Origin of the sequence: Promicromonospora sp. NPDC057138, assembly GCF_042670845.1 — a bacterium.
Lineage (GTDB): Bacteria > Actinomycetota > Actinomycetes > Actinomycetales > Cellulomonadaceae > Promicromonospora.
This window is the reverse complement of the sequence record NZ_JBHUUX010000041.1, coordinates 1-48,980: the sequence shown is the minus strand read 5'-3', so window position 1 is coordinate 48,980 and position 48,980 is coordinate 1. Positions and strand designations below refer to the sequence as shown.

The 48,980-nt window shown below is 72.0% G+C and carries 44 protein-coding genes and 4 tRNA genes; 27 read left to right on the top strand and 21 right to left on the bottom strand.

All coding sequences use genetic code 11. The features are described from left to right. Positions 1-53: 53 nt before the first annotated feature. Positions 54-1,565 (bottom strand): DEAD/DEAH box helicase, encoded by a 1,512-nt coding sequence (locus ACFT2C_RS19890; RefSeq protein WP_377208801.1) that lies wholly within the window; start codon positions 1,563-1,565, stop codon positions 54-56. 191 nt (positions 1,566-1,756) lie between these two features. On the opposite strand from ACFT2C_RS19890, the gene ACFT2C_RS19885 reads away from it, so the two are divergent. Next, the gene (locus ACFT2C_RS19885) at positions 1,757-2,524 is read left to right on the top strand and encodes a M50 family metallopeptidase (protein ID WP_377208800.1); all 768 of its coding nucleotides are present in this window, start codon (positions 1,757-1,759) and stop codon (positions 2,522-2,524) included. Positions 2,525-2,637: 113 nt separating this feature from the next. On the opposite strand, the gene ACFT2C_RS19880 is transcribed toward ACFT2C_RS19885, so the two are convergent. Then, positions 2,638-2,922, bottom strand: a complete 285-nt coding sequence (locus ACFT2C_RS19880) for an iron-sulfur cluster biosynthesis family protein (protein WP_129782914.1) — start codon at positions 2,920-2,922, stop codon at positions 2,638-2,640. A gap of 222 nt (positions 2,923-3,144) precedes the next feature. On the opposite strand from ACFT2C_RS19880, the gene ACFT2C_RS19875 reads away from it, so the two are divergent. From ACFT2C_RS19875 to ACFT2C_RS19845, 7 genes are all read left to right on the top strand, one after another. Next, positions 3,145-3,220: transfer RNA gene (locus ACFT2C_RS19875), tRNA-Lys, on the top strand. Between the two features lie 75 nt (positions 3,221-3,295). Further along, positions 3,296-4,234, top strand: a complete 939-nt coding sequence (sigJ, locus tag ACFT2C_RS19870; RefSeq protein WP_377208799.1) for an RNA polymerase sigma factor SigJ — start codon at positions 3,296-3,298, stop codon at positions 4,232-4,234. 38 nt (positions 4,235-4,272) lie between these two features. After that, positions 4,273-5,046, top strand: coding sequence for an SDR family oxidoreductase (locus ACFT2C_RS19865; RefSeq protein ID WP_377208798.1), 774 nt, complete (start codon positions 4,273-4,275; stop codon positions 5,044-5,046). Next, complete coding sequence (locus tag ACFT2C_RS19860) at positions 5,046-5,507, top strand: hypothetical protein (protein WP_377208797.1); 462 nt, start codon at positions 5,046-5,048, stop codon at positions 5,505-5,507. Before ACFT2C_RS19865 ends, ACFT2C_RS19860 begins: the two co-directional genes overlap by 1 nt. 181 nt (positions 5,508-5,688) lie before the next feature. Continuing rightward, positions 5,689-6,207 carry a TrmH family RNA methyltransferase gene (locus tag ACFT2C_RS19855; RefSeq protein WP_377208796.1) on the top strand — a complete coding sequence of 173 codons (519 nt, stop codon included), beginning with the start codon at positions 5,689-5,691 and terminating at the stop codon, positions 6,205-6,207. A gap of 80 nt (positions 6,208-6,287) precedes the next feature. Beyond that, on the top strand, positions 6,288-7,736 hold the full coding sequence (locus ACFT2C_RS19850; protein WP_377208795.1) for an FAD-binding protein: 1,449 nt from the start codon (positions 6,288-6,290) through the stop codon (positions 7,734-7,736). 152 nt (positions 7,737-7,888) lie between these two features. Then, positions 7,889-8,743 (top strand): glycerophosphodiester phosphodiesterase, encoded by an 855-nt coding sequence (locus ACFT2C_RS19845; RefSeq protein WP_377208794.1) that lies wholly within the window; start codon positions 7,889-7,891, stop codon positions 8,741-8,743. Between the two features lie 58 nt (positions 8,744-8,801). Here the strand turns inward: ACFT2C_RS19845 and ACFT2C_RS19840 are convergent, their stop codons facing one another. Beyond that, positions 8,802-9,413 carry an antibiotic biosynthesis monooxygenase gene (locus ACFT2C_RS19840; protein WP_377208793.1) on the bottom strand — a complete coding sequence of 204 codons (612 nt, stop codon included), beginning with the start codon at positions 9,411-9,413 and terminating at the stop codon, positions 8,802-8,804. A 413-nt stretch (positions 9,414-9,826) separates the two neighbouring features. On the opposite strand from ACFT2C_RS19840, the gene ACFT2C_RS19835 reads away from it, so the two are divergent. Continuing rightward, on the top strand, positions 9,827-11,197 hold the full coding sequence (locus tag ACFT2C_RS19835) for a M15 family metallopeptidase (RefSeq protein ID WP_377208792.1): 1,371 nt from the start codon (positions 9,827-9,829) through the stop codon (positions 11,195-11,197). Between the two features lie 53 nt (positions 11,198-11,250). Here the strand turns inward: ACFT2C_RS19835 and ACFT2C_RS19830 are convergent, their stop codons facing one another. Continuing rightward, positions 11,251-11,595: a metallopeptidase family protein gene (locus ACFT2C_RS19830; protein ID WP_377208803.1), complete on the bottom strand. Its 345-nt coding sequence runs from the start codon at positions 11,593-11,595 to the stop codon at positions 11,251-11,253. Between the two features lie 99 nt (positions 11,596-11,694). Here ACFT2C_RS19830 and ACFT2C_RS19825 point away from each other — a divergent pair. The 5 genes from ACFT2C_RS19825 to ACFT2C_RS19805 all read left to right on the top strand — a co-directional run bounded on the left by ACFT2C_RS19825 (position 11,695) and on the right by ACFT2C_RS19805 (position 13,183). Continuing rightward, positions 11,695-11,767: transfer RNA gene (locus ACFT2C_RS19825), tRNA-Glu, on the top strand. A gap of 144 nt (positions 11,768-11,911) precedes the next feature. Beyond that, positions 11,912-11,985 (top strand) — tRNA-Asp (locus ACFT2C_RS19820). Between the two features lie 52 nt (positions 11,986-12,037). Then, a tRNA-Phe gene (locus ACFT2C_RS19815) sits at positions 12,038-12,110 on the top strand. Positions 12,111-12,404: 294 nt separating this feature from the next. After that, complete coding sequence (locus ACFT2C_RS19810; RefSeq protein ID WP_377208791.1) at positions 12,405-12,857, top strand: phage holin family protein; 453 nt, start codon at positions 12,405-12,407, stop codon at positions 12,855-12,857. Further along, positions 12,854-13,183 carry a DUF3618 domain-containing protein gene (locus ACFT2C_RS19805; protein WP_377208790.1) on the top strand — a complete coding sequence of 110 codons (330 nt, stop codon included), beginning with the start codon at positions 12,854-12,856 and terminating at the stop codon, positions 13,181-13,183. Before ACFT2C_RS19810 ends, ACFT2C_RS19805 begins: the two co-directional genes overlap by 4 nt. Positions 13,184-13,247: 64 nt before the next feature. On the opposite strand, the gene ACFT2C_RS19800 is transcribed toward ACFT2C_RS19805, so the two are convergent. Beyond that, positions 13,248-13,457 (bottom strand): BldC family transcriptional regulator, encoded by a 210-nt coding sequence (locus tag ACFT2C_RS19800; RefSeq protein WP_108495333.1) that lies wholly within the window; start codon positions 13,455-13,457, stop codon positions 13,248-13,250. 606 nt (positions 13,458-14,063) lie between these two features. Between ACFT2C_RS19800 and ACFT2C_RS19795 the strand changes: the two genes are divergently transcribed. Next, positions 14,064-14,276, top strand: coding sequence for a DUF3073 domain-containing protein (locus ACFT2C_RS19795; protein WP_377208802.1), 213 nt, complete (start codon positions 14,064-14,066; stop codon positions 14,274-14,276). Positions 14,277-14,335: 59 nt separating this feature from the next. On the opposite strand, the gene purM is transcribed toward ACFT2C_RS19795, so the two are convergent. The 9 genes from purM to ACFT2C_RS19750 all read right to left on the bottom strand — a co-directional run bounded on the left by purM (position 14,336) and on the right by ACFT2C_RS19750 (position 28,865). Next, entirely contained in the window at positions 14,336-15,445 is a 1,110-nt protein-coding gene (gene purM, locus ACFT2C_RS19790; RefSeq protein ID WP_377208789.1) for a phosphoribosylformylglycinamidine cyclo-ligase, read from the bottom strand. Between the two features lie 61 nt (positions 15,446-15,506). Further along, a complete protein-coding gene (purF, locus tag ACFT2C_RS19785) occupies positions 15,507-17,054 on the bottom strand; it encodes an amidophosphoribosyltransferase (RefSeq protein ID WP_377208788.1) in 1,548 nt (515 codons plus the stop codon). 57 nt (positions 17,055-17,111) lie between these two features. After that, positions 17,112-17,411 carry a hypothetical protein gene (locus tag ACFT2C_RS19780; protein ID WP_377208787.1) on the bottom strand — a complete coding sequence of 100 codons (300 nt, stop codon included), beginning with the start codon at positions 17,409-17,411 and terminating at the stop codon, positions 17,112-17,114. A 119-nt stretch (positions 17,412-17,530) separates the two neighbouring features. After that, on the bottom strand, positions 17,531-21,559 hold the full coding sequence (locus ACFT2C_RS19775) for an ExeM/NucH family extracellular endonuclease (protein WP_377208786.1): 4,029 nt from the start codon (positions 21,557-21,559) through the stop codon (positions 17,531-17,533). Positions 21,560-21,787: 228 nt separating this feature from the next. Further along, positions 21,788-22,147, bottom strand: a complete 360-nt coding sequence (locus tag ACFT2C_RS19770; RefSeq protein ID WP_377208785.1) for a sterol carrier family protein — start codon at positions 22,145-22,147, stop codon at positions 21,788-21,790. 84 nt (positions 22,148-22,231) lie between these two features. Continuing rightward, positions 22,232-24,394 (bottom strand): RNB domain-containing ribonuclease, encoded by a 2,163-nt coding sequence (locus tag ACFT2C_RS19765; protein ID WP_377208784.1) that lies wholly within the window; start codon positions 24,392-24,394, stop codon positions 22,232-22,234. Positions 24,395-24,442: 48 nt separating this feature from the next. Beyond that, a complete protein-coding gene (locus tag ACFT2C_RS19760) occupies positions 24,443-25,405 on the bottom strand; it encodes an endonuclease/exonuclease/phosphatase family protein (protein ID WP_377208783.1) in 963 nt (320 codons plus the stop codon). A 130-nt stretch (positions 25,406-25,535) separates the two neighbouring features. Beyond that, positions 25,536-27,875, bottom strand: a complete 2,340-nt coding sequence (gene purL / locus ACFT2C_RS19755; RefSeq protein ID WP_377208782.1) for a phosphoribosylformylglycinamidine synthase subunit PurL — start codon at positions 27,873-27,875, stop codon at positions 25,536-25,538. Between the two features lie 123 nt (positions 27,876-27,998). Beyond that, the gene (locus ACFT2C_RS19750) at positions 27,999-28,865 is read right to left on the bottom strand and encodes a family 16 glycosylhydrolase (protein ID WP_377208781.1); all 867 of its coding nucleotides are present in this window, start codon (positions 28,863-28,865) and stop codon (positions 27,999-28,001) included. A 176-nt stretch (positions 28,866-29,041) separates the two neighbouring features. Between ACFT2C_RS19750 and ACFT2C_RS19745 the strand changes: the two genes are divergently transcribed. After that, positions 29,042-29,962: an EamA family transporter gene (locus ACFT2C_RS19745; RefSeq protein ID WP_377208780.1), complete on the top strand. Its 921-nt coding sequence runs from the start codon at positions 29,042-29,044 to the stop codon at positions 29,960-29,962. On the opposite strand, the gene ACFT2C_RS19740 is transcribed toward ACFT2C_RS19745, so the two are convergent. Both ACFT2C_RS19740 and ACFT2C_RS19735 read right to left on the bottom strand, forming a co-directional pair. Further along, entirely contained in the window at positions 29,963-30,493 is a 531-nt protein-coding gene (locus ACFT2C_RS19740) for a GNAT family N-acetyltransferase (protein WP_377208779.1), read from the bottom strand. Then, positions 30,490-31,077 carry a hypothetical protein gene (locus ACFT2C_RS19735; RefSeq protein ID WP_377208778.1) on the bottom strand — a complete coding sequence of 196 codons (588 nt, stop codon included), beginning with the start codon at positions 31,075-31,077 and terminating at the stop codon, positions 30,490-30,492. Before ACFT2C_RS19735 ends, ACFT2C_RS19740 begins: the two co-directional genes overlap by 4 nt. 216 nt (positions 31,078-31,293) lie before the next feature. On the opposite strand from ACFT2C_RS19735, the gene ACFT2C_RS19730 reads away from it, so the two are divergent. From ACFT2C_RS19730 to ACFT2C_RS19720, 3 genes are all read left to right on the top strand, one after another. Then, the gene (locus tag ACFT2C_RS19730) at positions 31,294-32,400 is read left to right on the top strand and encodes a sensor histidine kinase (protein ID WP_377208777.1); all 1,107 of its coding nucleotides are present in this window, start codon (positions 31,294-31,296) and stop codon (positions 32,398-32,400) included. Beyond that, positions 32,397-33,047: a response regulator gene (locus ACFT2C_RS19725; RefSeq protein ID WP_377208776.1), complete on the top strand. Its 651-nt coding sequence runs from the start codon at positions 32,397-32,399 to the stop codon at positions 33,045-33,047. The genes ACFT2C_RS19730 and ACFT2C_RS19725 overlap by 4 nt, the downstream gene beginning before the upstream one ends. 84 nt (positions 33,048-33,131) lie before the next feature. Next, a complete protein-coding gene (locus ACFT2C_RS19720) occupies positions 33,132-34,286 on the top strand; it encodes a hypothetical protein (RefSeq protein WP_377208775.1) in 1,155 nt (384 codons plus the stop codon). Here the strand turns inward: ACFT2C_RS19720 and ACFT2C_RS19715 are convergent. Next, positions 34,252-34,905 (bottom strand): DUF222 domain-containing protein, encoded by a 654-nt coding sequence (locus tag ACFT2C_RS19715; RefSeq protein WP_377208774.1) that lies wholly within the window; start codon positions 34,903-34,905, stop codon positions 34,252-34,254. The two genes, ACFT2C_RS19720 and ACFT2C_RS19715, sit on opposite strands and share 35 nt — an antisense overlap. Before the next feature lie 77 nt (positions 34,906-34,982). Here ACFT2C_RS19715 and ACFT2C_RS19710 point away from each other — a divergent pair, with 77 nt between their 5' ends. Both ACFT2C_RS19710 and ACFT2C_RS19705 read left to right on the top strand, forming a co-directional pair. Next, positions 34,983-35,855 (top strand): DUF2599 domain-containing protein, encoded by an 873-nt coding sequence (locus ACFT2C_RS19710; RefSeq protein WP_377208773.1) that lies wholly within the window; start codon positions 34,983-34,985, stop codon positions 35,853-35,855. 271 nt (positions 35,856-36,126) lie between these two features. Then, positions 36,127-36,432 carry a hypothetical protein gene (locus tag ACFT2C_RS19705; protein ID WP_377208772.1) on the top strand — a complete coding sequence of 102 codons (306 nt, stop codon included), beginning with the start codon at positions 36,127-36,129 and terminating at the stop codon, positions 36,430-36,432. Between the two features lie 9 nt (positions 36,433-36,441). On the opposite strand, the gene ACFT2C_RS19700 is transcribed toward ACFT2C_RS19705, so the two are convergent. Together ACFT2C_RS19700 and ACFT2C_RS19695 are read right to left on the bottom strand one after the other, a co-directional pair. Then, positions 36,442-38,556: an acyl-CoA dehydrogenase gene (locus ACFT2C_RS19700; RefSeq protein ID WP_377208771.1), complete on the bottom strand. Its 2,115-nt coding sequence runs from the start codon at positions 38,554-38,556 to the stop codon at positions 36,442-36,444. 72 nt (positions 38,557-38,628) lie between these two features. Further along, on the bottom strand, positions 38,629-39,366 hold the full coding sequence (locus ACFT2C_RS19695) for a TetR/AcrR family transcriptional regulator (RefSeq protein ID WP_377208770.1): 738 nt from the start codon (positions 39,364-39,366) through the stop codon (positions 38,629-38,631). 183 nt (positions 39,367-39,549) lie between these two features. On the opposite strand from ACFT2C_RS19695, the gene ACFT2C_RS19690 reads away from it, so the two are divergent. From ACFT2C_RS19690 to ACFT2C_RS19680, 3 genes are all read left to right on the top strand, one after another. Continuing rightward, positions 39,550-40,872 carry an acetyl-CoA C-acetyltransferase gene (locus ACFT2C_RS19690; RefSeq protein ID WP_377208769.1) on the top strand — a complete coding sequence of 441 codons (1,323 nt, stop codon included), beginning with the start codon at positions 39,550-39,552 and terminating at the stop codon, positions 40,870-40,872. Positions 40,873-40,993: 121 nt separating this feature from the next. Further along, complete coding sequence (locus ACFT2C_RS19685; RefSeq protein WP_377208768.1) at positions 40,994-42,343, top strand: 3-oxoacyl-ACP reductase; 1,350 nt, start codon at positions 40,994-40,996, stop codon at positions 42,341-42,343. Between the two features lie 11 nt (positions 42,344-42,354). Further along, entirely contained in the window at positions 42,355-43,341 is a 987-nt protein-coding gene (locus tag ACFT2C_RS19680) for a MaoC family dehydratase (protein ID WP_377208767.1), read from the top strand. A gap of 148 nt (positions 43,342-43,489) precedes the next feature. Here ACFT2C_RS19680 and ACFT2C_RS19675 read toward each other — a convergent pair whose 3' ends face one another. Next, positions 43,490-44,356 (bottom strand): serine aminopeptidase domain-containing protein, encoded by an 867-nt coding sequence (locus ACFT2C_RS19675; protein WP_377208766.1) that lies wholly within the window; start codon positions 44,354-44,356, stop codon positions 43,490-43,492. 67 nt (positions 44,357-44,423) lie between these two features. Between ACFT2C_RS19675 and ACFT2C_RS19670 the strand changes: the two genes are divergently transcribed. Then, positions 44,424-45,425, top strand: a complete 1,002-nt coding sequence (locus ACFT2C_RS19670; RefSeq protein WP_377208765.1) for a helix-turn-helix domain-containing protein — start codon at positions 44,424-44,426, stop codon at positions 45,423-45,425. Positions 45,426-45,453: 28 nt separating this feature from the next. Then, positions 45,454-46,350, top strand: coding sequence for an LLM class flavin-dependent oxidoreductase (locus tag ACFT2C_RS19665; RefSeq protein ID WP_377208764.1), 897 nt, complete (start codon positions 45,454-45,456; stop codon positions 46,348-46,350). A gap of 95 nt (positions 46,351-46,445) precedes the next feature. On the opposite strand, the gene ACFT2C_RS19660 is transcribed toward ACFT2C_RS19665, so the two are convergent. Continuing rightward, positions 46,446-47,231 (bottom strand): hypothetical protein, encoded by a 786-nt coding sequence (locus tag ACFT2C_RS19660; RefSeq protein ID WP_377208763.1) that lies wholly within the window; start codon positions 47,229-47,231, stop codon positions 46,446-46,448. 166 nt (positions 47,232-47,397) lie between these two features. Here ACFT2C_RS19660 and ACFT2C_RS19655 point away from each other — a divergent pair, with 166 nt between their 5' ends. Next, entirely contained in the window at positions 47,398-48,924 is a 1,527-nt protein-coding gene (locus ACFT2C_RS19655; protein ID WP_377208762.1) for an amidase, read from the top strand. The last annotated feature ends 56 nt before the right edge of the window (positions 48,925-48,980 follow it).

The following is a 48,980-nucleotide window of genomic DNA, read 5'->3' as shown; positions in this document are numbered from 1 at the left end:
GGTTGTTAACCCCAGCGGAGGCCGGACACACGCTCTACTTCGCGGCCCTGGGGTCAGCTTGCGGCGGAGGCGTTCGGGTTGCCCGCGCCGCGGCCACGGCCGCCACGCCGACGACGGCGGGGCGCACCCGCGCCGTCCGGCCTCGGGAAGTGGTCGGCAGCTGTGCGTCCGCCGCCTGACGCCGGGCGCGCGCTGCGCTGCCCCGACGCCTGGCCGGCGCCCTGGCTACGCGGCTGGCCCTGACGGCCGCCGCCCTGGCCGGCCTGACCGGTGCTCTGGCCGCCGCCCTGGCCGCCGGAGCGCGAGCGCCCGCCCTGCTTCCGCGGCTGGCCCTGGCGGCCCTGCGGCTGCGGGGCCGGCGGCACGTACTCGACGTACGGCGCGACCTCGCCGACCAGGCCGGTCACCGTCGCGTCGCCGGGGCGGACGTCCTGGGGGCGGGCGCTGATCTTCGCCTTGCGGGTCAGGTCACGCACGTCGCCGCGCTCCTCGGGCAGCATGATCGTCACGACGTCGCCGCCGGAACCGGCTCGCGCCGTCCGCCCGGAGCGGTGCAGGTACGCCTTGTGCTCGGCGGGCGGGTCCACGTGCACCACGAGCTCGACGTCGTCCACGTGGATGCCACGCGCGGCGATGTCCGTCGCGACCAGCACGCGCACCTCGCCGGACGAGAACGCGGCGAGGTTGCGCTCACGCGCGCCCTGGCCCAGGTTGCCGTGCAGGTCGACGGCGGGCACGCCCGCGGCGGTGAGCTGCTTGGCGAGCTTCTTGGCCTGGTGCTTGGTCCGCATGAACAACACGCGCCGGCCGGTGCCCTGCGCGAGCTGGTGCACCACGTTCTTCTTCGCGTCCTTGTCGGCCACGGCAAGGATGTGGTGCGTCATCTGCGGCGGCGGCGCGGCGGCGTCGTCCACCGAGTGGGTGACCGGCTGGTGCAGGTAGCGCTTGACCAGCACGTCCACGCCGTTGTCCAGTGTGGCCGAGAACAGCAGGCGCTGGGTGTTCGAGGCCGTGCGGTCGAGGATGCGCTTCACGCCGGGCAGGAACCCGAGGTCGGCCATGTGGTCGGCCTCGTCGAGCACGGTGATCTCGACGTCGTCGAGCGTCAGGTGCCGCTGGCCGAGCAGGTCCTCGAGCCGGCCGGGGCAGGCGATGACGATGTCGACGCCCGCGTTCAGCGCGGTGACCTGGCGCGACTGCGCCACGCCGCCGAAGATCGTGGTGGTCTTCAGGCCGAGCGCCTGCGCCAGGGGCGCTATCGACTCGTCGATCTGGTTGGCGAGCTCACGGGTGGGAGCCAGGATCAGGGCACGGGGGCGGCCCGCCGCCCGGCGCGGCTGCCCCGACGCGGCAGAACGAGCGCCGGACGTCGCGAGGCGCGTCACGACCGGCAGCGCGAACGCGAGAGTCTTGCCGGAGCCGGTGCGGCCGCGGCCGAGCACGTCGCGGCCGGCGAGGGAGTCCGGCAGGGATGCCGTCTGAATGGGGAACGGCGAGGTGATGCCGCGGTCCGTCAAAACGCGCAGAACGGGCGCGGACAGACCGAGGTCGGCAAAGGTAGTCAAAGGAGTTGGGCCTCTCGGGCTCGGTGGCGGCGCGTCTCGCGCCGGTGGTCCGCCGTGCTCACACCAGGCGGCGGGGTGCTAACCCGGGCCGGGGCCACGACGTCGGGCGGCCAAATACCGCCCACGACCACCCACTATCTCACGTCCTTGTGACCGGCGGCTGCGGCGCACGTCACGTTCGGTGTGGTTCTATGTGCGGCATGATTCCCGCAGCGACCAGCTCCGCCGGCTCGTTTGCCGCCATCGGCGACGTGCTCGGCACCATCTGGACCAACGCGGTCACCCCGGTCGACCCGCCGTCGAACCTGATGGTGCTCGCCATGTGCGCGATCGCCCTGGTCGTGGTTCTGTTCCGGCCTCTGTGGCACCTGACGCGACACGTCATCACCATCGCCCACGAGGCGTCGCACGCCCTCGGCGCGCTGCTGACGGGCCGCAAGCTGGAGGGTATCCGGCTGCACTCCGACACCTCAGGCCTCACCGTCTCGCGCGGCAGGCCCCGTGGCCCGGGCATGGTCATCACGGCGTTCGCCGGCTATGTGGGGCCGGGCATCATCGGCCTCGGCGCCGCGTGGCTCCTCAAGCTGGGCTACGCCGTCGGGCTGCTGTGGCTGCTCGTCGCGCTCCTCGCGCTGCTGCTCCTGCAGATCCGCAACTGGTTCGGCCTCTGGTCGATCCTCGTCAGCGGCACGGCGCTCGTGTTCGTCACGTGGTTCCTTGAGCCCGAGGTGCAGAGCGCGGTCGCCTACGCCGTGACGTGGTTCCTCCTGCTCGGCGCGGTGCGTCCGGTGTTCGAGCTGCAGGTGCAGCGCTCCCGCGGCCGCGCCCGGACGTCGGACGCCGACATGCTCGCCCGCCTGACCGGCGTCGCGGGACTCTTCTGGGTCACGCTGTTCCTGCTGGTCACGCTGGGCGCGCTGGTGCTGGGCGGCTCGTGGATCCTCGGCGTGGCGCTGTAAGGCCATCGGACGGCTCCGCGGCCTGACGGCAACGACGAGCCCCCGGGACGCTGCCTGGCCGGCAGCTTCTCGGGGGCTCGTCGACTGTGCGGCACCCCAGCGGGCGCCGCGAGTCACGCCTTGGGCGTGAGTACGAAACCCGGGCCCTCGGCACCGGGGTCGGTGTCCAGGGTCAGCGTCTCCAGAGCAGGGGCAGCCTGCGCCTCGACGAACACGTTGGTGGCACCCGAAGCGTCGACGACCTGGTCGTCGGGCTGCGGCGCCGGAACCAGCGCGAGCTCGAAGTTGCCGGGCTGGCCGGACGCCTGCGCGATGCGCAGCCCGCCTTCGACCGGTACACCAGCCTGCTGGGCGAGGTCCTGGACGGCCGTACGGGCATTGTCGGTCACGGTGAGCACGTTGAGCTCCTCACATTGGTTCTCCGCGGTCCCGTCCACCGAACCAAGCCCACCCCCTCACCGCAAGCGTGAGACGCTTTTAGCCCGATATCTCCCGGTGGGTGAGACAGCGCGTGACAGGCGCCGCGAGAAGACGTAGGTTGCCCCGCTCGACCGCGTCTACGACGTGACCGGTGCCGACCGGTAGGCTTTCTACTCGCGCCGCCCGGACGCCGGGCGCGCGGGCCTCTAGCTCAACTGGCAGAGCAGCGGACTTTTAATCCGCGGGTTCCGGGTTCGATCCCCGGGGGGCCCACCACCATGTCTTTGTGACCGGTCCTTGGCTGCATGCCATCGAGGAAGTCCCTAGCACCGCAGTGCGATGATCGCGACCATGAGTCAGCCTGGGGAGCAGCGCGGGTCCGCGCCTGTCACGGCGTTCGAGCTGCAGCGTCCTCGCCTGTTCGGGCTGGCGTACCGAATGCTCGGTTCGGCCGCGGATGCGGAGGACGTCGTCCAGGACGTCTTTCTACGGTGGCATGGCACCGAGCCCGGCTCGGTCGAGAAGCCCTCCGCGTGGCTGGCCAAGGTTGCTACCAACCTGTGCCTGAACCGGCTCGGATCGGCGCCGATCCGCCGCGAACGCTACATCGGGTCGTGGTTGCCGGAGCCAGTGCTCACCTCCGAAGGCGCGCTGGGGCCGCTGGAGACTGCCGAACAACGGGACACGGTGTCACTGGCCTTCCTGGTGCTCGCCGAACGGCTCACCCCGGGGGAACGGGCGGTCTTCGTGCTGCGCGAAGCGTTCGGCTACAGCCATCGTGAGGTGGCCGAGCTGGTCGGGCTGTCGGAGTCGAACTGCCGGCAGCTGCACAGCCGAGCACGGAAACGGCTGTCGGCCGCCCGGCTCCCGCCATCCGCGAACGACGACCCCGAGAGTCGGATCCTGGTCGACCGGTTCCTCGCTGCCGCCCGGGGCGGCGATCTCGCCGGACTGGAGCGGATGCTCGCCGAGGACGTCACAGCGGTCGCCGATGGTGGTGGCACGCCGGGTGTCGCCCGGTTGCCGGTGCGTGGTGCGGAGAAGGTGGCGCGGTACCTGACGGTCGTCACCAGCCGGTACGTCGAAGGCCTGACCGTGTCCGTCTGCGAGGTGAACGGGACCGTGGCGGCGGCCGGTTGGTTCGCTTCCAGGCTGCTTGGTGTGGTCGTGCCGGATGTGGCGAACGGCCGGATCACGAACATCCACATCCTCGCCAACCCGGGCAAGCTCCGGTTCGTCGGTACGCAGCTGGCCCGGTTGTCACATTCCGAGGCGCCGTTCGGTTCCTAGTGGTGCAAGGCGAGAATCCAGCGACCACGGAGCGAGACATGGCACGACAGGTTCTGATCACCGGCGGTACGGGGCGGCTCGGGCGCACGCTCGTACCGCGACTGCTCGACGCGGGCCACGACGTGCGGGTGCTGACCCGCGGGAGACGCGAGCCGGCCGCTCACCGCTGGGTGGTGGGAGATCTGCGCACCGGAAGCGGGCTGGTCGCCGCGGCTGCGGGGGTGGATGTGGTCATCCACCTGGCGACCACGAACGGACGAGGCGATGTGGCCGCCACCGGCAACCTGATCGAGGCCGTGAGAGCAGCCGGCAACCCGCACCTGGTGTACCTGTCGATCGTCGGCATCGAGAATGTCGCGCTCGGCTACTACCGGGCGAAGCTGGCGTGCGAGCAGCTGGTGGAGCGCTCGGGGCTACCGTGGACGATCTTGCGCACGACCCAGTTCCACGACTTGATCGCTGCCCTGTGCGAGGCCCAACGCCTGCTGCCGGTGACGCTGATGCCGTCGAGGGTGCACTTCCAGCCGGTCGATGTCTCGGAGGTAGCCGACCAGATGCTCACGTACGCGGCGGGACCGGCCGCGAACCGGGTGCCGGACATCGGCGGTCCGGAGGTCCGGGAGGCCGCCGACCTGGCCCGCAGCTATCTCCGAGCGGTCGGCCGTCGTCGACCCGTGTGGGCCGCCCCAGTGCCCGGCAAGGCGGTCCGGGACTTCCGCGCGGGCCATCACATCACTCCGGATCGTGCGGTCACTCGGATCACGTTCGACGACTTCCTGGCCGGATCCGGTGCGCACGGACGGAGCCGGTGATGCGCGGGTGGCTTCGCACCGGTCTCGGGTTCCTTGCCGCGACCCAGCTCGTCGTCGGCTCGTGGGCGGTGTTTCTCCCCGCACAGTTCTTCGCGCTCGAGGTGGTGGGCATGGGCATGGCCTACAACAGGCACCTGATGATCGACTACGGCGCCATGACACTTGGCAGCGCTGTGGTGCTCGGCGCTGCGACTGTCCACATGGGTCAGTGGATGACTCGGACCGCACTCGTCATGTACCTGGCGTGGGCGGTCCCGCACTTCTTCGTGCACCTGACCATGCTCGGCCACCTCTCGCAGCCGACCGCCACACTGCTCATGGTCGCGCTCGGCCTCGCCATAGCCCTGCCGGCCGGTCTGCTCGCTCTCACCAAGCAGCGCCGAAGCGATGCTCATCGACGCCTCGCGGCTCCTGGTGACGCCGGTCGCACCGGTCCCGGAGACGCTCCTTGCCGCTCGTGATGACCAGCCGGCGCCACGCTCGGGCGATGGGCTACCCACGCGAGATCCCTGGTCAGCACCGCTCCCGCGGTGTAGCGTCGGCGGTCCCGCGGCGAATCCTTCGCCGCTGTCGATGGACCGGTGCCGCCGCTGAAAGGCACCCCCTCATGTTCATTCGTCCGGGAGACACCGCCACGATCAGGTGAGCGGGTCCAAGTCGAAGCCGACCGAGCTCCGCCGCCGACGACGCGCCCGCCAGCACGGCTGCTGGGGCCACCTCGTCGTCGCCCCGCTCTGGGTCGCGTACGAGGCGAATCTCGGGACGCTGCTGCGCACGTGCGACGCCGTCGGCGCGTGCCTGGCCGTGCCCCGCACGCCGCACTACAAGGAAGCCCTGGCCAGGGGCGACACGCTGCGTGGGCGACGGCCGTGCATCCACTGGGTGGCGCCGTCGAAGGAGCGCTGGCTCGACGAGCAGCGGGACGCAGGCTTCCGGCTCGTGGCAGTCGAGCTGGCCGACGGCGCCACGCCGCTGCCTCGCCTCGAGCCCGCCCGGACCCCTACCGTCCTCCTGCTCGGGCACGAGCACCAGGGCGTGCCGGACGACGTGCTCGCAGACGTCGACGAGTGCGTCGAGATCCCCATGGCGGGCTGGGGTGCGAGCCTGAACGTCGCGGTCGCGGGCAGCCTGGTCGTCTATCGTCTCGCGGGCCTGTCCTGACGGCACATCCACGGAACCGGCACCACAGTGCGCCCTGTGGCCTGTACCGTGGTCGCCCGACCCGACGCTGAGGGGCTCACATGGCACAGCTCGATCGCCGTACGTTTCTGGCAGGCGCCGCCGTCGTCGCGTTCGACCCGGCGACGTCGCACTGGCTCACCAGCTTCCCCGAGAACACCGGGGCCATCCAGATCCCTCATCTCGACGGCGAGCTCGTCACCGACGACGCCGCGCTCACCGAGGCCGCCACCGACTACGGGCACCTCGCCCACCGCCGCCCGCGCGCGGTCCTGCGGCCGGGTTCGGTGTACGACGTCGTCACGGTGGTGCGCTTCGCGAACGAGCACGGGCTCACGATCGCCGTCCGGGGCCAGGGCCACTCGACGTTCGGCCAGGCGCAGGCCGACTGCGGCGTCGTGATCGACTCGCGGACACTGGCCACGATCCGTGAGGTCACGCTCGACCACGCGGTGGTCGACGCCGGGGTGCAGTGGCTCGACCTGATCCGCACCGCCCTGACCGCCGGCGCCGCGCCGCCCGTCAGCACGGACTACCTCGGCCTGTCGGTGGGCGGCACGTTGAGCGTCGGCGGCATCGGCGGTGCGTCCCAGCACTTCGGGATGCTCGTCGACAACACGATCGAGCTCGACGTCGTCACGGGCGACGGGCGCCTCGTGACCTGCTCGGCCGACCACGAGCCGGAGCTGTTCGAGGCGGTGCTCGGGGGGCTCGGCCAGTTCGCCGTAATCGTGCGGGCCGCGGTCCGGCTGGTGGCGGCGCCCGCGATGGCGCGCATCTACACACTGACCTATCCGCGAGTCACCGATCTCACCGCGGCCCAGCGCACGGCCCTGGCCGACGGCCGCTTCGACTACCTTGAGGGCCAGCTCGTCCCGACGGACGACGACGGCTTCACCTTCGTCCTGGAAGGCGGAGCCTGGTTCACCACCGAGCCGCCCGACGACGACGTCCTGCTGGCCGGCCTCGCCCCGTCGGGCGTCGACGTCGTGGACATGACCTACTTCGAGTGGCTGAACCGCATCTACGAGGAAGTGGAGCAGATCGAGGCGCTCCGCCTGCCCGGGCCCTGGCTGAACGTGTTCGTCCCGGACTCGGCCACCGACGAGCTGGTGACCGAGCTGCTCACGACGCTCACCCCGGCCGACGCCGGCGGCGTCGCGCTGCTGTACCCGACCAACCGGTCCCCGATCACGCAGCCCCAGGTGAGGGTCCCCGACGGCCCGGTGTTCTTCCTGCTCGCACTGCTCCGGGCGGTGAGCCCGCCCGACGACGCCGCTGTGGAGCGCCTCATCGCCGACAACGACGCGCTGTACGCCCGGGTCCGCGCCGTCGGCGGCACGCACTACCCGGTCAACGCTCTGCACCTGAGCCCGGCCGACTGGCGCGCCCACTACGGCGACCGCTGGCCCGCCGTCCGGCGCGCCAAGGACCGCTACGACCCGCGCCAGGTGCTCACGCCGGGCCAGGGCATCTTCGGGGAGGTCGGCGGCGCTCTGCGCACGCCGTGAGGCCGCCGGGTATCGCCCGGGTGGCCGACACAGCGCCCCCGGGACCGCCGGGTGAACTGTCCCGGAACACTCCCGGAACTCATGCGGCAGGCCTGGGAAGGCGTCCGGCAGCGGCCTAACGTGGTTGCTGAACCGCAGACCCGGAGGTCAGCATGGCCGTCGCCAGTCCCGCAGTCATCGCCCACCGCGGCTACTCCGCGGTAGCCCCGCAGAACACGCTCGCCGCCGTCGAGGCAGCGTGCCGCGCGGGCGCGGACGCCGTCGAGATCGATCTCCAGCCCACCGCCGACGGCGTGGGCGCCGTGATCCACGACGAGACCGTCGACGCCACCACCGACGGCACCGGCAAGGTCTCCGCCCTGACCGCGGACGAGGTGCTGGGGCTCGACGCCGGCTCGCGCTTCTCCCCGGCGTTCTCGGGGCAGCGCGTCCCCACCCTCGACGACGTGCTGGGCGTGCTCGCCCGGCACCCGGACACGGACCTGCTGCTGGAGCTCAAGGGCTCGTGGGGCGCCGAGCAGGTAGGGCGGGTCGCTGCGACGATCGCCGCCGCGGGGTTCGACAACCGCGTCCTGGTGCAGAGCTTCTGGCCCGGCACGGTCGCCACGGTGCGCGACGTCGCGCCGCACCTGCCGGGCGGCCTCCTCGTCTCGTTCGACCCGCCCGGCCTGCTGCGCCTGTGCGAGCGCCTGCGGGTCGTCGCGTGCAACCCGTCGGTCGCGACCGTCGCGAACAGCCCGCGGCTGGTGTCCCGCCTGCACGCCGCGGGCCTGCGCGTCATGTCCTGGACGGCGAACGACCCCGCCGCGTGGACCACACTGGTCTCCGCCGACGACGGCGCCGGCGTCGACGCCGTCGTCACCGACCGGCCGGAGCGACTCACCGGGTGGCTCGCCGGCCGGGCCGTCCACACGGCGGTCCTGGCCGTTCCGGCGGTGCCGGGCCGCGGCGGGATCCGGCCACGACGCCGCGTCCCGGCCCAGCGAGCAGTGGCCGGCACGGCCTGAAAGCCCACGCCTCGGACGCGCGGGTCACCCAGGTGACCTGACCGTCCCACTGGTGGGGCTAGGTGCGGTGCAGCCAGCCGTGCAGGCGGCGGGTCACCCAGGGCAGCACCCAGTACGCCATGATCGGCGTCAGGATCAGGGTCGAGATCAGCACCTTGAGCGCCAGCGGGACGTCGTCCCAGCCGGGCACCAGGTACGTGAACAGGGCCGTGAACAACAGGTTCACGGGGAAGAACCCCAGCCAGATGCTGGTCGCCTGCTTCCACCGGGGCGGCACCACGACGGCGGCGACGTCGGCCGGCTCGTCCGTCCGCGACGGGTCGTCGAACCAGCCCTCGATGCCCGTCCGCTGCTGGTAGCGCAGCTCCTCGACGAGGCCCGTGCCCTGCGCGAGCCAGTCGCGGCGCTCGGCGGACTGCTCCCAGGCGGCGAGCCGGTCGGCGTCGGCGAAGCGGTAGAGCATGTGCCAGTCGCGGGCCCCCTCGGCGGCGCGGATCCAGCCCGAGCCGAGGAAGCCGTCCCAGCGGTTGGCGAGGTTGACGCCCGACTGCACCCAGCGGGTGACCTCGGGGACGTGGTCGGGGTTGACGACGCGATGGATGGACACGGTCACGGGTTGCCCGGCGGGGGTGGGCCTGGATCCGTTCGCGGCCTGATCGTGATGGGCCATGCCCGGAGTCTCACGCATGGCAGCGCTCCCATCAGTGTGACTGCGCACACACCAGGTTGTCGCTCCTTCACGTCTACGCCACGGTCTGCGCGCAGTCTTTGTGAGGCATGCCTCCGTAAAGGGGGTTCCAAAACTCTTGGACGATCGTTCAACATTAAACGTCGCCGCGTGAAGCTCACCCCCTGGGCCTTCGGTCCGAGCTTCTCGCGGCACTGCCATGACTCCGCGACCTGTCGCGCGCCGTGGCCAGTCCGCAGCCGGAGCATGCGACGCCGTCCGCCCGAGGGAAAAACGACCCTCACGGTGCCGCCGTGCCCAGCCGCAGAACGGAAGCTCAGCGTGCCCCAGACGCCGAACCCCGTCGCGCCTCGCACGGCGCGCCTTGTCCCTGCCCCCGAGTGTCAGGAGAGCTCTTGACGCGCGGCGACCACGCGCTCGTCCCCCGTCGTACGCGACGCCCGGGCGTGCGCGGGGCGCATGCGATGGTCGTAGAGCACTCTCCCCACCCGCTGGTGCGCCGCTCGTCCTTCGCGATAGCCGCCGCGCTCACGTCGGTCGCCCTGACAACCACCGCGGCCGTCTGCCTCGCCGGGACCGGCGGCGCCGGCTCCCCGGGCACCGCGGCGGCCGCTCAGCCGGCCGCCCAGCCCAGCGCCGTCGTCCTCGGGCCCAAGGTGCGGTCCGCCTCGGAGAAGGCGGACGCCGTCCTGACCGACGCCGCCTACGTCACCCGCGAGGGCGACCTCTCCGCCAAGGAGCGCAAGCGCGTCCGGGCTGCCGCCCAGAACCTGCGGGCACTGGTGGACCAGGCCCGCGATACCGGCGGCACGGCAGTCGGGATACGCCCGATCGTCGCCTCCCGGGCCGCCGACCGCGCGCCGCTCACCGAGCGGACCGCGGACGGCGCCACCGCTGCCGGCACTTCCGCCACGGCTGGCACGGGCCGCACGACCGCCGGGGAGGCGGCCTCCGAGGCCGCTTCAGCGGCGGACGCCACCGCACCGACCAACCTGGCCGGTGCCGCCATGGCGATCACCCCGCTCAGCGAGCAGGGGGCCGCCGTCCTCCCGATCCTCGACACCCCGCTCGCGGACTCGGTCGACGAGTCCGTCGACGCCGAGGAAGCGGACGCGGAGGGCGCGGAGACGACGGCCGCGCCGTCGGCCGACCGCATCGAGAAGGTGACGACGTCGCTCCAGCGGCTGATCACCAAGGCCGACCGCGACATCGTCGTGTCGGTCAAGGCGGGTCCCACGCCAGAGGAGATCGCCGCCGCGAAGAAGGCCGCGGAAGAGCGGCGCGCCGCTCGTGCCGCCCGTTCCGCGGAGCGCGAGGCCGCCGCCCGAGCCGCGAAGGCGAAGGCGATGGTCGAGGTCGCGAAGAGCTACGGCAACGGGCAGATCCCGGCGAGCGTGCTCTGCGGGCTGAGCTGGGTGTCGGACGAGCAGCTGCGGTGCGACGCCGCGGCCGCGCTCGAGGAGTTGAACGGCGCCTTCCGTGCGGCGTTCGGCCGGAACCTGAAGGTCACCGACGGGTACCGCTCCTACGCGGAGCAGGTAAGCGTCGCGGCCTCCAGGGGCGGCCTGGCGGCCGTGCCCGGTACCTCGAACCACGGCCTCGGCCAGGCGGTCGACCTGTCGGGCGGCATCGAGTCGTTCGGCAGCGCCGAGTACGGCTGGATGGTCGCCAACGCCGGGACGTACGGCTGGAAGCATCCGGGCTGGGCCGAGCCCGGCGGCAGCAAGCCCGAGCCCTGGCACTGGGAGTACGGCGTCTCGTACTGACCCTCGTGCACGGAGCCGGCCCCGCGAAGCGCTGCTTCGCGGGGCCGGCTTCGTCATCCCCAGCCGAGCTCGTGCAGCCGGTCGTCGTCGATCCCGAAGTGGTGGGCGATCTCGTGCACTACGGTCACGGCCACCTCCTCGACGACGTCCTCGCGGGTGTCGCAGATGGCGAGCGTCGGGTTCCGGAAGACGGTGATGCGGTCCGGCAGCGCGCCGGCCGCCCACATGTGGTCGCGCTCGGTGAGCGGCACCCCCTCGTAGAGCCCCAGCAGCTCGGGATCCTCCGCGGGAGCGTCGTCCTCGACGAGGACCACCACGTTGTCCATCTGCGCCGCGAGGTCGGCCGGAACGAGGTCCAGTCCCTCGCTGACAGCCATCTCGAAGTCCTCGCGCGTCATCTCCACCACGCACCCATCATCCCCGATGCGAGGCGCCCGGGACCGCCAGGTGGACCGTGCAGCGAGGGTGCCGAGTATCTGTAGACTTGCCAGGTCCCAGCCCCCATCGTCTAGCGGCCTAGGACCCCGCCCTTTCACGGCGGTAGCACGGGTTCGAATCCCGTTGGGGGTACGAAGGGGCTCGCCAGAGCCATGTTTCGACTGCTGTGAGGCAGGTCATCCGTGCGGCGTCCGAATCTGATTTCAGATTCGGGCCCGCGGTGGGTTAGGATCCTCACGGTTCGAAACGAGCCCCCCGGTCGCGGGTAGCGTCCAAGGCCCTGTAGCGCAGCTGGTTAGCGCGCCGCCCTGTCACGGCGGAGGTCGCGGGTTCAAGTCCCGTCAGGGTCGCGCGAGAGGCGCCCGGGTTGTCGATCTCGACTATCCCGGGCGTTCGCGCTAGGGCTCTGTAGCTCAGTTGGTAGAGCGTTCGACTGAAAATCGAAAGGTCACCGGATCGACGCCGGTCGGAGCCACAGCCAAGGATCGCAGGATCCAGCGATCTCGATGGGCCGCACTTCTTCGGAAGTGCGGCCCATCGGCGTTTCCGGGCCACCCATCGCCGCTGGTCGACCGTGCCTTCTCAGCCCCTGTGAACGCCATCCCCAGCACCCTCCAAGGCAATTCGTTCCATTATTCGCGGATTGACGCGCACTCTTCTTCAGGTCTTTTCCTCCAAGCCACGCCGCGCCAGGAATTGCCCCATGCGCTCTTGACCTGTTGAGTTGTCTTCAGCGGCACATGCCGGAACCGGGGGCACGGGAGGGCAGATGATCGAGGACGTGAAGGTCGACAGCCACGCGGGGGCCGCGAGCGGCGCCCCGGCAGGCACGCCGGAACCCGACAGGCCCGCCTCACTGGGGAAGCTCGTCGAGCAGATCTCCGAGCAGGCGACCCGGCTCGTGCGCGCGGAGATCGCGCTCGCCAAGGCCGAGCTCAGCGAGAAGGCTATGAAGTCCGGCATCGGAATCGGGCTGCTCGTCGTCGCGCTCCTGATCCTCGCTTACGCCGTCGGCGTGCTGCTGCTGGCCGCCGTCTACGGCCTGGGCACCGTGTGGCCGCTCTGGCTGTCCGCGCTCGCCATCGGCGGCTTCATGCTGCTCGTGACGATCACCCTCGCGCTGGTGGGCGCACAGCAGCTGAAGAAGGCCAGCACCAAGCCGGAGAGCGTCCAGCGCGTGAAGGACGACATCGCGGCGATCAAGGAGGGGATGCACCGATGAGCGCTCCGGCGACGCCGCCCACGCCCAGCACCGGCGAGCTCCACGCCGAGGTCGTCCGCACCCGTGCGGACCTCGCAGCAGCCATCGACGAGCTGACGACCCGTCTGAGCCCTGGCTACCAGGCGTCCCGCATCGCGCACGACGCCAAGCAGGCGGCGAGCGACGCCGGCGCGATGGTCAGCGGATCCTTCGGCAACAAGAATGGCCCGGCGCAAGATGCGCGCCGGGCCCGCAACGCCAAGATCCTGATAGGAGCCACGCTCGGTCTAGTCGCCCTCGGTACGGCGGTTGCCGTCACCGCTGTGCTCAGGCGCGCGCGGGGCTGAGCTGGGGGGCAGCACCCGGCGCGCCTTCGTCCTACCTGCCGACCAATCCGTCAACGACGCCTGACTAGTTGTCAGAGTCGCCCGAGCTGTCCGCTGCCGCACCGAGCAGCGCCCGAACCTCGGACTCCTTGTAGCGGCGGTGACCGCCAAGTGTCCGGATCGACGAGAGCTTTCCCGCTTTTGCCCAACGCGTTACTGTCTTTGGGTCAACACGGAACAAGCTCGCTACCTCGGCAGGCGTGAGCAGGACCTCGGATTCTCCGTGGATGGACATCCCCGCACCTCCTCCGGAACGGTGCCGGCCTGGCCGTACCAGGCGGTTGACGACACCCGCTCTTGCACCATTGTTAGCAGCAAACGGGATTTAGGCGACTTGGGGACGCGGTTTATTTCCTCACTTTCTCCGCTGCTCGCCACGCGCGCCCGTTTCGGGCGAGTCTGGGACACGTGCGACACGCCAACATCGCCCCCCGCCCCAACTTCACCCGAGACAGGTCAGTCGACGGATCGACAGGCCCGGCCCGAGACCCCACGTCGCCCAGGAGTCGGCAAAGCATCGGAGCGGGATACTCCGAGGGGATGAACAAGATGCCCCGGGCAGCAAGAGCACACTCCGCCCTGGGCGGGGCCGTCGGTTCCCGAAGGCAAAGAATTCAGCAAGGGAGAGCCACGCTTGGCCTTGGAGCGCGCCTCGAGGACGGCGTGGCGGACCACCCGATCGCGCCGCAGATCACATCCGAGGATGGGACGAATCGCGCCCACGGACTGGAAGAAACGCTGTACCAGCATGTAACGTTGGAACCTGAACAGACGAAACGCTACGGGGCCGCACGTCTATGCACGGTGCCGCCCCGCTCCTACGTTGAGGGGGGTCGGAGCCATGGGCCGCGGCCGTCAGAAGGCTAAGCAGACCAAGGTTGCTCGCGAGCTGAAGTACTACAGCCCGGACACCAATTATCACGCCCTCGAGCAGGAGCTCAGCGGAGACTCCCACACGGATGTGGCAACACAGTCGCGGTGGGAAGCCCCGGAGGACGAGGAGTACGACAACAGGTACTCCGACTGGGCAGAGCAGGACGGCAACACGCGCTGAGGGTGCCGGCGCTTTGCGCCGGCCCCGCGCCCTGTCCTTGGACGGGCCCTGCCACCGCGTCAGACGCGGTAGTCGTTCACCAGCCTGACCGCCCCGCCGGAGACACCCTTCGTCCCTGCGACCAGGTCTTCCTGCGCCACAGAGGCATCAAGGGTCTCGACGCTTCCGAGCGTCCACGCTGGCACGCCCAGCGTGGCGAGTCGCGCGAGTGCCGCGTCGGCGCCGTCAGCACCGACTACCGCCACCATGCCCACGCCCAGGTTGAGCGTGTTCTCCAGGTCCCGGTTCGGCACGCCGCCCAGCTCGCGCACCATGCGGAAGACGGCCGGCACGTCCCAGGACGCCCGGTCGACGGTCGCCACGAGACCCTGCGGGAGCACGCGCGCCAGGTTGGCCGCGAGCCCGCCACCGGTGACGTGGGTGAAGGCGTGGACCTGTGCGGCATCGTCGGCGGCCAGGGCGAGGCAGTCCGAGGCGTAGACCCGCGTGGGCTCCAGCAGCTCCTCGCCCAGGCTGCGCCCCAGCTCGTCGACGTGCCGGTCCAGCGACCAGCCCGCGTGCTTGATGACCGCGCGCACCAGCGAGTAGCCGTTGGAGTGCAGCCCGCTGGACGCCATGGCGATCAGCACGTCGCCGTGCTGCACCCGGTCCGGGCCCAGCACCTTGTCGGCCTCCACGATGCCCGTTGCGGCGCCTGCGACGTCGTACTCGTCCGGCTCCAGCAGGCCCGGGTGCTCGGCCGTCTCGCCGCCCACGAGGGCGGTACCCGCCACCTCGCAGGCCTGCGCGATGCCGCGCACGATGTCCGCGATCCGCTCCGGGACGACCTTGCCCGTGGCGATGTAGTCGGTCATGAAGAGCGGCTTGGCACCCATCACGACTATGTCGTCCACGACCATGCCCACCAGGTCGAACCCGATGGTGTCGTGCTTGTCCATCGCCTGCGCGATGGCCACCTTGGTGCCGACGCCGTCCGTGGAGGTCGCCAGCAGGGGCGCGCGGTATCCCTTGAACGCCGACAGGTCGTAGAGGCCGGCGAAGCCGCCCACGCCCCCGAGCACGGCAGGGCCCTGCGTGCGACGCACGGCGTCCTTCATGAGCTCGACGGCCTTGTCGCCCGCCTCGGTGTCGACGCCGGCGGCGGCGTACGTCAGGCCTTCGGATGTCACTGGTGCTCCATGAGGGTGGTCGGGGCGGGTGAAGCGGTGTTGCTGGTGAAGCAGGGTGCGGTCACGGATGGTCGAGCGCGGTCGAGCCACCGGTGCTCACGGCGAGCTGCTTGAGACCGTCCTCGGGCGGGCCGAGCGGCAGCTCCGCCTGCTCGAGGAGGTGCTTGCCGAGCTGGTCGCCCGGGGGCAGCTCGATCGGGTACTTGCCCGTGAAGCACGCGGCGCAGAGCTGCGAGCTGGGCTGCTCGGTCGCGGCGATCATGCCCTCGGTGGAGATGTAGCCGAGGCTGTCGGCGCCGAGCGACTGCCCGATCTCGTCAACCCCCAGGCCGTTCGCGATGAGCTCCGCGCGCGAGGCGAAGTCGATCCCGTAGAAACAAGGCCACTTCACGGGCGGCGACGAGATGCGCACGTGCACCTCGGCGGCGCCGGCCTCGCGCAGCATGCGGATCAGGGCGCGCTGGGTGTTGCCGCGGACTATCGAGTCGTCCACCACCACGAGGCGCTTGCCCTTGATGACCTCGCGCAGCGGGTTGAGCTTCAGGCGGATGCCGAGCTGCCGCAGCGTGTCGGACGGCTGGATGAAGGTGCGGCCCACGTAGGCGTTCTTGGTCAGGCCCTGCCCGAACGGGATCCCGGACTCGGCCGCGTAGCCGACGGCGGCCGGGGTGCCGGACTCCGGCGTCGGGATCACGAGGTCGGCCTCGACGGGGTGCTCCCGCGCGAGCTGGCGCCCCATCTCGACGCGCGCCGCGTGCACCGAGCGGCCGTTGATGGTGTTGTCGGGGCGAGCCAGGTACACGTACTCGAAGACACAGCCCGCACGCTCGGCCGGGGCGAAGCGCACCGAGCGCATGCCGTCGGCGTCGATGCAGATGAGCTCCCCGGGCTCGACCTCGCGCACATAGGAGGCGCCCACGATGTCCAGGGCCGGGGTCTCGCTGGCGACCACCCAGCCGCGGTCGAGGCGACCGAGGACGAGCGGGCGCACGCCCTGCGGGTCGCGCGCCGCGTACAGGGTGTTCTCGTCCATGAAGACCAGGGAGAACGCGCCGCGCAGGCGCGGCAGCACCTCGACGGCCGTGGCCTCCAGCGTGTGGTCCGCGTCGCCCGCGAACAGGGCGGTGATGAGGGCGGTGTCGGTGGTGTTGCCGCGGGCGAGCTCGCCCCGGCGCTGCGCGCCGTAGCGCTCGGCGACGAGGTTGACGAGGTCGGCCGAGTTGGTCAGGTTGCCGTTGTGGCCGAGGGCCACCGTGCCCGACGCCGTGGCGCCGAGCGTCGGCTGGGCGTTCTCCCAGGTCACGCCACCGGTCGTGGAGTACCGGCAGTGCCCGACGGCGATGTGGCCGGTCAGGGCGTTCAGGGCTGTCTCGTCGAAGACCTGGGAGACGAGCCCCATGTCCTTGTAGACGAGGATCTGCTCACCGTTGCTGGTGGCGATGCCCGCGGACTCCTGTCCGCGGTGCTGCAGGGCGTACAGACCGAAGTACGCAAGCTTGGCGACCTCCTCGCCGGGTGCCCAGACCCCGAAGACGCCGCATGCGTCCTGGGGGCCCTTCTCGCCGGGCATGAGGTCGTGGTTGAGTCGGCCATCTCCGCGCAGAGGCATGTTCCGAGTATCCCATGCGGCTGGATCGAAGTCGCCAGCCGGCCTGTGACCTCTGCGTCAGCGCCCGCGCAGGCTCCGGCGGTCCGCGATCACCGCGAACAGGCCGGCCAGGAGAGTGGTCACCATCGTGACGAACGCCGTCAACACCGTGATGTACACGCCGGGCTTCATCATGGCCGCGCCGGAGGGCGTGCTGACGAGATAGAGCGACAGGGCCAGCCCGAGCACGATCCCGATCAGGGCGCCGGTCCAGAAGAACGCCTTGTACCGCGGAGCGCGGCGCACGGTGGCCGGGTCGATGACGTCCCGCACCTCCACGTCGTCGGAGGAGTCGCTCGGTGCCTGGGTTTCACTCACGAAACCAGGGTACGCACCCCTGTCGCCGAAGTAGAACCAGGGCGAAGCAGAACTGCAGCGCACCCCGGTGAAGGGTGCGCTGCAGTTCTACTTCGCTGCAGTTCTAGTTCGCCCTGGTTCTACTTCGGCGAGACGAGCTTCCAGGGGCTGTGCTTTCCGACGCCCGGGATCTTGAGGATGGTCGGGCGAGTCGCCACGTAGACCTCGCCCTTGTAGGAGACGGTGTCGCCCCGCCAGTAGAACTTCCACGGCTGCCACGCCGGGGCCTCCGGCTCCTCGGGGGTCGCCGCCTCGACGGTCACCGGCAGCCGGACCGTGGAGCCCGACGGCGACGCCTGCACCAGGAGCTGGTACTCGCCCGCCGCGGTGCCGGCCGGGATCGTGACCGACGCCGACGTCGCGCCGTCCGTCACCGTGCCGGTGCCGAGGGAGACGCCGTCCGCCGCCGCGCCGCCCGTCGCGACCAGGAAGGTCTCGACGGCGGTGTTCTGCGGCGAGCCGAGCGACGTCAGGTTCAGCCCGGACAGGCTGACGTCGGTCGAGCCGCCGGCCTGCACGGTGCCCGGCAGGGCCGAGGTGATCGTGCGGGTGCGGGCGAAGCTCGGCGTGATCGGGGAGGAGCTCTCCAGGTAGGAGATCCACGCCTCGCGGTCCACGAGGCCCGAGTCGCGGCCGTTCGTGCCCTCGGTGAAGACCCGGAAGTTGTCGCCCCCGGAGATCAGGAACGAGAACGTCGCCACGCGGTACTCCGCGGCCGGGTCGACGGGCACGCCGTCGATGGTGATCGACGAGACGTTGTCGCCGGGCGTCGCGTTCGGGTCGGCGGTCGTGACCGTGTACGAGACGTTGTCCGACAGCCCCAGCGCCAGGTACGGGCGCGAGGGACGGTTGCCGTCCTTGTCCGTCTGCCACTGCTGCTCGAGCAGCGTGTCGAGCTGCGCGCCCGTGAGGGTGGTCGTCCACAGGTTGTTGACGAACGGCAGCACGGCGTTGGCCTCGGCGTACGTGATGACGCCGTCCTCGCCGTAGTAGAGCTCGTTGCGCAGGCCGCCCGGGTTCACGACGCCGATGTCGGCGCCGCCCCGGTCGTCGCTCGCGAGCGAGTCGCGCAGCGAGTTCGCCACGAGGTTGCCGAGCGCCGACTCGGACGCGCGGTCGTCACGGTTGCCGCCGGTGTACACGCCGTCCGTGTAGGTGCCGCCAGAGAACGCGGTGGTGACGTCCGCGGTCACCTTGCCGACCGGCTGCGCGCCGATCTCCTGGGCCTCGGCCAGCGCGGCGTCGACGATCGTGTCGACCTCGGCGACCACCGGGTAGTCGGCGATGAGGTCGGCGGCCGGGGTGGTGGTGCGGGCGACGTTCTCGACGGTGTAGTCGGTGACGTCGAACGACTCCGTGTCCACCGTCAGGGAGACGTGGCCCAGGAACTCGCCGTAGTTGCCGGTCTGGATGATCGGCCGGGTCTCCCCCTCCGCGCCCGGGACCGGGGCGTCCCACGCGTACTGCTTGTGCGTGTGGCCCGTGAAGATGGCGGCGACGCGCGGGTCGGTTTCCTGCACCAGCGCGGCGAACGGACCGCCGGCGGCGATCTCCTCCTCCAGCGTGGCGCCGTCGGGCGTGCCCGCGCTGGCGCCGTCGTGCGCGAGGGCCACTACGACGTCGGCCTCGCCGTTCGCGGCGTCGCCGTCGAGCAGCTCGTCGGTGACGCGGTTGATCGCCTCGACCGAGTCGCCGAACGTGAGCCCCTCGATGCCGGACGGCGTGACCAGCGTCGGCGTCTCCTCCGTGACCACGCCGACGAAGCCGACGTCGACCCCGTTGACGGGCACGACCTGGTACTCCGGCAGGGCCGGCTCGCCCGTGGCCTCGTCGTAGACGTTGGCGCCCAGGTAGTCCCAGTCGGCGTTGTCCGTGACGCGGCCGGTGAGGTCGGCCATGCCCTGGTCGAACTCGTGGTTGCCGACCGCCGAGGACGTCAGACCCAGCGCGTTCAGCACGTCGATGGTGGGCTGGTCCTGCTGCAGCGCGGACGCGAACAGCGAGGCGCCGATGTTGTCACCGGCCGAGACGAAGGCCGTGCCCTCGGGGTTCTGCGCCCGCAGCTCTTCCACCGTGCCCGCGAAGTTGACGGTGTTCTGGTCGATGCGGCCGTGGAAGTCGTTGATCGCGACGAGGTCCAGGTCGACCGAGCCGGGCTCGGTGGTCGTGCCGGCGAGGTCCAGGCCGACGAGGACCGGGTCGTGGTCCGAGGACCGGAAGGGAGTCTCGTCGTACAGGATCGACGCGTTGTAGTTGTACCGGCTGTACTCGTTCGCCACCGGCTCGTACGCGTTGATGTTCCAGACGTCGGCGCCGGCCACGAGCTCGGCCGCGGCCGGGGAGGCGAGCACGTGGTCGAGCGAGCCGACCATGCCGTCGAAGTTGTACGTGTACTCGCCCGTCGTGGGCCCGAGGTCGGTGTAGCCGGCGTCGGTGAGGACCTTGATCGGGTCCTCCTGCTCGTAGGAGTTGAAGTCGCCGACCAGCAGGACCTTGTCGGTCCCCGCCGCGGTGGCCCGGGCCTCGGCGAAGGTCGCGAGCGCCGTCGCCTGCCGCGTCCGGGACTCGTTCGAGGCACCCTGGCCGTCGCCCTGGTCCGGGTCGCCGGGCCAGGGGCCGGCCGAGCCCTTGGACTTGAAGTGGTTGGCGATCACGACGACGTCGTCGCCGGCGTCGGCGGCGCCGCCCGCGGGCTGGAACGTCTGAGCCAGCGGCTGGCGCGCGTTCTGGAACGCCTCGTCGCCGACCAGGATCGTCGAGTCGCCCACCGGATCCGCCGTGGCGGTCCGGTAGATGAAGGCGTTGCGGATGACGTCCTCGGCGTCGGGCACCTCGGCGGGGGAGCCCGCGTAGGCCCACGTCCCGGCGCCCTCGGCGGCGTTCAGCGCGTCCACCAGGTTGGCGAGCGCCTGGTCGCGCGGGCCGCCGAGCGAGGCGGTGTTCTCGATCTCCAACAGCGCGACGACGTCGGCGTCGAGCGCCGTGATCGCCGCGACGATCTTGGTCTGCTGACGCTGCAGGTCCTCCTCCTCGGCCGCACCGCGGGCGGCGCAGCCGCCCGAGACGGTGACGGGGTCGCCCACACGGTCCGTGTAGTAGGTGCAGCCGGTGAGCTCGTCGCCCGTGGTGCTGAAGTAGTTCAGCACGTTGAACGTCGCGACCTTGAGGTTGCCGCCCACCTCGGCGGGCGTTTCCTCGCGCGTGTTCTCGAACGTGGCAGGCTGGACCGTCTCCGCCACGTCGGGCGTCAGGTGGGTCAGCGGCTGGAAGCCCCACGCGCCGTAGCGGTAGTCGAGGACCACCGGCGTGGTGAACGTGACGGCGGCGCCCACCCGCAGTGGCGCGCCGCCGGTCAGGTAGGGCAGCGGCTTGGCCTTGTTGGCGTTCGAGTTGTAGTTCGTCGACGAGCCGTCGTCGAGCAGCACCGCGCGCGCCGCGTTGTCCGCGATCTGCGCGTCGTACTCCGCCGAGAGCGGGCGGCCGGCGGTGGTGGGCTGCACCAGCGGGCTGTCGCCCGCGGCCAGGCCGACCGTGCCGTAGTAGTTGGTGTCGTAGTTGTCCGTCACCGTGAAGTCGCCCTGCGGGGCGAGCAGCATGCCCTCGAGCGCCTCGCGACCCCCTGCGTCGGCGGGCCACTCCGCGGGAGTGGGCTCGACGGCGGCGGCGGTGTCGAGGACGGTCCAGCCGCCCGATGCCGGGGTGAGCTCGGTCAGGCCGTTGTACTCCGACACGGCCCCGGTGACCTCGACGTGGTCGCCGATCGACACGGCGGCAGCGGCGACCGCGGAGAACACGAAGACGGCGTCCGACGCACCGGGCGTGGCGTCGGTGTCGCCGCCCGTGCCCCCGGTCTGCAGGTAGAAGCCGTTGAAGCCGCCGGTCGGGTAGGTGGCGGTGACGACGCCCTGGGTGGTGACCGTGTCGCCCACCAGCGGGCTCACGTCGCCGGTGCCCTGGATGTCGGCGATCGACGTGACGTCCAGCGCCTGTGCGGGGGCCAGGCCGGCCAGGGTGGTGGGGACGGCGAGAGCCGCCGTCAGCGCTGCGGCCACGGCGGTGCGGGCCGGTCTCGCGGACGTCGGTGAGGATCGGAGCGTGCTGGGTGCCACGCTGACTCCTTCTGCAGTTGAAGAGGTGGTGCTCGGTTCACGCCACGAGCGCACCCAACCAACCACGGCGCGATGAATGCGCGGTTACAAATGGGGTCATTGCGGAAAAATTCCCGCGATCTCACCCGGGCAGCGCACCAACCGTTGTGCTCGCCGCGGCTCGTCGAGGAGCGCGCGGGCCCGAGGTTAGCGCGAGCCACCGACACACGCCCGTAAACACGCGGGCGGCTACTGACCCAGCGGCAGCAGGTCGGAGATGTCGGAGCGCTCGCCGGAGGCGCGCACCCGGCCGTCCGCGACGGCGTCCGCCCAGGCCACGGTCCCCGTGGCGAGCCCGAGCCAGGTGTCCGGGTCCGTCTCGACCACGTTGGGCGGCGTCCCGCGGGTGTGCCGCGGCCCGGCCACCGCCTGCACCGCGCCGGCGGGCGGCACGCGCACCTCCACGGAGTTCCCGGGCGCCCGGTCGGCCAGCTCCTCCAGCGTGTACCGCACGGCGGTGGTCACGTCCCGGCGTTCCGCCTCGCCCCGCGCCCACACGGCGACGGCGGTGCGCCCGGCTCCCGGATCGGTCCGGCGCCGCGGGGGCACTACCGCACCGCCAGGAGGTCGCCGCACCACGTCGGGGCGGCAGGAACAGCATCGATCATGGCGTCAGTATCGCGGACCGCCGGGTCAGTAGCGGTAGACGTCCGACGTGGGGCCCTCCACCGCGAGCAGGTCCGCCGCCACCACCACCGGCAGCTCGTGCGACACCACGGCCTGGTGCTCCGCCCCGTACCTGGCGTCCGGGAGCGGGTCCCGCCCGACCATCGGGACCGGCTGCGACAGCGCCGCGAGCCGCCGGGGCGACGGCGCGTGCCGCGGCCACGGCTCGGACAGCGGCATCTCGTCCCGGACCTGAGGCCGTACGGGCCGCCGCATCGGCGGGTAGCCGACGCCGTGCCCGGGGTGCGGCGGGACCGGCGCGGCCGAGGCCGACGGGACCGGCGCGGCCGAGGCCGCCGCACCGACGTCCGGGCCCTGCTGCGGGGCGGGCCCCTCCTCGGGGCGGGGCTGCGGGGTCGGGCGTGGCCGCGGAACCGGGCGGGGCTGCGGGACCGGGCGGGGACCAGGGCTCGGGCTGGGCTGCGGCCGGGGAGCGGGCTCAGGCGCCGCCGCCTCGCGCTCCCGGCGCGACCGGACCACTGACCCGCGCGCGGGGACCGGGCCGTCGGCCGGGAGTGCGAACGCCGCCGGAGTAGCCTTGGGCCGCGCGGTGCCCGCCTCCGACCAGCGACCCGCGGTGGAGCGTCGCCCGCCGCGTTCCGCGGCGTCGGTCCGACCGGTCGCGGGCTCCCGAGCAGCTTCCGGGTCGCCCGTGCGGACGTCGCCCAGCGTGAACAGGACGCGCCGCTCGGACACGTCGGCCACGGCCAGCCTGACCCGCACCTCGTCGCCCAGCGGGAGGCTCCGCCCCGTCACGCGGGCGCGGACGGCGGGATCGCGCAGCACGACCTGGCCGCGCTGCACCTCCTTGGCGTCGTCGTCGTCGACGTCGACCACCACGCCGTCGAACTCCTCGCCCAGCCGGTCGGCGAGCATCGATGCCTCGACGATGTCGACGCACTCGCGCTCGAACGACGACGCCCGGCGCCCGGCCTCGGCCATGACACGAGGCAGGGCGGGCATCGCCTCGAGCACCCACCCGGGCACCGGCGTGCCTGCGGAGATGGCGAGGCAGATCTCGGTCGCGTAGCGGTCCACCAGCCGCCGCAGCGGCGCGGTGACGTGCGCGTAGTCGGCGGCGATGGCGGAGTGCCGGGTGTGCTCGGGCACCGGCACGACGGCGCCGGTGGGCCCCGGCATGCCGAACGCGACGTACCCGGCGCCGCGGAACAGCGTCGTCGCCTCGTTGAGGAACGCCGCGTGCTCCGGGATGCGCGAGACGAGGGTCGGGACCAGGCGCGCGTACGGCAGGGTGTCCGGCCAGTCGATCCGCAGGGCCCGCGCGGTGCGGTGCAGGCGGGCCAGGTCGCGCGGGTCCGCCTCCGGGAGCATGCGCAGGATGCCCACGCCCGCCTCGCGCATGAGGTGCGCCGCGGCGATGCCCGTGAGCAGGGAGATCTGCGCGTTCCACTCCTCAACCGGGAGGCTGCGCCGGAAGGACAGCGTGTACGTGCCGTCCACGCGGCGCTCCACCTCCTGCTCGGGCACCTCCAGCGAGACGCCGCCGCGTGCGAGCTCGAGCGACTGGCGCAGGCGTCCGACGTCGGCCAGCAGCTGCAGCGACTCGCTCGCGGTCCCGGCGTCGAGGCCGGACTGCACCTCCGCGTAGGTGAGCCGCTCACGGCTGCGCACCAGCACCCGCTCCAGCGAGGCGCCGGTGATGATGCCGCGCGCGTCCAGGGTGACCGTCCACAGCACGGCCGGCCGGTCCTCCTCGGGCAGGAGGCTCGCCGCGCCCTCGGACAGGATCTTCGGGTGCAGCGGCGTGGGGGCGTCCGGCCCGTAGACCGTCATGCCCCGCTTGTGCACCTCCGCGTCGAGGGCGCCACCCGGCCGCACGAAGGCGCCGAGGTCGGCGATGGCGTAGTGCACCACGTAGCCCTCGCCGGACTGTTCCACGTGAACCGCCTGGTCCAGGTCCTTCGAACCGGCCGGGTCGATGGTGACGAACTCGATGTCGCGGCGGTCGGCCCGGCCCGCGGAGAAGTCCTGCTCGACGGCCGCCCGCGCCTCCTCGAGCACGTCCTGCGGGAACATCGCGGGCAGGCCGACCTCGGCGCGGAGCGCCGCGAGGGCACTGCTCACGTCGTCGGGGGCAGCGGGCGCGAGGCGCATCTGACGAGTCGGCACAAGTGCGAACATAAGCCGGTTCCGCGCTCCCCGCGCGGTGTCACTGTGCTATTCCACGACGACGGTGGCCAGCAGCGCCCGGTGGTCGGTGCCCGGGACCTGCATGGAGACGACGTCGGAGACCGGCATGTCCTTCTCCACGACCACGTGGTCCAGCGCGAACAGCGCGGGCACCCGGCTCCCTTCGGGCCAGGTCACGGCGGGTCCGGCGCCCCATTCACGCGAGGCGTCCACGAACCGCGAGCCGAGCACCTGGCGGAAGGTGGCGTGGTCGTAGGTGGCGTTGAAGTCACCGGCCAGGATCTGTGGCGAATCGTCCGAGTGGACCTGGTCGGTGAGCTCGACCAGCTCGGTGCGCCAGGTAGTGATCTCCGCGGGCATCGGCGGGTAGGGGTGCACCACGGTGACCCTGACCTCGGCGCTCCCCACGCCGACGAGGGCGGACGGCATCGCGAAGGTCGTGCCGCTCGTCTGCTTCTCCTCCGTGAGCGGCTCCGACGACCACAGGCCGCTGCCCGCGGGGCTGTCCGCCGCCGGGACGGTGAAGCTGTGGGCCAGCAGGTCGTCGAGCCCCGCGTCGGCCAGGGCCGTCTCGAATTCGGGCGTCAGCTCCTCGACCGCGAGCACCTCGACGTGCTCCGACTCCACCAGGTCGACCACCGTCTCGGCGTCGGCCTGCCCGTACCGGGCGTTGATGGTCATGACGCGCAGGGTGCCGGCGTCGGCCGGGTCCGCCGCCGCGGAGGTCTCCGGCGGGACGAAGAAGGGCGCCGTCCAGTACACGAAGCCCGCCAGCGAGGCGGCCAGCAGCAGCGTCAGCACCCAGCGGCGCGAGAAGAGCGCGATGATCAGCAGCGGCAGCGTCACCAGCGTCGCCCACGGCGTGAACGGGACGATCTGCGGCAGCGGGATCACGTTGTCGAACGGGAGCACCCTGGCGAACGCCACCAGGAACAGGGGGATCGCGATGATCCAGAGCAGTACTGAGATGAGGCCACGGACAAAACGCACCCCCGGACCCTATCGGCAAACGCCGAAGTAGAGCGCGTGTCCGGACGCCCGCTCTACTTCAGCGATGCTGATGCGCCGAAGTAGAGCGGGCGTCCGGACACGCGCTCTACTTCGGCGCCACGGTCAACGGTCAGCCGAAGATACGCGGGAGGGTGGCCTCGAACGCCTCGCGCGCCTCGGCCAGCGGGACCTCGAACTGGCCCTCGATCACCACGGCGTCGCCGCCCGTGGTGCCGAGGCGCAGCACCGGCACGCCGGCGTCCTCGGCGAGGTGGGTCAGCTCGCCCTCGTGCTCGGGGTCGACGGCGACGATCACGCGGCCCGTCGACTCGGCGAACAGCGCCACGAAGGGGTCCACCTTGTCGCGACCGGTCACACCCTCGAGCGCCACCGACGCCCCGACGCCGAAGCGCAGCGACGCCTCGAGCACGGCCTGGACCAGGCCGCCCTCGGACAGGTCGTGCGCGGCGGCGGCCAGGCCGCTCTTCCGCGCTTCCACGAGGGCCGAGGCCAGCGCCTTCTCCGCGGCCAGGTCCACGCGCGGCGGCAGGCCGCCGAGGTGCGAGTGCACGACATCGGCCCACGCCGAGCCGTCGAGCTCGTCCCGCGTGGTGCCGAGCAGGAGGAGCGACAGTCCCTCGGTCTGCCAGCCGGACGGGAGGGCGGTGCCGACGTCGTCGAGCACGCCGAGCACGCCCACGACGGGGGTGGGGTGGATCGACGAGTCGATCTGACCGGGCTCGCCCGTGCCGTTGTAGAGAGAGACGTTGCCGCCGGTGACCGGCACGCCGAGCTCCTGGCAGGCGTCGGCGAGGCCCTCGATCGCCTCGACGAGCTGCCACATCGAGTCGGGGTGCTCGGGCGAGCCGAAGTTCAGGCAGTCCGTGACGGCCAGCGGCGTGGCGCCGGACGTGGCGACGTTGCGGTACGCCTCCGCGAGCGCCAGCGCGGCGCCCGTGCGCGGGTCGAGCTTGCCGTAGCGGCCGTTCGCGTCGGTCGCGAGCGCGACGCCGAGGCCCGTGGTCTCGTCGACGCGGACGACGCCGCCGTCGTCGGGCTGGGCGAGTGCCGTGTTGCCCTGGACGAAGCGGTCGTACTGGTCGGTGACCCACGCCTTGGACGCGAGGTTGGGCGAGGCCAGCAGCGTCAGCGCGGTCTCCCGCAGCTCGGTGCCGGACGCCGGACGGGCGAGGCGGGCCGCGGCGGTCGTGTCGGCCTGGAGCTCGTCCTGCCAGGACGGGCGCGCGTAGGGCCGCTCGTACACGGGCCCCTCGTGCGCGACGGTCTTCGGGTCGACGTCCACGATCCGCTGGCCGTGGTGGTCGATGGTGAGGCGGCCGGAGCCGTTGACCTCGCCGATGACGGCGGTCTCGACGTCCCACTTCGCGGTGATCGCGAGGAACGCGTCGAGCTGGTCGGGCCGGACGACGGCCATCATGCGCTCTTGCGACTCCGACATGAGGATCTCGCCGGCGTTCAGCGTGGGGTCGCGCAGGAGCACGTCGTCGAGGTCGACGTGCATGCCGCCGTCACCGTTGGAGGCGAGCTCCGAGGTGGCGCAGGAGATGCCCGCGGCGCCGAGGTCCTGGATGCCCTCCACGACCTTGGCCGAGAACAGCTCGAGGCAGCACTCGATGAGCACCTTCTCCATGAACGGGTCGCCCACCTGCACGCTCGGGCGCTTGGCGGGGACGCCGTCCTCGAACGTCTCGGACGCGAGGATCGAGGCGCCGCCGATGCCGTCGCCGCCCGTGCGGGCACCGAACAGGACCACCTTGTTGCCGAGGCCGGTGGCGTTGGCGAGGTGGATGTCCTCGTGCCGCAGCACGCCGAGGCAGAGCGCGTTGACCAGCGGGTTGCCCTGGTACGAGCCGTCGAAGACGAGCTCGCCGCCGATGTTCGGCAGACCGAGGGAGTTGCCGTAGCCGCCGACGCCGGAGACGACGCCGTGCACGACGCGCGCCGTGTCGGGGTGGTCGACGGCGCCGAAGCGCAGCTGGTCCATGACCGCGACGGGGCGCGCGCCCATCGAGATGATGTCGCGGACGATGCCGCCCACACCGGTCGCGGCGCCCTGGTAGGGCTCGACGAACGACGGGTGGTTGTGCGACTCGACCTTGAAGGTGACGGCCCAGCCGTCGCCGATGTCGACGACGCCGGCGTTCTCACCGATCCCGACGAGGAGGTGCTCCTTCATCTCGTCGGTCACCCGCTCGCCGAACTTGCTCAGGTGCACCTTCGACGACTTGTAGGAGCAGTGTTCGCTCCACATCACCGAGTACATCGCGAGCTCGGCCGCGGTGGGGCGGCGGCCCAGGATGTCCTTGATGCGCTGGTACTCGTCCTCCTTGAGTCCGAGCTCTCCGTACGGCTGCACCTCGTCGGGGGTGGCCACTGCGGTCTCGACGGTGTCGAGCTTCGGGGCGTCGAGGTTCGGGCGGGAGGGTGCCTGGGACGCGGGCGCGGTCATGTAGTTCCTCGCGTGCGGGGTGGGTTTCTGGGCGCCGGAGCGCCCCGCCAGTCTACGACGTGTCACACAGCAGGGCGGTCCCGCCGTCCGGCGACGACGGGACCGCCCTTCTGCGCTCGCAGGTCAGAGCTGGGAGTCGTAGACGCGGACGTAGTCCACGACCATCCGCTGCGGAAACTGGGTGGTGCCGTCCGGGTTGCCCGGCCAGCTACCGCCGACGGCAACGTTCAGGATGAAGAAGAACGGCTGGTCGAACACCCACGGGTTCCCGCCCGTGTCGGCCGTCGTGCGGGTCTGGTAGGCCACCCCGTCCACCGACCAGGTGATAGACCCTGGGGACCAGTCGATCGCGAACGTGTGGAACGTGTCGGCGAACGACCAGCCCTGCGGGTGGGTGTACGCGGCGCCGATACCGTTGCCGCCCGAGTAGCCGGGGCCGTGCAGGGTGCCGTGCACCATGTGGGGCTCGTAGCCGACGTTCTCCATGATGTCGATCTCGCCGGAGTCGGGCCACGGTGTGTTCGGGAACTGACCGCCGAGCATCCAGAACGCCGGCCAGATGCCCTGGCCGCGGGGGATCTGGATGCGGGCCTCCAGACGCCCGTACCGGGGCTGGACCTTGCCCTTGGTGGTCAGGCGAGCCGAGGTGTAGCCGCCGCCGTCCTGTCGGGCGGTGATGACCAGGTTCCCGTTGCCGTCCAGCGCCGAGTTGTCCCGCGAGTCCGTGTAGGTCTGGAGCTCGTTGTTGCCCCATCCGCCGCCACCGGTCTCGTGGTTCCAGCTGGCCGGGTTCGGGGCGCTGCCGGCCGCGCCGTCGAACTCGTCCGACCAGGTCAGCGCGCCGACGGCGGCGTCATGCGCGGAGCTCGAGCCGGCGTCGGGCGCCTCCAGGGCCGCCGCGGAGGCGACGAGCGAGGCGGACAGGACGAGGGCCGCGGCGGCGGACGCCGTGACCGTGGTGCGGATGGTGCGGTGTCTGGTGCTACGCATCGGACGCTCCTTCGCGAACGCACTGGCAATTGTCAGGAGACGCTACTTTTCACCCGATCGGTGGAACAAGATCGGGAAACTACGTACACAGAGCCGCTCGACCGTTCAGGCCGGCTGAACACTCAGCCAGTGATACTCGATGGACGTACAGGGTCGCCCCGGCCGACGATGACCGCATGCCCCTGCGCCACTCGCTGCTCGCCGTGCTCGTCATGATCATCTGGGGCGTCAACTTCCTCGCGATCGACCTCGGCGTCGACGACGTGCCGCCCGTGCTGTTCGTCGCGATCCGCTTCGTCGTGGTGCTGGTCCCGGCGATCTTCCTGGTCCCCCGCCCGGCGGCCGGCTGGAAGGACGTGCTGGTGGTCGGGCTGTTCCTCAGCCTCGGCCAGTTCGCCCTCCTGTACACCGCGATGTGGCTCGGCATGCCGCCCGGTCTCGCCTCGCTCCTGCTTCAGGCGCAGGTGGTCCTCACCGTCCTGTTCGCGAGCGTCGCGCTCCGCGAGCGCCCTACGACGCCGCAGCTCGTCGGCGTCCTGCTTGGCGCGGCGGGTCTGGTGATCGTGGGGATCGGCAGGTCGGCGGCGACGCCGGCGCTCGCGTTCCTGCTCGCGCTCGCGGCCGCGGCGTCGTGGGCGACCGGCAACGTCATCGTGCGGCGGCTGGGCTCGGCGACCCAGGCGGCCGGCACCCGGCAGAGCCCGCTGGCCGGCCTGTCGATGACCGTGTGGTCGGCGCTCGTGGTGCCGGTGCCGATGTTCGCCCTGGCGCTGGTGCTGGACGGCCCCGCCGCCGTCGGCTACTCGCTGGCGCACCCCACCTGGGCCGCGGTGCTGTCGACCCTGTACACCGCCTGGCTGGCGAGCCTGGTGGGCTACGGCGTCTGGAACACGCTGCTGGACCGGTACCGGGCGAGCGCGGTCGTACCGTTCACAATGTTGGTGCCGGTGGTCGGCATGACCGCCGCCTGGTTGGTGCAGGGCGAGGTGCCCAACCTGGCGGAGGCCGGCGGCGGGATGCTGCTCCTGCTGGGGGTGGCGATCACGTCGGGGCTGCTGCGGTGGCCGTACCGGCCGCGCTACGGCTCCAGCGCGTAGCTACAGGTCCAGCACGTAGCAGAGCAGGTCCACGCCCGGCACGGGCGTCCAGTCGCGGGAGGGTTCGCGTACGAAGCCGAGCCGCTCGTAGAGCCGGTGCGAGCCGTGGGCGATGGTCTGGGTGGAGAGCACCACCCGCCGCGGCCCGGCGGCTGTGCCCGCCGGCCGCGTCCCGGCGGCACGTGCCAGGCACTCCCGCATCAGCGCGGTGCCGGCGCCCCTGCCCTGGGCGTCCGGTGCCACGCCGAGCATGCGGATCTCCGCCTCGCCGTCCCGGGCGATGTCGGCCATGGGACCGCCGCGCGGCACGAACGTCACGCCGCCCACCACCAGGTCGCCGTCCAGCGCCACGATGATCTCCGCGGCCGTCGCGCGGCTCGCGACGTCCCGCAGGACGTCGGCGTAGAAGGCGGAGTCGGGCGCGTCGAGCTGCCCGTCCGCGAAGAACGCCTCCGCGACGATTCTTCCGACCGCCTCGTACTCCTCGGGGCGCGCGTCCCGCACCTCGATGGTTCGTTGCTCGATGCTCATGCCGCAACGGTAGGCCGCGCCTCTGACACTGCCCGAGACGCGCTCCGGGACCCGCGCAGGGACCCGCGCCGGGACCCGTTTCCGGCCGCCCTCCGCGAGCTCCGCCGCACCCGCCCGCCCGGCTTGTACACGGACAGCAGGGTGGCCACGGCGAGCACCGTGAGCGAGACCGCGGGCGGGAACACGAGGTTCGAGAGGTCGGTGACCGGGACCTGGCCGGCCTCGATCGCGACGCCGGCGGCGCCGACGTCGGCCATGCCCGGCCGCAGCGCCACGACGATCAGGACGCACAGCAGCACGTTCATGGCGAGCTTGACCGCCACCCACCAGTAGCGCACCAGGCCCCACTTGGTGGCGAGGCCGAGCAGCAGGCCCGAGGCGAGGCAGACCAGCCCCGAGACCAGCATGGGCGCGACCACGAACTCGGCGAGGGCGCGCAGGGCGAGCCCTCGGGCGGCGTCCGAGCCGCCCGCGAGGCCCACCCCGACGAGCACGGCGACCAGCACGTCGATGCCGATCCATGCCCCGGACGACACGATGTGCACGGTCAGCACGGCCTTCCGTGCGCGCGGTGCCAGCTTCATGATCCCGTCCCTTCCGCGGGCGCCCGGCGGCGCCCACGGCACCCAGCGTCGCGGCCCTGGTCGAGCGCGGGATCGCCCGTGGGGCGGCACTCGCCCTGCGCCGCCCGACGTCGGGCGGCAGCTCGGCCTACGCCCCACGACGTACGCCGAGGTACGGCGCGCAGGGGGTGACGCGCGGTCCGCCGTCGGCCAGAGTGGGGCTGGAGGTGAGGGAACATGGGGAAGCTGCGTCTCGTCGACGTGGGCGTGGCCGCGGCGCTGACGGCGCTCACGCTGGTCTCGCTGCCGTTCCTGAACGTGCCGCCCGGGGTCCGTCCGGTCGACACCCTGGCGTACGTGCTGGCGGTCACGGCGGCGGTGGGGACGCTCTTCCGTACCCGCTGGCCGGTGCTCGCGCTGGGTGTGGTCACCGCCGCCGTCGTCACCTACCTGCTGCTCGCCTACCCGTACGGCCCGGTGATGGTGTGCCTGGCGGTGGCGGTCTACTCCCTGGCCCGGAACCGTCCGCTGCGCCCCGCCCTGCTGTACGCCGCGGCTGCGCTGGCGCTGCTCCTGGTGCACGTCTTCACGCATCCGGCGGCGCTCGGCGTGCCGGTCGGGCTGATCCCGGCGAGCGCCATCGTGATGGTGCCGTTCAGCGTCGGCGTCGCCCGGCGCATGTGGCTCGAGGCCCGCGCGTCCGAACGGGACGCGGCGGAGCAGCAGGCCCGCGACGACGAGCGGCTGCAGCTCGCGCACGAGGTGCACGACGTCGTCGGGCACGGGCTGGCCGCCATCCAGATGCAGGCCGACATCGCGCTCCACCTGGGCGGGCCGCGGGACGCGGCCACCGCCCTTGAGGCCATCTCGAAGGCCGCGAACGAGGCCCTCACCGAGCTGCGGACCACGCTCGCAGAGATCCGGCCCGGTTCTACCGCCGGGTCGGGTCCCGAGCGCGCGCCGACGGCCGGGCTCGCCAACCTGGAGGCGCTGGCGCAACGGGTGCGCTCCGCGGGCGTCTCGGTGGACCTCGCGATCAGCGGCACGCCCCGGGCGCTGCCCGACGCCGTCGACCTCGCCGCCTACCGTGTGCTGCAGGAGTCGCTGACGAACGTGGTCAAGCATGGGGCCGGTGCGGCGGCGCGCGTCGACGTGGTCTACGAGCCGGACGGCGTCCGGCTGGCGGTCCGCAACCCGCGTGCTCCCGACGGCGCTTTCGTCGCCGGCTTCGGCATCACCGGGATGCGGCACCGCGTCGAGTCCCTGGGCGGGCGGCTCGACGCCGGGCCCGTCGACGAGTCCTTCGAGGTGCGGGCGGCCCTGCCCGCTGGAGGTGTCGCATGATCTCGGTGCTGCTCGTGGACGACCAGGACCTGGTCCGGATGGGCCTGCGCGCCCTCATCTCCGGGGAGGAGGACACCACGGTCGCGGGCGAGGCGGCCGACGGCATCGCCGCCGTGGCCGAGGCCCGCCGCCTGCGGCCGGACGTGGTGCTCATGGACATCCGGATGCCGGGCATCGACGGTATCGAGGCGACGCGGCGCATCGCCGAGGACCCCGATCTCGCCGCCACCCGCGTCGTGGTGCTCACGACGTTCGAGCACGACCAGTACGTCGTCGACGGCCTGCGCGCCGGGGCCAGCGGATTCCTCCTGAAGAACACCCCGCCGGCCGACCTCGTCGCCGCCATCCACACCGTGCACGACGGCGGTGCGCTGCTCGCGCCGTCCGCCACGCGGACGCTGATCCGGGAGTTCACCGCCGCGTCGCCGCGCGCCCTGGCGCCGCACCCGCGGATCGGGGACCTGACCGACCGCGAGCGGGAGGTGGTCGGCCTCGTGGCGCAGGGCATGAGCAACCACGAGATCGCCGATCATCTGGTGCTCAGCCCGGCCACCGCCCGGACGCACGTGTCACGCGCGATGATCAAGCTCTCGGCGCGCGACCGTGCCCAGCTCGTGGTGTTCGCCTACCAGTCGGGACTGGCCTGAACCCTTCACGCTATTGAGCAGTTGCGTAACAAACTTGTCGTCGGGGGGTTCCCGGCGTTTACCCGGTAGTGGTTTCATTCGGACATGAAGCTGCTCCGAACTTTTCCGAAGGTTGCCTTCGAGTTCGGGCTTGCCTCATGGCGGTGGATGGGGATTCGCGAGCAGACTCCTCGCTTCGCGACCTGTTTCGGTGACATCTTCCTCGAGTCGCTGGACGGATGGTGGTTCCTGGACACGGTCGAGGGCACGCTCGAGCTCCGCTGGACCTCAGCAGTGACCATGTACGCGGAGCTCGAATCGCCGGAGGGCCGCGCGACCTACCTCATGGACGACCTGGTCCGCGACGCCCGGGGTCGCGGCATCCGCCTCGGCGAGGAGGACGTGTACACGTTCAACCCGCACCCCGCCCTCGGCGGCGAGCTCGGCGTGAACGGCCTCGGCACCATGCGCTTCGAGCTGGCGGTCAACTGGGCGGGGCAGATGCACGACCAGGTGCTGCACAGCTCGGGCGAGATCAGGATCCCCCCGATGCCGGACGACGGCCGCCGCCGCGCCACCGCGCCCCAGGTTGCGGCGGCCTGGGACGCGGCATGGTCGGACGACGAGACCTTCGACGTCCCGTTCGAGCAGTACCTCGCCACCACGACGTTCGCCGCGGTCTCCGCACCCACGCCGAACGACGGCGGCTTCCCCTCGCCCCCGCCGTCGACCAGCCGCGAGGACGACTCCGGGAACATCCCGTATGCCGCGCAGACCTATGGCGCCCACGGCTACGGCGCCCCGGCCCACGATGCACTCACCGCCCCGGCCCAGCCCGACCCGACGGCGCACTGGCCCGCAGCGGACGAGTCCGCAGCATCGTGGGCGGCGCAGGCCGAGCCGGCGCAGGCCTGGCCGGCGTCCGGCCAGGTGCCCCAGCCCGCCGCGCCGCCGTCCACCCCGCTCGAACAGTACGACGCCCCGTACGACGCCTACCCCGCGGCGTCCGAGCAGTACGCGACAGACGAACAGCAGCCCGGCGAGCCGTACGCCCAGGAGACCTGGTCCCAGTACGGCGCCGACCAGGACGCCGGTGGCCATGCTCAGCCCAACCCGGCCGGGCCCACGTGGGGGAATCCCACCTGGGGCAACACCGGCTGGGGCGGACAGGGACCGGCGGTCGCCGGGGGCGGCGGCCCGCAGCAGGCACCGACCGCCGACCCCTTCACCGCGTGGGACGACCTGTGGGGGAAGCGCTGACCCGCTGACGCCCGCGTCTGGCAGCCGGGGCGACCCGCGGCTCCGCCCTCCGCTCCGGCCGGAGCCGACGCTCGCGCTCGGTGCGCGCGACGAGGCTCAGCTCGCCGGGCGTCGTGGTGCGCGCGTGCTTGAGCAGGCGGGTCTCCAGCGCCACGCGGTTGGCCCGGCGCAGCCCGTCCGTGTACCCGAGGATCGTCTGCGCGTGCGCGTGGCTGATGTGCCCACCACGCAGCGCGGCCAGCGTGCGCGGATGCTCGTGCACCAGCGCCCGGGACTCCTCGATGAGCGCGATCGCCGAGCCCTCCGGCACACGCAGCGCCCTGGCGAGCTGCTCGACGAGCTCCGGCGCCAGCCCCGCGACGTCGTCCGCATCTACCTCGGGAGCGTCGAACAGCTCGGGCTGGTCGGCCACCCACTCCCGGACCGATTCCATGAGCACGGCACGCGAGGCAGCGAGCGAGGCGAGGAGCGCGTCGACCGCCGCCACCGCGTCGACCGCCTCCGAGAGATTCGCGAAACCGCCCGCGAACCCCGACTCGCGCGGTGCGACTGCACCGCGCGGAGACTGACCCGGCACGTCGGCCGGACCCCGAGTCACCAGCACCTTGTTCGAACGCATGTTCTAACCATAGGGGGTGACGCCGACACGCGCCACCCGGAACAGCAGCCCGCGTCGACTACCCGCACAATGGGTCGGTGCCCATCCGACGAGCTGTCGCGACGCCCTTCGCCGTGTGCGCCGCAGTGGCGACACTCCTCGCCGTGAGCGGCTGCGACCTGGCCGACCGGGAGGAGCGATCGCGGACCGACGAACCGGCGTCCACAGCATCGCACCCGCCACTGACATCGACGGAGCCGGAGTCGCCCGGCGGCGGACGGTCGAAGCTGCGCACCAGCACGGTCACCCTCGACGGCGCGGTCCTGCGCGTCGCCGCACGGAAGGCCGTCGTGGTGGAGGCGGACGAGGGCACCCCGGGCCTGCAGACAGTCACCCTCAGCCTCGCCCCCGGCGGCGCGGCGCGCCTCGCCCTCGTCTCGCCCGGCGCACTCGACGTCGACACCGACGGCAGCATCACCGTGCTCGACGGCAACGGCACCCCCGTCGCGGCGGTCGGCCCGCCCGCACCGCCGTCGGGCACCGAGGACGACGCGCCCCGCATCGAGGTCACCGACACCGACGCCACCCACGCCCGCGTGGCGGTGGACGACCGGATCAGGCGGGCCCAGGGGACCGGGGCCGCGGGGGAGGCCGGCCCGGCCGGGCCGCTGCGGGTCACGTTCGTCGTCGGCACCCAGGCGATCGATAGCGCGACCTGGGGAGAGAACGAGGGTGGGCGCTCGCTCGCCGTCGACCCGGCGGACTGGGCCCGGCACGCGGGCCAGGCGGGCGTCGACCTGATCCGCACCCAGCTCGTGGCCGCCGAACCGGACGCCGGGACCGCCACCATGGGGGACCAGCTCGTGTGTCACGCCGTGGGCGCACCGGACAAGGCCACGTGGAACCTCGAGCCCTGGCGGCCCGACGTCGGCCTCATCCTCACCGCCACCGCGCAGTGCAACCCGGTCTGAACCCGACCACCCTGCTGAACGAGTCGTGACCCAGTCGTGACCAGGAGCGACGCGATTCGAGGTGCGAGCGCGGGCGGGTTGGGGTTTCCTGGAGAGGAAGGCGAGGCAGGCTCGCCACACAATCTGATGAGCCCCAGCTCACCTGGACCTCACTCGTGGTGTGCGCTCGCAGGCGTCCCGGCGTCGTGTGCGGGCGCCCGGCAATCCACGGTGGATCCCCTGGGATCAGGCATTTTTGCTCCTCGGAGACACCTTGGCAGGGAGGCTCCTGATGACCCGTGTACTAGTCGTGGGATCGATTGTGGCCGTGGGTTGCGGCGCACTGCTCGGCCTCGCACTCGCCTACCAGTTCCTACCGCTCACGGTGCTCGCCATCCTCCTCGGACTGGCGGGCACTCTTGCCGTCGCCCGCGCGACGCCCGAACCGGCACCGCAGCTCCGCGCCCCGATCACGCTGAGCGGGCCGCTCGCGTTTCCGGTGGTGGAAGAGGACGAGGAGTCCGCTGCCGAGCCCATCCCGGCTCCCGTGCAGCAGCTCCCCGTCCCCGCCGTGGCAGTGGTACCCGACGCCGCGTGACCGCGAGCGTCAGGCCTGCGCGGCCTCCCGCTTGCGGAGCTCCTTCTCGCTGACCGGCGCCGTGCCGCTCGCCCGCAGCTCGCGGTAGTAGGCGCGCGCCTCGTCCTGGCGCGCCTTCTCCGAACCGTCGGCGATCGGGGCGCGCAGGTGCTCCTGCGAGAAGCCCCAGGCGTCGATGACGTCGAGCACGTGCGGACGGAGCTCCTTGAGCAGCCGGTCGATCGTCGCCGTCACGGCCTTCGCGCGTCCCGTCGAGATGCGGCCGTTGGTCAGGTGCCAGTCCAGGTGCCGCTCGATGGTGGTGAGACCGTAGATGTCGCGGAGCAGCGTGAGCACCCGGCGGGTACCGGCGTCGGACACCGTGGCGATCGCCTTCGTGAACGCGTCCCAACGCAGAAGCTCGGCCCACGCCTCCGCGGACCCGAGGAGACGCACCTGGTTGTCGTCGAAGATCCCCTGCGCCCGGATCGAGTCGGCCTTGAGCGCGGGCCGCATGCCCATCGCGACGTCCGCGACCATGCCCTCGTAGCGGCCGGCGAGCAGCCCGCGCTGCACGTCGGCGTCGAGCAGGCGACCTGCGGAGCGCGCGCCGCCGCCGTCGGCCACGGACTGCCCGATCCGCTTCAGCGGGACCTTGTGCAGCAGCGCGTCCTTTGCCTGCCCGGCCACGATGCCCGCCATGCCGGCCGGGGTCTTGGCGGCCTTCGCCAGCTTCTTGCCGTGGTCGCCCACGAGGCGCTTGGCCGCGAGCTGCAGCAGCACGTGGTTGTCGCCCTCGAAGGTGGCGTAGATGTCGAGGTCCGCGCGCAGGCTCGTGAAGCGGTTCTCGGAGAGGAAGCCGGCGCCGCCGCAGGCCTCACGGCACTCCTGCAGGGTGTCGAGGGAGTACCAGGTGGACGTCGCCTTGAGCGCGGCCGCCGTCGTCTCGAGGTCCTCGCGCATGGCCGGGGTGTCCTCCCGGCCGGAGAACACCGCGTCGAACAGGTCGAGCAGCTCGTCATGCGCGAAGTGCATCGCGTACGCCTCGGCGATGCGGGGGAAGAGGCGACGGCGGTGCGTCGCGTAGTCGAGCAGCGTCAGCTCGTCGGCACCGGCCGACGGCGAGAACTGTCGGCGCTGGTCGGCGTACTTCGTGGCGATCGCGAGGCCGATCTTGGCCGCCGTGATCGCCGCGCCGTCGAGCGAGACGCGGCCCTGCACCAGGGCGCCCAGCATGGTGAAGAAGCGGCGGCCGGGGCTGTCGATCGAGGAGGAATAGGTGCCGTCCGCAGCCACCTGGCCGTAGCGGGCGAGCAGGTCCTGCCGGGGCACGCGCACGTTCGTGAAGTGCAGCTTGCCGTTGTCGATGCCGTTGAGGCCGCCCTTCTGGTCGTCGTCCTCGCCGCCGACGCCGGGCAGGAACTCCATGGTCTGCGGGTCCCGGATCGGCACATAGAAGCAGTGCACACCGTGGTCGACGCCGCCCGTGATGAGCTGCGCGAACACGGTAGCGGCGACGCCGTGCTCGGCCGCGTTGCCGAGGTACTGCTTCCACGCCCCGCGGAACGGGGTGTTGAGCAGGAACTCCTCGGTCTCCGGGTCGTATGTCGCAGTGGTGCCGATGGAGGCGACGTCGGAGCCGTGGCCCGTCTCGGTCATCGCGAAGGCGCCGGGGACCGACAGGTCCATCGCGCCCGGGAGGAGCCGGTCCTGCTGCTCCTCTGTGCCCAGGTGGAGGATCGCGGCGGCGAAGAGGCCCCACTGCACGCCGGACTTGATCTGCAGCGACGGGTCGGCGACGACGAGCTCCTCGAAGCCCACCAGGTTGGCGCCCGCTTCGTCGCGGCCGCCGAGACGCTCCGGGAAGGCCCGCAGGACGTGGCCGTAGGGCACCATCTGCTTCATCTGGGCGAGGGTGATCTCCCGGTGCTCCTCCTTGGTGAGCCCCTCCTTCTTCCAGAGCTCGGGATGCTCGGCCACCATGCGACGAGCCTCGGAACGCGCCTCGGGCCAGCGGCCGAGCAGCATCTGCTGCAGCGCGGGCACGTCCACTCGGCCGCCCGACGCCGGACGGGCAGCCTCGGGCTTGGGCGCGGCGACCTCGGGGGCCGCCGTGGTGGTCACGGGCTCAGAGGTGGTCGTCATCGGTTCTCCTCGGTGTTCAGCCGGGCGGGTGAAATTCTGCGTGTCGGGAGGGTATCGGGAAGCTGGGCCGGTTCAGGCAGTGGCGGGTGCGGCGCCGGGACGGTGGTGGTGCAGCACTCCCACGGGCCCGGTCCAGAGCCAGAGCGTCACGCGCTCGGTCAGCTCCTCGCGGGTCAGCGGCTTGGTCTCGGTGTTGCGGTGGCCGAGCCACCACTCGCCGGAGCCCCGTACGAAGCCGACGGCGCCGGAGGCCCAGGCCGCGGCGTCGGCGGGAGGGACGTCGGTGGCCCGCGCGAACGGCTCGGCCACGAGCTCGATCACCGAGTCGAGGTAGGCACCCAGCGGGTGCAGGTCGACTGCCGTGGTCGGCACGGCGGCGTCCGCCGCGTCGTCGGCCGGGGCACGGCGGCCGCGACGGCCGCTCTCGACCGGCGCCGGCTCGTTGCCGCCGATGGCGGTCCGGGTGACGAACCAGTAGACGTTGGGCGAGCTCTCGATCATCTCGAGATAGACCCGTACCATCTCGCGCAGTGCCATCTCGGGGCTGTCGGCACCCTGGGCGGCGGCGCGCAGGGTGTCGTGCATCTGCATCACTACCGTCTCGGCGACGGCGAGCCGCAGGCCCGCCTTGTCGTCGAAGTAGCGGTAGACGATGGACTTGGACGTGCCGGCGGCGGCGGCGATCTCGTCCATCGAGACCGCGGGCCCGAGGCGGTGCACGGCCTTGCGCGCGGCGCGGACGAGCTCTGCCCGACGCGCCGTGCGGTGGTCGTCCCAGCGGGTCGAACGACCGTCGACTCCGAGGCTCATCGGTCCGCCTCCCCACCGTGACTCGCTAGAGGTCTTGTGATTCGTCTCACGAGACTGAGAGTATCAGGTACTGTGAGTCCTGGGCACCATCCCGGGTCGGACCGGGTCGCGGCCCACCCTGGTCTCGACAAGGCTCGACCCATGAAGTCATCTGCCCGACGATGAGTGAGAAGGAACAGCGACGTGTCCACTACCCCCTCCCCCGTACCGTCCACGCGTGAGGCCGTCATCATCGGCGGCAACCGCATCCCGTTCTCCCGCGCCGGCAAGAAGTACGTCCGGACGAGCAACCAGGACATGTTCACCGCAGCGCTGGAGGGCCTCGTCGCCCGGTTCGGCCTGCAGGGCGAGCGCCTGGGTGAGGTCGCCGGCGGCGCGGTGCTCAAGCACAGCAAGAACTTCAACCTGATCCGCGAGTCCGTGCTGGGCTCCTCCCTGGCGCCCACCACCCCGGCCTACGACGTGCAGCAGGCCTGCGCCACCGGCCTGGAAGCCGCCATCGCGGTGACCAACAAGATCAAGCTGGGCCAGATCGAGTCCGCGATCGCAGGCGGCACGGACACCGTGTCGGACGCGCCGATCGTCGTCAGCGACCGCCTGCGCTCCGCGCTCCTGGACGCGAACCACGCGAAGACGACAAGCGCGAAGATCAAGGCGCTGCTCCAGATCCGCCCCAAGGACCTGGCCCCGGTCTCCCCGACCACCGGCGAGCCGCGCACCCACCTCTCCATGGGTGAGCACCAGGCCATCACGACCGCCAAGTGGGGCATCACCCGCGAGGACCAGGACGAGGTCGCGTACAACTCGCACCAGAACCTCGCCCGCGCCTGGGAGTCCGGCTTCTTCGACGACCTGGTCACCCCGTTCAAGGGCTTGACCCGCGACGACAACCTGCGCCCCGACACCTCGCTCGAGAAGCTCGCGAAGCTCAAGCCGGTGTTCGGCGCCACGCTCGAGGACGCGGCCACGATGACCGCAGGCAACTCCACGCCGCTGACCGACGGCGCCTCCGCCGTCCTCTTCTCCTCGCGCGAGTGGGCCGAGGAGCGTGACCTGCCGATCCTGGCGAAGTTCGTGGACGCCGAGACCGCGGCCGTCGACTTCGTGCACGGGCACGAGGGCCTGCTCATGGCCCCCGCCGCCGCGGTGCCGCGCCTGCTGGCCCGCAACGGCCTCACCCTGGACGACATCGACTTCTTCGAGATCCACGAGGCGTTCGCCTCCACCGTGCTGACCACGCTCGCCGCGTGGGAGGACGAGGACTACTGCCGCGACGAGCTCGGCCTGGACGGCGCGCTCGGCAAGGTCGACCGCAGCAAGCTCAACGTGAACGGCTCCTCGCTCGCCGCGGGCCACCCGTTCGCCGCGACCGGCGGCCGCATCATCGCCACCGCCGCGAAGCTGGTGGCCGCGAAGGCCGCCGAGACCGGGCAGCCCGCGCGGGCGCTGATCTCGGTCTGTGCCGCAGGTGGCCTCGGCGCCGTCGCCATCGTCGAGTCCGCCTGAGCCCATAGCGCAACGGAGGGTGAGGGCCGAGGAACGAGGCACTCGCCCGCAGTGAAGCGCCGGGCTCAGGCGGCAGTAGATTCCGCCTGAGCTCGCACTCCCCGGAACTGGAAGGAAACTCGTGGCTGACAACTACACCAAGTTCGTGAACGGCGGACTCGGCAAGAGCCTCTCGAAGCAGCTGGGCCTCCCCCGTCCGGCGATCCTGCGCCGCTATGCGCCCGACGCCCCGCTGACGGTGGGCCCCGTGCTCGTCGTGTCCGACGACGCCTCGGCCGCCGACGCCGACACGCTCGCCAAGGCCCTCGTGACCTGGGACGTCGACGTGCGCCGCGCAGCCGACGACGCCGGCGACGTCCGCTGGGGCGGCGTCGTGCTCGTGGCCACGGCCGCCGAGTCCCCCGACGCCGTCTCGGAGGCGGTGCTCGCCCTGGGCGGCACGCTGCGCAAGCTCGCAGGCAACGGCCGCGTCGTCGTGGTGTCCCGCGCGCCCGAGGCCGGCGACTCGCCGACGCTCGCCGCGACGCGGGCCGGCTTCGAGGGCTTCACGCGCTCGGTCGGCAAGGAGCTGCGGGGTGGCGCCACGGCGAACGGTGTGCAGCTCACCGGCGGCGCCGCCGTCGACTCGGCCTCGGCGCTCGGCACGCTCCGCTTCTTCCTGTCCGCCAAGTCGGCCTACGTCGACGGCCAGGTGCTGCCCGTCGGACCGTCGGAGGCGCCGGCCGACGTCGACTGGAACCAGCCGCTGGCCGGCAAGGTCGCCGTCGTGACGGGAGCCGCGCGCGGCATCGGCGCGGCGATCGCGCGCACCCTGGCCCGCGACGGCGCCAAGGTCGTGGTCGTGGACGTTCCCGCCGCGGGCGAGTCGCTCGCAGCCGTCGCGAACGAGATCAAGGGCACCGCCGTGCAGCTCGACGTGACGGCCGCCGACGCCGGAACCCGGATCCTGGAGGCCGCCCGCCACCTCGGGGGCCTCGACATCCTGGTGCACAACGCGGGCATCCTGCGCGACAAGCTGCTCGCGAACATGAAGCCCGCGCAGTGGGACGCCGTCATCGCGGTGAACCTGGCCTCGCAGCTGCGCATCAACGAGCAGCTCCTGGCCGCGGGCGTGGAGGGGCTGCGCATCGTGTCGCTTGCCTCGACTTCCGGCATCGCGGGCGGCAAGGGCCAGACCAACTACGCGTACTCGAAGTCCGGTGTGATCGGCCACACGGCCGCGACGGCGCCGCTCGTGGCCGAGCTGGGCGGCACCGCGAACGCGGTGGCGCCGGGCTTCATCGAGACCGAGATGACGAGGTCGATCCCGTTCGCCACGCGTGAGGTGGGGCGGCGTGTGATCCCGTCGCTCCAGCAGGGCGGCCTGCCGCTCGACGTCGCCGAGGCCATCGCGTTCCTGTCGTCCCCGGTGGCCGGCGGCGTGAACGGCCAGGTGCTGCGGGTCTGCGGCCAGTCCATGCTGGGCAAGTGACGGCGGTGACCGTGACCGGAGCACCGGCGTCGTACGGCGTCACCGAGCTGGCCGAGCTGCCGAAGCTGGGCGGGCTGTTCGTGAAGGGCGTCGCAGGATCTGCCGGCAAGCGCCCGAAGGGGGCGGTCCGGCTGCCCGAGACGGCCTACCAGGTGGCCGACGTCGACACCGCGGGCGAGGCGACGCACCTGGCGGCGTACCAGCGCCTGCTGGGTGAGCCGTCGTCCGAGGTGCTGCCGGCCGGGTTCCTGCACGTGCTGGCGTTCCCGCTGGCCACGGCGGTCATGGTGCGGGGCGACTTCCCGCTGCCGCTGCTCGGCATGGTCCATCTGCGGAACGTGGCGCGGGTGCTCCGGCCGGTGCGCCTGGGCGAGACGCTCGAGGTCCGGGCCTGGGCGCAGGGCGCCCGCGCCCACCGCCGCGGCGTCCAGGTGGACCTGGTCGCGGAGGTGCTGGTCGGCGGCAAGCTCGCCTACCAGGGCGTGTCGACGTACCTCGCCAAGGGCTTCACGGCGCCCGACGGCGGGGCTGCGGCCCAGGAAGCGCCCGACGCCGCCCCAGCCACCGACACCCCGCGCGAGGAGTGGACGGCGCCTCTGCCGACCGCCCGCTGGACGCTCGGCGGCGGGACCGGACGGGCGTACGGCGCGGTGTCGGGCGACCAGAACCCGATCCACACGTCGAGCCTGGGCGCCAAGGCGTTCGGGTTCCCGCGAGCGATCGCGCACGGGATGTACACGGCGGCGCGAGCGCTTGCCGAGGTCGGCCCGGCCCGCCGCGGAGACACATACGAGTGGACCGTCGAGTTCTTCAAGCCGGTCCTCCTCCCGAGCACGGTCGACGTCGCGATCCGCTACGTGGAGGACCTGCCCTCGGCGGCCGACACCGAACTGGCCCCGACCAGCGAGGACGGCTCGGCGAGGAAGAGCTTCGTCTACGACGGCTGGCGCTCCGGCAAGAACACCCGCCACTTCCAGGGCACCGTCACCCCCCACTAACCGAGCTGCCGACTACGCACGGTCCGCCTCCAGAACACGATCAGGCTTGAAGATCGCGCAATTTCCGAGCCTGATCGTGTTCTGGAAGCGGACTTCCAGCGCTACACCACAGCCTCGGCGAAGTAGAGCGTCCGTCCGGACAGACGCTCTACTTCGGCGGGGTGGGGGTGGTCGCCAGGCGGGGGAGGAGCAGCTCCTCCCAGAGGATCGCTCGCTTGGGGCGGAAGAAGCCCGAGTGGCCGATGCGGCTCAGGCCGTGGTCGGCGCCGCGCATCTCGACCAGCTCGATCTCCGCGTTCGGGAACTCCCGGCTCCAGTACCGGATGGAGTCCGGTGTGATCAGCTCGTCGTCGGCGGTCCAGAGGGCGGTGATCGGCGTCTGGACCTTTGCGAACCGGTCCCGGAGCTCGGGGTGCTCGCTGAACAGGTAGTCCGGGTGCAGGCACCAGCGGCCCCACTGGCGCATGACGCCGCCCGGCAGATCGTCCAGGATGCGGAGCCGCCGGCCCGGGTAGTAGCCGAGCACCGCGATCGCGGCCGGCGCGACGACCCGCCACAGCAGCGGCGACCAGGTCTTGATCGTCGGGGCGGCCTTGCCCCGCCAGCCCGTCCCCGACGCCACCATGACGCAGCGGTCCACGCCGACGTCGGACAGGAAGCCCAGGCTCTGGCCGCCGAACGAATGGCCCACCCAGGTCAGCGGGACGCCCGCGGCGTCGGCCCGGGCGCGGGCGTGACCGGCGGCCACCTCGGCGTCGTGGTACCAGTCGAGGGCGGTGACCGTGGAGTCCCGCATCGGGCCGTACAGCTCGGGCTCCGAACCGCGGTACGAGAAGGTGAGCACCGCGAAGCCGCGGTCCGCGAGCCACGCCGCGAGGTGCCGGTAGAACCGCATGGGCATGGCCATGGCGGGCGCGATCGCCACGACGCCCACCGGGGCGCCGTCCGGCAGGAACCAGCGGCCGGCGACCGGCCCGCCGTCGGCGGCGGGAAAGCTCACGTCCTCGGTGCTCACGTGCCGGAGGCTATCAATCCCGTATCCTCGGCTCGGCGCTGCGAACTTCGTCCGGCGGAAGGATGCCATGCTCGGCGACGTGCTCGGCCTGACCAAGTCCCAGTCGCTCGCCTACCGCGACCTGGTCGGCTCCCCGTCCCTCGACGCGGCGGAGCTGGGGCGCCGGCTCGGCTGCGACCCGGGCGACGCGCTGGACGTGCTCCGGGCGCTGGAGAGCCACGGCCTGGCGACCCGGCAGAGCGCCGACGACTCCCGCTTCCAGGCCGCTCCCCCCGAGATCGCCCTGGGCGCGCTGCTCGCCCGCCGCAAGGACGAGATCCGCGCGGCGCAGGAGGAGCTGATCGAGCTCGAGGGGGAGTTCCGGCGCTCGTCGGCGCTGCGGCCGGCGACCGACGTCGTCGACGTGGTGCGCGGGGCGGACGCCGTGAAACAGCGCATCATCCAGCTCCAGCTTGGCGCGCGCGAGACCGTCGAGTCGTTCACCAAGCCGCCGGTGTTCGTGATGCCCGCCGACGAGAACACCGCCGAGGACCAGGCGGTCGCGCGCGGCGTCCGGTACCGGGTGGTGGTGGACCGCGTGTTCCTCGACACCGGCGTGCTGGGGGTGGACGACGTCGCCGAGGCCATCGAGAACGGCGAGGACGTGCGCTTCTCGGAGCGGGTGCCGATCAAGCTGTTCATCATCGACTCCCGGCTCGCGTTCGTGCCGATCCAGACCGTCGTCGAGGCGGGCGCCGAGGGCGCGGACCTGGCACCCGACCTCGTGGGCGCGCTTATCATCCACCCGTCCGGGCTGCTGGACGCCCTCATCGCCCTGTTCGAGAGCGTGTGGCGCGACGCCACGCCGTTCAACCCGCCGGGCGAGGAGGCGCGACAGTCCGGCCTCGACCGGGAGGACACCCGCATCCTCTCGCTCATGCTGGCCGGGCTCACCGACCAGTCGGTGGCCAACCAGCTCGGCCTGTCCCTGCGGACCGTGCAGCGACGCGTGAAGGTGCTGATGGGCACCGCCGGAGTCTCCACCAGGATCCAGCTCGGCTGGCACGCCGCACGTAAGGACTGGATCTGACCGCACGCTCCATGGCAGCGTGTGCGACATGACCACACTGGCGTGCATCATCCGTCCATCGATCCCGCCGTCCCGCATCGTCCCGCTCGCCCGCGCCGTCGAGGCCGCGGGGATCAAGGAGATCTGGCTCTGGGAGGACTGCTTCCAGTCGGGCGGGATCTCCGCAGCCAGCGCGATCCTGGCCGCCACGGAGCGCGTCCGCGTGGGGATCGGCGTCATGCCGACGCCGCTGCGGAACGTGGCGCTCACCGCGATGGAGGTCGCGACGGTCGACGGGATGTTCCCGGGCCGGCTCATCCCCGGGATCGGGCACGGAGTGCAGTCGTGGATGGCGCAGGTGGGGGTCAAGGCTGCCTCGCCCCTGACTCTCATGCGCGAGTACGCGACGGCGCTGAGCGCACTGCTCGCCGGGGAGCGCGTGACGACGTCGGGCCGGTACGTGTCCCTGGACGACGTCGCGCTGGACTGGCCGCCCGCCCGGCCCGTGCCCGTGCCGGTCGCCGCGACCGGGCCGAAGTCCCTGCGCCTCGCGGGCGAGGTCGGCGCCGGCGTGGTGCTCGAGGGGTCCGTGGGTCTGCCCGGGCTGCCGGCCGCGCTCGAGCAGATCGCGGCGGGCCGTGCCGCCGCGGGCCACGGCGGGCTGGACGGCTTCCCGGTGATCCAGTTCGTGTACGGCGGGACCGGGCCCGGCGCCGCCGAGCGCCTGCGCGCGGAGCTCACCGCCTGGAACACGGACGTGGCCGACGACGAGAAGCTGGCGGGCTACGCCGTGTGGGGCGACGCCCAGGCGCTGGCCGACGGCGTGCGGCGGTTCGGCACGGCAGGCGCGGACACCGTGGCCGTCTACGCGGCGGAGGACGACCCCGACTTCGAGGGACTCATCACGGCACTGGGCGGGGCCAACGAGCTGCTGGGTCAGGACTAGCACCGCCGGGCTCGGGCCCGCACAACGCGACACCGGGGCCGCACTGCCTCATCGGACGGTGCGGCCCCGGCGGCGTCGTACGTGCCGGCCGGCGATCAGATGTCGCGCGGCGGCGGCGCGAACGAACCCGACGCGGGAACCGCGTCGGGAGTGCTGACGGGCTCAGCGGCAGGCGTGGCAGCGGCGCCACCGCCCGACGAGAGGGTGCCGAGGAAACCCTCGACGCGCGGCCGCATGGGGCTGATCAGAGCACCGCCGACACCGACGATCAGAATGCCGGCCAGCGTGGCCAGGAATGCCACGAGGATGGGCATTGTCACCGTCGTGGCGACACCGATCTGGTTCACGGCGGCAATAACACCCAGCGCGATGATGAAGAACGAGACAGCCTTCGCCACAAGAGGGCCGTAGGAAACGCGGCCCATGGCGTTGAGAATGAGATCCTTCACCGCATTAGCGATGGCGCCCGCGATCACCACGATGACTATCGCGACGACCAGGCTCGGGAGCCAGGCGACGATGTCGTTGACTATCGCGCTCACCGGGTTGGTGGGCCCGAACGCGCTCAGCGCGAGCTGGAGCGTGATGAGCAGGATGAAGTAGTAGATGATCTTCGTGAGCAGCGAGATCGGCTCGATGCCCGTGCCGGCGAGGAGCCTGGTGGCCCCGGCTCGCTCGAGAACCTTGGTGAAGCCGATCCGCGTCAGGATCATCCCGACGAACCGGGCGATCGCCTTGGCGATGAAGTACCCGATGAGGAAGACGACCAGGAACACGAGGAGCTTCGGGATGAAGCTCGCGACCGCGCTCAGCGCGCTGGTGAGCGGCTCCAGCCAGTCGACCGCGTTCGGCACCACGGGACCTGCATTGAGGAATGGCATAGTTCTCTCCCCCTTCGAGACCTTTCTTGTCACCTCTGGCACGCCACGGTGGCGCGCCGTAAAGGTGCCGGCACTCCTCGAACATATGCCGGAGAAGCGCATTCTGCGCGGCGGAATGTGCCGCCGAGCATCAGGCCCGCCGGGCACGAGCGCATAGCCTGGCCGGATGACTGCCTTGCATGAGCGGACCGCCGTCGAGCTCCGCGATCTCCTTGCTGCCGGGGAGCTGACGCCCACCGAGGTCACCGAGTACTTCCTCGACCGGGTGGAGCGGCTCAACCCCGAGATCGGCGCCTTCGCCACCATCACCCCCGATCTCGCCCGGGAGCGGGCGGCGAGCCTCGGCAGGCGCCCAGGCAAGGGTCCCGGCGAGGGCGAGCCCCCGGCGTCGGGCAGCCTGTGGGGCCTGCCCACCGGGGACAAGGACCTGTGGAACCGCGCGGGTGTGCCGACCGGCTTCGGGTCGCGCGCGTTCGCGGACATGCCGCCGGCCCAGGAGAGCGACGAGATAGTCCAGGTGCTCGACGCCGCCGGGATCGTCAGCCTCGGCAAGACCGCGGCGCCCGAGCTGGGCTTTCCCGCCTATACCGAGCCCCTCGGCGCCCCGCCGGCGCGCACCCCGTGGGACCTGACCCGCGGGGCGGGCGGGTCGAGCGGCGGTGCGGCGGCCGCGGTGGCGGCGGGCATGCTGCCGTTCGCGCCCGGGTCCGACGGCGGCGGCTCGGTCCGCATCCCCGCGGCCGCCTGCGGCGTCGTCGGCCTCAAGCCGACGCGCGGGCTGCTGCCGGTGGGCAGCGGCATCGACTCCCTGGGCGGGCTGGTCGTGAACGGGCCGATCGCGCGGACCGTCGCCGACGCCGCCCTCCTGCTGGAGGCGATGCTCCCGCGGCGCGCCGGGGGCGACGTCGCGCACCCGTACTCGCTCCGGGCGCCGTCGTACGCGGCGGGCGCGTACCTGGCGGCCGCGCAGCGGGCGACGCTGCCCGCACCGGGGACCGGGACCCGGGCCGGGGAGCGCGGGCTGGGCGACGGCGTCGCGCGGATCGGGGTGACCACCTCGTCGGCGTGGGACGGGTTCTACGCCATCACCGTGTCGCCCGAGGCCCGCGCCGCGCTCGACGCCGGCGTGCGGGCCCTGGCCGGGCTCGGCCACGAGATCGACGAGACAGTGCTGGCCGAGTCACCCGAGTACGCGCCGGCGTTCCGGACCCTGTGGATGGGCGGCGCCTCGGCGGTGCCCATCGACGACGCGGAGACGCTCGGCCGGCTGGAGCCGCTGACGCAGTGGCTGATCCGGTCGGGCCGGGAGGTGCCCGCGCGGCAGCTCGCCGAGGCGATGCGCACGCTCACCGGTTACGAGCGGTCACTGGTCGCGCAGGTCAGCGCGTACGACGCCGTCGTCACGCCAGCCCTCGCGCTCACGCCCCGGCCCATCGGGTGGTACGACGCCGAGAACCCCGAGCGGAACTTCGAGCAGCAGTGCCAGTACACGCCGTTCACGTCGATGCTGAACGTCGCCGGGCTGCCGGCGATCACGGTGCCGACACACTGGACCGAACCCACCGCCGACGCTCCTGCCGGGCTGCCGATGGGCGTCCAGATCATCGGGCGGCCGGGCGGTGAGCTCACCCTGCTGGCGCTGGCCGCGCAGCTGGAGGCGGCGCTCCCGCGCCCGCACGCCTTCCCCCTTTGACCCGGGGCGGCGAAGTAGAGCGCCTGTCCGCCCTGTGCCCGGATTGATCCGGGCGC

What these genes read in the sequence shown, in the direction of transcription:
- ACFT2C_RS19885 (WP_377208800.1), top strand. Translation starts at nt 1,757, where the DNA reads ATGTGCGGCATGATTCCCGCAGCGACCAGCTCCGCCGGCTCGTTTGCC.
- sigJ (WP_377208799.1), top strand. Translation starts at nt 3,296, where the DNA reads ATGAGTCAGCCTGGGGAGCAGCGCGGGTCCGCGCCTGTCACGGCGTTC.
- ACFT2C_RS19865 (WP_377208798.1), top strand. Translation starts at nt 4,273, where the DNA reads ATGGCACGACAGGTTCTGATCACCGGCGGTACGGGGCGGCTCGGGCGC.
- ACFT2C_RS19860 (WP_377208797.1), top strand. Translation starts at nt 5,046, where the DNA reads ATGCGCGGGTGGCTTCGCACCGGTCTCGGGTTCCTTGCCGCGACCCAG.
- ACFT2C_RS19850 (WP_377208795.1), top strand. Translation starts at nt 6,288, where the DNA reads ATGGCACAGCTCGATCGCCGTACGTTTCTGGCAGGCGCCGCCGTCGTC.
- ACFT2C_RS19845 (WP_377208794.1), top strand. Translation starts at nt 7,889, where the DNA reads ATGGCCGTCGCCAGTCCCGCAGTCATCGCCCACCGCGGCTACTCCGCG.
- ACFT2C_RS19840 (WP_377208793.1), bottom strand. Translation starts at nt 9,413, where the DNA reads ATGGCCCATCACGATCAGGCCGCGAACGGATCCAGGCCCACCCCCGCC.
- ACFT2C_RS19830 (WP_377208803.1), bottom strand. Translation starts at nt 11,595, where the DNA reads ATGACGCGCGAGGACTTCGAGATGGCTGTCAGCGAGGGACTGGACCTC.
- ACFT2C_RS19810 (WP_377208791.1), top strand. Translation starts at nt 12,405, where the DNA reads ATGATCGAGGACGTGAAGGTCGACAGCCACGCGGGGGCCGCGAGCGGC.
- ACFT2C_RS19805 (WP_377208790.1), top strand. Translation starts at nt 12,854, where the DNA reads ATGAGCGCTCCGGCGACGCCGCCCACGCCCAGCACCGGCGAGCTCCAC.
- ACFT2C_RS19800 (WP_108495333.1), bottom strand. Translation starts at nt 13,457, where the DNA reads ATGTCCATCCACGGAGAATCCGAGGTCCTGCTCACGCCTGCCGAGGTA.
- ACFT2C_RS19795 (WP_377208802.1), top strand. Translation starts at nt 14,064, where the DNA reads ATGGGCCGCGGCCGTCAGAAGGCTAAGCAGACCAAGGTTGCTCGCGAG.
- purF (WP_377208788.1), bottom strand. Translation starts at nt 17,054, where the DNA reads ATGCCTCTGCGCGGAGATGGCCGACTCAACCACGACCTCATGCCCGGC.
- purL (WP_377208782.1), bottom strand. Translation starts at nt 27,875, where the DNA reads ATGACCGCGCCCGCGTCCCAGGCACCCTCCCGCCCGAACCTCGACGCC.
- ACFT2C_RS19750 (WP_377208781.1), bottom strand. Translation starts at nt 28,865, where the DNA reads ATGCGTAGCACCAGACACCGCACCATCCGCACCACGGTCACGGCGTCC.
- ACFT2C_RS19745 (WP_377208780.1), top strand. Translation starts at nt 29,042, where the DNA reads ATGCCCCTGCGCCACTCGCTGCTCGCCGTGCTCGTCATGATCATCTGG.
- ACFT2C_RS19740 (WP_377208779.1), bottom strand. Translation starts at nt 30,493, where the DNA reads ATGAGCATCGAGCAACGAACCATCGAGGTGCGGGACGCGCGCCCCGAG.
- ACFT2C_RS19735 (WP_377208778.1), bottom strand. Translation starts at nt 31,077, where the DNA reads ATGAAGCTGGCACCGCGCGCACGGAAGGCCGTGCTGACCGTGCACATC.
- ACFT2C_RS19730 (WP_377208777.1), top strand. Translation starts at nt 31,294, where the DNA reads ATGGGGAAGCTGCGTCTCGTCGACGTGGGCGTGGCCGCGGCGCTGACG.
- ACFT2C_RS19725 (WP_377208776.1), top strand. Translation starts at nt 32,397, where the DNA reads ATGATCTCGGTGCTGCTCGTGGACGACCAGGACCTGGTCCGGATGGGC.
- ACFT2C_RS19720 (WP_377208775.1), top strand. Translation starts at nt 33,132, where the DNA reads ATGAAGCTGCTCCGAACTTTTCCGAAGGTTGCCTTCGAGTTCGGGCTT.
- ACFT2C_RS19715 (WP_377208774.1), bottom strand. Translation starts at nt 34,905, where the DNA reads ATGCGTTCGAACAAGGTGCTGGTGACTCGGGGTCCGGCCGACGTGCCG.
- ACFT2C_RS19705 (WP_377208772.1), top strand. Translation starts at nt 36,127, where the DNA reads ATGACCCGTGTACTAGTCGTGGGATCGATTGTGGCCGTGGGTTGCGGC.
- ACFT2C_RS19700 (WP_377208771.1), bottom strand. Translation starts at nt 38,556, where the DNA reads ATGACGACCACCTCTGAGCCCGTGACCACCACGGCGGCCCCCGAGGTC.
- ACFT2C_RS19695 (WP_377208770.1), bottom strand. Translation starts at nt 39,366, where the DNA reads ATGAGCCTCGGAGTCGACGGTCGTTCGACCCGCTGGGACGACCACCGC.
- ACFT2C_RS19670 (WP_377208765.1), top strand. Translation starts at nt 44,424, where the DNA reads ATGCTCGGCGACGTGCTCGGCCTGACCAAGTCCCAGTCGCTCGCCTAC.
- ACFT2C_RS19665 (WP_377208764.1), top strand. Translation starts at nt 45,454, where the DNA reads ATGACCACACTGGCGTGCATCATCCGTCCATCGATCCCGCCGTCCCGC.
- ACFT2C_RS19660 (WP_377208763.1), bottom strand. Translation starts at nt 47,231, where the DNA reads ATGCCATTCCTCAATGCAGGTCCCGTGGTGCCGAACGCGGTCGACTGG.
- ACFT2C_RS19655 (WP_377208762.1), top strand. Translation starts at nt 47,398, where the DNA reads ATGACTGCCTTGCATGAGCGGACCGCCGTCGAGCTCCGCGATCTCCTT.